The sequence below is a fragment of the Schaalia sp. ORNL0103 genome, assembly GCF_019429565.1.
Taxonomy (GTDB): Bacteria; Actinomycetota; Actinomycetes; order Actinomycetales; family Actinomycetaceae; genus Pauljensenia.
This window is the reverse complement of the sequence record NZ_JAHXSA010000001.1, coordinates 112,366-170,036: the sequence shown is the minus strand read 5'-3', so window position 1 is coordinate 170,036 and position 57,671 is coordinate 112,366. Positions and strand designations below refer to the sequence as shown.

The 57,671-nt window shown below is 65.2% G+C and carries 46 protein-coding genes, 3 rRNA genes and 1 riboswitch (2 of these 50 only partly in view); of the genes, 15 read left to right on the top strand and 34 right to left on the bottom strand.

All coding sequences use genetic code 11. The features are described 5' to 3' along the window. Positions 1-2,142: the 5' portion of a hydrogen peroxide-dependent heme synthase gene (gene hemQ / locus JJJ16_RS00825; protein WP_225905037.1), read on the bottom strand. It extends 63 nt beyond the left edge of the window; the window shows 2,142 of its 2,205 coding nt (coding positions 1-2,142); it begins with the start codon at positions 2,140-2,142; its stop codon lies off the left edge, out of view. A gap of 75 nt (positions 2,143-2,217) precedes the next feature. On the opposite strand from hemQ, the gene JJJ16_RS00820 reads away from it, so the two are divergent. Beyond that, positions 2,218-2,817: a TetR/AcrR family transcriptional regulator C-terminal domain-containing protein gene (locus tag JJJ16_RS00820; protein WP_225904951.1), complete on the top strand. Its 600-nt coding sequence runs from the start codon at positions 2,218-2,220 to the stop codon at positions 2,815-2,817. Here the strand turns inward: JJJ16_RS00820 and JJJ16_RS00815 are convergent. From JJJ16_RS00815 to JJJ16_RS00805, 3 genes are all read right to left on the bottom strand, one after another. Next, entirely contained in the window at positions 2,814-3,947 is a 1,134-nt protein-coding gene (locus JJJ16_RS00815) for a glycosyltransferase (RefSeq protein ID WP_219751930.1), read from the bottom strand. The genes JJJ16_RS00820 and JJJ16_RS00815 overlap by 4 nt on opposite strands. Before the next feature lie 67 nt (positions 3,948-4,014). Then, complete coding sequence (locus JJJ16_RS00810) at positions 4,015-4,560, bottom strand: GNAT family N-acetyltransferase (RefSeq protein WP_219751002.1); 546 nt, start codon at positions 4,558-4,560, stop codon at positions 4,015-4,017. A gap of 87 nt (positions 4,561-4,647) precedes the next feature. Further along, positions 4,648-5,613, bottom strand: coding sequence for a Fic family protein (locus JJJ16_RS00805; RefSeq protein ID WP_219751001.1), 966 nt, complete (start codon positions 5,611-5,613; stop codon positions 4,648-4,650). A 149-nt stretch (positions 5,614-5,762) separates the two neighbouring features. Here JJJ16_RS00805 and relB point away from each other — a divergent pair, with 149 nt between their 5' ends. Both relB and JJJ16_RS00795 read left to right on the top strand, forming a co-directional pair. Further along, a complete protein-coding gene (gene relB, locus JJJ16_RS00800) occupies positions 5,763-5,978 on the top strand; it encodes a type II toxin-antitoxin system RelB family antitoxin (RefSeq protein WP_003793976.1) in 216 nt (71 codons plus the stop codon). Next, complete coding sequence (locus tag JJJ16_RS00795) at positions 5,979-6,245, top strand: type II toxin-antitoxin system RelE family toxin (protein ID WP_219751000.1); 267 nt, start codon at positions 5,979-5,981, stop codon at positions 6,243-6,245. 149 nt (positions 6,246-6,394) lie between these two features. Here the strand turns inward: JJJ16_RS00795 and JJJ16_RS00790 are convergent, their stop codons facing one another. Next, positions 6,395-6,850, bottom strand: coding sequence for a hypothetical protein (locus tag JJJ16_RS00790; RefSeq protein ID WP_219750999.1), 456 nt, complete (start codon positions 6,848-6,850; stop codon positions 6,395-6,397). Beyond that, positions 6,847-7,437 (bottom strand): TetR/AcrR family transcriptional regulator, encoded by a 591-nt coding sequence (locus JJJ16_RS00785; protein ID WP_219750998.1) that lies wholly within the window; start codon positions 7,435-7,437, stop codon positions 6,847-6,849. The genes JJJ16_RS00790 and JJJ16_RS00785 overlap by 4 nt, the downstream gene beginning before the upstream one ends. A gap of 260 nt (positions 7,438-7,697) precedes the next feature. Between JJJ16_RS00785 and JJJ16_RS00780 the strand changes: the two genes are divergently transcribed. Together JJJ16_RS00780 and JJJ16_RS00775 are read left to right on the top strand one after the other, a co-directional pair. Beyond that, on the top strand, positions 7,698-8,546 hold the full coding sequence (locus JJJ16_RS00780; RefSeq protein WP_219750997.1) for an aldo/keto reductase: 849 nt from the start codon (positions 7,698-7,700) through the stop codon (positions 8,544-8,546). 162 nt (positions 8,547-8,708) lie between these two features. Next, positions 8,709-9,254, top strand: a complete 546-nt coding sequence (locus JJJ16_RS00775) for a hypothetical protein (RefSeq protein ID WP_219750996.1) — start codon at positions 8,709-8,711, stop codon at positions 9,252-9,254. A gap of 130 nt (positions 9,255-9,384) precedes the next feature. On the opposite strand, the gene JJJ16_RS00770 is transcribed toward JJJ16_RS00775, so the two are convergent. Continuing rightward, a complete protein-coding gene (locus JJJ16_RS00770; RefSeq protein WP_219750995.1) occupies positions 9,385-9,597 on the bottom strand; it encodes a type II toxin-antitoxin system Phd/YefM family antitoxin in 213 nt (70 codons plus the stop codon). A gap of 142 nt (positions 9,598-9,739) precedes the next feature. Between JJJ16_RS00770 and JJJ16_RS00765 the strand changes: the two genes are divergently transcribed. Further along, on the top strand, positions 9,740-10,288 hold the full coding sequence (locus JJJ16_RS00765; protein ID WP_219750994.1) for a hypothetical protein: 549 nt from the start codon (positions 9,740-9,742) through the stop codon (positions 10,286-10,288). 405 nt (positions 10,289-10,693) lie between these two features. Here JJJ16_RS00765 and JJJ16_RS00760 read toward each other — a convergent pair whose 3' ends face one another. Further along, positions 10,694-11,860, bottom strand: a complete 1,167-nt coding sequence (locus tag JJJ16_RS00760) for an IS30 family transposase (protein WP_413243685.1) — start codon at positions 11,858-11,860, stop codon at positions 10,694-10,696. A 131-nt stretch (positions 11,861-11,991) separates the two neighbouring features. Between JJJ16_RS00760 and JJJ16_RS00755 the strand changes: the two genes are divergently transcribed. The 3 genes from JJJ16_RS00755 to JJJ16_RS00745 all read left to right on the top strand — a co-directional run bounded on the left by JJJ16_RS00755 (position 11,992) and on the right by JJJ16_RS00745 (position 12,982). Next, the gene (locus JJJ16_RS00755; protein WP_219750992.1) at positions 11,992-12,240 is read left to right on the top strand and encodes a hypothetical protein; all 249 of its coding nucleotides are present in this window, start codon (positions 11,992-11,994) and stop codon (positions 12,238-12,240) included. 144 nt (positions 12,241-12,384) lie between these two features. After that, complete coding sequence (locus tag JJJ16_RS00750) at positions 12,385-12,654, top strand: type II toxin-antitoxin system RelB/DinJ family antitoxin (protein ID WP_219750991.1); 270 nt, start codon at positions 12,385-12,387, stop codon at positions 12,652-12,654. Continuing rightward, positions 12,641-12,982, top strand: coding sequence for a type II toxin-antitoxin system PemK/MazF family toxin (locus tag JJJ16_RS00745; protein ID WP_219750990.1), 342 nt, complete (start codon positions 12,641-12,643; stop codon positions 12,980-12,982). The genes JJJ16_RS00750 and JJJ16_RS00745 overlap by 14 nt, the downstream gene beginning before the upstream one ends. A 76-nt stretch (positions 12,983-13,058) precedes the next feature. Here the strand turns inward: JJJ16_RS00745 and guaA are convergent, their stop codons facing one another. The 10 genes from guaA to JJJ16_RS00695 all read right to left on the bottom strand — a co-directional run bounded on the left by guaA (position 13,059) and on the right by JJJ16_RS00695 (position 28,983). Then, positions 13,059-14,615 (bottom strand): glutamine-hydrolyzing GMP synthase, encoded by a 1,557-nt coding sequence (gene guaA, locus JJJ16_RS00740; protein WP_219751929.1) that lies wholly within the window; start codon positions 14,613-14,615, stop codon positions 13,059-13,061. 151 nt (positions 14,616-14,766) lie between these two features. Continuing rightward, positions 14,767-15,351, bottom strand: a complete 585-nt coding sequence (locus tag JJJ16_RS00735) for a biotin transporter BioY (protein WP_219750989.1) — start codon at positions 15,349-15,351, stop codon at positions 14,767-14,769. A gap of 148 nt (positions 15,352-15,499) precedes the next feature. After that, complete coding sequence (gene purH / locus JJJ16_RS00730) at positions 15,500-17,341, bottom strand: bifunctional phosphoribosylaminoimidazolecarboxamide formyltransferase/IMP cyclohydrolase (protein ID WP_219750988.1); 1,842 nt, start codon at positions 17,339-17,341, stop codon at positions 15,500-15,502. A 23-nt stretch (positions 17,342-17,364) separates the two neighbouring features. Continuing rightward, a riboswitch (ZMP/ZTP riboswitch) is annotated at positions 17,365-17,449 on the bottom strand. A gap of 3 nt (positions 17,450-17,452) precedes the next feature. Then, positions 17,453-18,916 (bottom strand): DUF6350 family protein, encoded by a 1,464-nt coding sequence (locus tag JJJ16_RS00725; RefSeq protein ID WP_219751928.1) that lies wholly within the window; start codon positions 18,914-18,916, stop codon positions 17,453-17,455. Positions 18,917-19,043: 127 nt separating this feature from the next. Further along, positions 19,044-19,964 (bottom strand): succinate--CoA ligase subunit alpha, encoded by a 921-nt coding sequence (gene sucD, locus JJJ16_RS00720; RefSeq protein WP_219750987.1) that lies wholly within the window; start codon positions 19,962-19,964, stop codon positions 19,044-19,046. Between the two features lie 26 nt (positions 19,965-19,990). Continuing rightward, entirely contained in the window at positions 19,991-21,178 is a 1,188-nt protein-coding gene (sucC, locus tag JJJ16_RS00715) for an ADP-forming succinate--CoA ligase subunit beta (RefSeq protein WP_219750986.1), read from the bottom strand. A gap of 1,390 nt (positions 21,179-22,568) precedes the next feature. Further along, positions 22,569-25,385 carry a UvrD-helicase domain-containing protein gene (locus JJJ16_RS00710; RefSeq protein ID WP_219750985.1) on the bottom strand — a complete coding sequence of 939 codons (2,817 nt, stop codon included), beginning with the start codon at positions 25,383-25,385 and terminating at the stop codon, positions 22,569-22,571. A gap of 137 nt (positions 25,386-25,522) precedes the next feature. Continuing rightward, positions 25,523-27,013, bottom strand: coding sequence for a DUF1846 domain-containing protein (locus JJJ16_RS00705; protein WP_070835963.1), 1,491 nt, complete (start codon positions 27,011-27,013; stop codon positions 25,523-25,525). 132 nt (positions 27,014-27,145) lie between these two features. Further along, a complete protein-coding gene (locus tag JJJ16_RS00700; RefSeq protein ID WP_034465697.1) occupies positions 27,146-27,796 on the bottom strand; it encodes a LuxR C-terminal-related transcriptional regulator in 651 nt (216 codons plus the stop codon). Continuing rightward, complete coding sequence (locus JJJ16_RS00695; protein WP_219751927.1) at positions 27,793-28,983, bottom strand: ATP-binding protein; 1,191 nt, start codon at positions 28,981-28,983, stop codon at positions 27,793-27,795. The genes JJJ16_RS00700 and JJJ16_RS00695 overlap by 4 nt, the downstream gene beginning before the upstream one ends. A gap of 256 nt (positions 28,984-29,239) precedes the next feature. Between JJJ16_RS00695 and JJJ16_RS00690 the strand changes: the two genes are divergently transcribed. Further along, positions 29,240-30,970: a PspC domain-containing protein gene (locus JJJ16_RS00690; protein WP_219750984.1), complete on the top strand. Its 1,731-nt coding sequence runs from the start codon at positions 29,240-29,242 to the stop codon at positions 30,968-30,970. Between the two features lie 15 nt (positions 30,971-30,985). Then, entirely contained in the window at positions 30,986-31,693 is a 708-nt protein-coding gene (locus JJJ16_RS00685) for a hypothetical protein (RefSeq protein WP_219750983.1), read from the top strand. A gap of 87 nt (positions 31,694-31,780) precedes the next feature. Here the strand turns inward: JJJ16_RS00685 and ptsP are convergent, their stop codons facing one another. Then, positions 31,781-33,463: a phosphoenolpyruvate--protein phosphotransferase gene (gene ptsP / locus JJJ16_RS00680; protein WP_219750982.1), complete on the bottom strand. Its 1,683-nt coding sequence runs from the start codon at positions 33,461-33,463 to the stop codon at positions 31,781-31,783. A 4-nt stretch (positions 33,464-33,467) separates the two neighbouring features. Beyond that, positions 33,468-33,734 (bottom strand): HPr family phosphocarrier protein, encoded by a 267-nt coding sequence (locus JJJ16_RS00675; protein WP_003793915.1) that lies wholly within the window; start codon positions 33,732-33,734, stop codon positions 33,468-33,470. 285 nt (positions 33,735-34,019) lie between these two features. On the opposite strand from JJJ16_RS00675, the gene JJJ16_RS00670 reads away from it, so the two are divergent. Further along, on the top strand, positions 34,020-35,045 hold the full coding sequence (locus JJJ16_RS00670; RefSeq protein WP_219750981.1) for a LacI family DNA-binding transcriptional regulator: 1,026 nt from the start codon (positions 34,020-34,022) through the stop codon (positions 35,043-35,045). Between the two features lie 148 nt (positions 35,046-35,193). Here JJJ16_RS00670 and JJJ16_RS00665 read toward each other — a convergent pair whose 3' ends face one another. From JJJ16_RS00665 to metG, 3 genes are all read right to left on the bottom strand, one after another. Continuing rightward, complete coding sequence (locus JJJ16_RS00665) at positions 35,194-37,203, bottom strand: sucrose-specific PTS transporter subunit IIBC (RefSeq protein WP_219750980.1); 2,010 nt, start codon at positions 37,201-37,203, stop codon at positions 35,194-35,196. Between the two features lie 211 nt (positions 37,204-37,414). Beyond that, the gene (locus tag JJJ16_RS00660) at positions 37,415-38,881 is read right to left on the bottom strand and encodes a glycoside hydrolase family 32 protein (RefSeq protein ID WP_219750979.1); all 1,467 of its coding nucleotides are present in this window, start codon (positions 38,879-38,881) and stop codon (positions 37,415-37,417) included. A gap of 122 nt (positions 38,882-39,003) precedes the next feature. Then, on the bottom strand, positions 39,004-40,845 hold the full coding sequence (gene metG / locus JJJ16_RS00655; protein ID WP_219750978.1) for a methionine--tRNA ligase: 1,842 nt from the start codon (positions 40,843-40,845) through the stop codon (positions 39,004-39,006). Between the two features lie 131 nt (positions 40,846-40,976). On the opposite strand from metG, the gene JJJ16_RS00650 reads away from it, so the two are divergent. Then, positions 40,977-41,534 carry an isochorismatase family protein gene (locus JJJ16_RS00650; RefSeq protein ID WP_060566448.1) on the top strand — a complete coding sequence of 186 codons (558 nt, stop codon included), beginning with the start codon at positions 40,977-40,979 and terminating at the stop codon, positions 41,532-41,534. Positions 41,535-41,552: 18 nt separating this feature from the next. Here JJJ16_RS00650 and rsmI read toward each other — a convergent pair whose 3' ends face one another. The 5 genes from rsmI to JJJ16_RS00625 are packed head-to-tail and all read right to left on the bottom strand — an operon-like array spanning position 41,553 to position 46,061. Continuing rightward, the gene (gene rsmI, locus JJJ16_RS00645) at positions 41,553-42,458 is read right to left on the bottom strand and encodes a 16S rRNA (cytidine(1402)-2'-O)-methyltransferase (RefSeq protein ID WP_060566447.1); all 906 of its coding nucleotides are present in this window, start codon (positions 42,456-42,458) and stop codon (positions 41,553-41,555) included. A 12-nt stretch (positions 42,459-42,470) separates the two neighbouring features. Continuing rightward, on the bottom strand, positions 42,471-43,328 hold the full coding sequence (locus JJJ16_RS00640; protein WP_219750977.1) for a metal ABC transporter permease: 858 nt from the start codon (positions 43,326-43,328) through the stop codon (positions 42,471-42,473). After that, positions 43,325-44,206, bottom strand: coding sequence for a metal ABC transporter permease (locus JJJ16_RS00635; RefSeq protein WP_219750976.1), 882 nt, complete (start codon positions 44,204-44,206; stop codon positions 43,325-43,327). Before JJJ16_RS00635 ends, JJJ16_RS00640 begins: the two co-directional genes overlap by 4 nt. Further along, complete coding sequence (locus JJJ16_RS00630; RefSeq protein ID WP_219750975.1) at positions 44,203-44,919, bottom strand: metal ABC transporter ATP-binding protein; 717 nt, start codon at positions 44,917-44,919, stop codon at positions 44,203-44,205. The genes JJJ16_RS00635 and JJJ16_RS00630 overlap by 4 nt, the downstream gene beginning before the upstream one ends. After that, entirely contained in the window at positions 44,919-46,061 is a 1,143-nt protein-coding gene (locus tag JJJ16_RS00625) for a metal ABC transporter substrate-binding protein (protein WP_219750974.1), read from the bottom strand. The genes JJJ16_RS00630 and JJJ16_RS00625 overlap by 1 nt, the downstream gene beginning before the upstream one ends. Positions 46,062-46,212: 151 nt before the next feature. Between JJJ16_RS00625 and JJJ16_RS00620 the strand changes: the two genes are divergently transcribed. Further along, positions 46,213-48,000: a dolichyl-phosphate-mannose--protein mannosyltransferase gene (locus JJJ16_RS00620; RefSeq protein WP_219750973.1), complete on the top strand. Its 1,788-nt coding sequence runs from the start codon at positions 46,213-46,215 to the stop codon at positions 47,998-48,000. A 182-nt stretch (positions 48,001-48,182) separates the two neighbouring features. Here the strand turns inward: JJJ16_RS00620 and JJJ16_RS00615 are convergent, their stop codons facing one another. The 4 genes from JJJ16_RS00615 to JJJ16_RS00600 form a co-directional block, all read right to left on the bottom strand. After that, on the bottom strand, positions 48,183-48,707 hold the full coding sequence (locus JJJ16_RS00615; RefSeq protein ID WP_219750972.1) for an NADPH-dependent FMN reductase: 525 nt from the start codon (positions 48,705-48,707) through the stop codon (positions 48,183-48,185). Between the two features lie 216 nt (positions 48,708-48,923). Further along, a 5S ribosomal RNA gene (gene rrf, locus JJJ16_RS00610) occupies positions 48,924-49,041 on the bottom strand. Between the two features lie 126 nt (positions 49,042-49,167). Beyond that, positions 49,168-52,291, bottom strand: a 23S ribosomal RNA gene (locus tag JJJ16_RS00605). A 320-nt stretch (positions 52,292-52,611) separates the two neighbouring features. Beyond that, positions 52,612-54,150 (bottom strand): 16S ribosomal RNA (locus JJJ16_RS00600). Together the 16S, 23S and 5S rRNA genes form the textbook arrangement of a ribosomal RNA operon. A gap of 601 nt (positions 54,151-54,751) precedes the next feature. Between JJJ16_RS00600 and JJJ16_RS00595 the strand changes: the two genes are divergently transcribed. After that, positions 54,752-56,221, top strand: coding sequence for an alanine/glycine:cation symporter family protein (locus JJJ16_RS00595; protein ID WP_219750971.1), 1,470 nt, complete (start codon positions 54,752-54,754; stop codon positions 56,219-56,221). Between the two features lie 88 nt (positions 56,222-56,309). On the opposite strand, the gene JJJ16_RS00590 is transcribed toward JJJ16_RS00595, so the two are convergent. Beyond that, positions 56,310-57,137 (bottom strand): hypothetical protein, encoded by an 828-nt coding sequence (locus tag JJJ16_RS00590; RefSeq protein WP_219750970.1) that lies wholly within the window; start codon positions 57,135-57,137, stop codon positions 56,310-56,312. Between the two features lie 113 nt (positions 57,138-57,250). Beyond that, a protein-coding gene (locus JJJ16_RS00585; protein WP_219750969.1) for an alcohol dehydrogenase catalytic domain-containing protein crosses the window boundary here: on the bottom strand, positions 57,251-57,671 show its end. It continues 1,181 nt past the right edge of the window; 421 of the gene's 1,602 nt are visible here — the last part of the coding sequence; its start codon lies off the right edge, out of view — the gene reads right to left on this strand; it ends in the stop codon at positions 57,251-57,253.

Here is a 57,671-nt window from a genome sequence, read left to right as displayed (position 1 = left end):
GGTGTCCTCACGCACGTAGAGACGCGCCTCGGTGTAGCGCTGGGCGTGCATGACGCCCTCGAGGCGATCCAGGCTGTCGGCCTCGAACGCGAGCACCCACTCGTAGTCGGAGAAGCCGAAGGCCGACAGGGTCGAGCCCTTGACGTCCGGGTACTGCGCGAAGCCGTTGCGACCGTGTTCGGCCATGATGCGGGCACGCTCTTCGGGAGCCTTGAGATACCAGTCGTAGGAGCGCACGAAGGGGTAGACCATCGCCCAGTCACGGGGCGCGACGCCGCCGAAGCAGGCGGGAATGTGACGCTTGTTGAACTCGGCGGGGGTGTGCAGGCCCATGCAGGACCACACCGGGTCCAGGAACTTGCCGAGCGCACTGGCGCGCAGACGGTGGTAGGCGTCCTGAAGGACCTCGGGATCGTCGTCGAGCCACCACACCATCAGGTCCGCCTCGGCGCGGAAGCCGGACACGTCGTAGAAGCCGCGGATTTCCACGCCCGCGCCCTTCACGTAGTCCAGGGACTCGGCGATAATGCGGCCGCGCTCGCCGTCGTCGGCGGGCAGCGACTCCCCGAGCGCGAACACAGAGTAGAGGGCGTAGTGCTGCTTGTTGTTGACCTCGTCGAAGTCGACGTCCGTCGCGTCGCGCGGGTCGGTGACGTGGGCGTGAGCGGCGTGCGAGTGGGGCGTCGCCTCGGTGCCCGCGTGGCGGGCCTGGTGGCGCGCGGCGTGCTCACCGACGCGATCCGGCACTCCTGCGGGATGTCCCGGGTTGTCCGGGTTCTGCTCGGGCGGCACGACGGCATGGGGATGCGGGGTAGACATGGAGTCCTCCTGGGTTGGGGCTGGTTGACCGGCGGCTCGGGCGGGCGCGCCGGAAGAATGAGGGGCGGTGCCGGGGTGGGCGCTCGCGGCGGCGGGCGAGGCATGGCCTGGGCGCGCCGGGGAGAGGCAGCAGTCGCTCGGGCAGACGGTATGGAAGGGGCCGGTGCCCGTCACGGTGACGGGCGAGGGCTTCTCACCTCGCGCCTGGGCAGCGCGCTCTTCGAGTACGTCGACCAGGGAGGACACGAAGGCCGGATCCGTCGCGACGGTGTCGGCACGCTCGTAGGGGATCCCCAGGTGCGCGGCGGTCTCCTTCGCCTCGGTATCGAGGTCGTAGACGACCTCCATGTGGTCGCAGATGAAGCCGATGGGGACGACGACAGCGCCGGTCAGAGGGTTCGCGGCGGCCGCGATCTCCTCGAGGAAATCGTTGATATCGGGTTCGAGCCAGCGGGCCTGCGGGGGTCCCGACCGTGAGCAATACACGAGGTCGTAGCCCAGATCCGCACGCCCGAGGACGCGCCTCAGCTCCGGCATGATCGCTTGGATGAGGGCGTGATGCTGGGCGACGTAGCTGATTTCGGTTGCGGGGGTTCCCGTTTGCGACGAGGCCTCACTCCCCTGCTGCTCGACGTGACCGTCCGAGGTCGCCGCGGCCTCGTCAGTTGAGGGACGGAAGGGGAAGGGCGAGGACCCTGCCTCCATGCTCACGGGGATGGAGTGGGTGACGAAGATCAGGCGAATCCCGGATGCCTCGACTCCGCGCGCCGTTAGCGCCTCCCACGCGCGCCGAACGGACGCGATCTGCGCGCTCGCCATACCGGGGGTCGAGTAGTAGGGACGGACCTTGTCCAGGATGATGTCGGCGTCAGGATTGTCGGCGCTGCCTTCAGCCCCCAGTACGATCGTCCCCCACTTGTCGCGCAGGGCTTCCGCGGCCTCGGCGAGGTCTTCGCGGTACTGGCGGCATCCCGAGTACGAGGCGTAGGCGGAGGTGGGCAGGACGAGGATGCGCCGAGCACCCGCCTGGGCGAGCTCGTCGAGGCCTTCGGTAACAAAGGGGTGCCAGTTGCGATTTCCCCACCCGACGGGAATGTCGTGCCCGCGCCTGCGGAGCTCCGCGGACAGGTCGGCAATCAGGCGCTGGTTGCATGCATTGATGGGCGAGACGCCGCCGAAGCGCTTGTAGTGGGCAGCGACCTGAAGCAGGCGTTCGTCGGGGATTCCGCGACCGCGCGTCGCGTTGCGCATGAACGGCAGGACGTCGTCCGGGCCGTCCGGGCCACCGTAGGACAGCAGCATGATTGCGTCGTAGGTATCCATACCTGGCACTTCAGTCCTCCTTCAGGCCTAGCGTGGACAGTGTAGGGCCGCTCCCCTTCCCGCTGCAGCGACAGATTGTCAGAAAAACGCAGCAAATCAGTACTTTTCCCCGACAAGGCGGCCCTCCTGGAGGGCATCGCCGAGCAGGTCTGGCGCCTCACGTTCGAGTCGTTCCTGGACCGCGTGAATGCCGGAGCGGTCGATTCAGCTTCGACGCCCACGCACGAGGCGTCGGAGCCGACCGAAGGTACCCCCACCTCGCCCCTGCTGACCTACATGCGCGCCTACGCGCACTGCCTGGCATCAACACTGCGCTCCCACCCGGGCGCAGTCATGCTGCTACTCACGCACCCCATGTCGACGCCCGAGCAGCTTGCGCTCCTGGCCCGCGTGTTCGTAACGCTCGCCCGGCGCGGCTTCACGCCGAACGCGGACATGCTGGGGCTAGTCAACGCGGTGTCGATCTACACGACGGCCTTCGTCGCCGCCGAAGTCGTTCCGCCCGTGGGCGGCTCCCCCGAACAGCCGGTCGACCTGTCGGCCGCGAGCGCCGCACTCGACCCCGAGGACGCGCAGGCGCTGCGCCCGCTCATCGAGGATCTCCTGGACGGCCGCTACGACTTTAACGCCCAGTTTGAGCGGGGCCTGGAGGCGATCCTGCGCGGCTGGGCCTAGCTGATCAGTTTTTCTACCTCGCGCACGATGCGTGCACCGCCGCCGAGCGAGGACAGTTCCGCGCACACTCCTCGGATTCCTGAGGTCAGGGCGGGTTCATCGACGAGGGCACGGGTGGCGCGTGCGATAAGCGCCGGCTTGGGCTGGCGCACGGTCAGGCCACAGCGTGCGTTTTCCACGGCCTCGGCGTTGAATTGACGCTCGAAGACACGCCCGGGGACGATCAGCTGCGGAACTTCGTAGGACAGAGCATCCATCATCGAGTTTTGCCCGCCGTGGTGCACGAAGACACGGGCGCGTGGCAGGAGATCGGCGAAGTCGAAGCGGGGCGCGCAGGACACCGTGTGGCCGCCTGTAACCTGGGTGGCCTCGGGCACTCCCGCAACGTACACGTCGCATCCGAGGGCCCGGGCGAGCTCTCGTCCGGCGCGCACGGCCACGCCCGCGGGGACACTGCCCGCGCCGAGGTAAACGAGGGCGCAATCGCGAGGCGTCGATGTCAGGGCGGACGGCTCGTCCAGGAACCCGCAGTAGACGGCCCGCTCCCCCGCCCACGGTTCCAGGGTCGGGCAGCTCGGAATGAAGCGGCGTCGCATTCCCTCAAGGATCGTCAGGGACGAGGCCGGGGCAGGCATTCCCATCTCGCGCAGCAGGCGTCGAATTCCCGCGGATTTACGCGGGTTGGAAGCGTAGGAGGGGGTCGTCGGCTGCGAGCCACTGCCCACGCACGGGATGCCCTCGGCGCGGGCGGCGATGACGGCGGCGAGGTTAAATTCCGAGTAGACGACATCGGGGCGGATGGCTCGCATATGGGCGCGGAGCGCGTCGACGGTGGCGCGCGTGTAGCGCTCGTCGAGGGCACCGGTGAGCCAGAGGACCTCCTCGAAGCTGCGCACGGGCTTGCGACCCATGAGGCCGAGGCGCGAGGCCAGGGGGAAGGTGTGGCGCGCGATGGCCTCGGGAAGTCCGAGGGGCGAGGGCACCGGAATCTCGAGCGTCGGGGCGATAGGATCGGCGCAGTTGCCGTCGTCTCCCCACGCGAGCACGGCCTCATGGCCAGCGTCCTGGAATGCACGTGCGACGCGCTGCGCACGCGACCACGGTCCACCCATCCGCGAGCGGGCGACCATGGGAACGACGAGAACCTTCACGTGTCAAGGGTACGCCGCGTGCTCGGCATGCCCCGCCTCCGAAACCCTAGAGTTCGAGCCTCATGTGCACGAGCTCCTGATAGCCCGAGGACGCAGACCGGTAGCCTCGGGGGTTGCGCCCATACTCCTCGAACCCCGCGCGCCGGTAGAGGGACACCGCGCGTTCATTGCCAGCCACTACCTCGAGCTCAAGCTGGGTGTAGCCTGCCCCGCGCGCACAGTCGATACTCGCATCCATCAGCGCCCGGCCGATCCCCATCCCCCAGTACTCCTTGAGGATGCTGATCCCAAAACGCGCCCGGTGGGCGACCTTGCGCCTACTGCGCACTGCGCAAACTCCTGCGCTCCCAACGATGCCGCCGTCGATCACGGCAACGAGTTCAACCTCATTGCTGCTACGTTCCGTTTCCTCCAGGGAGCGGGCCTCTTGTTCGTCGTCGACGCTCTGCTCGTCCGGATAGGACAGCAGGTAGTCGGTTTGCACATGCGTGCGTTGCATGGTCTCGTGCAGCGCGCGGGCATCCGACGCGACGGCATTCCTCACGAGGAGTTCCACCCCGCCCACTAACAGCACCGTTTTGGCGTACCTCATCGTCGGCCTCCTTGTCTCCCTAGCGGTTTGGACTCGTTATGAAATAGTGGAGTCTCAACGCCGATGCATGGACTACTGATCACAGCCTTAGAGTCCGGGGGCGTGGACAACCCACACGCCCGAACGAGGACTCCCCTGGCGCTCAAGCACGCCCTCTTCCTTGAGCTGTGCGACGATGCGCTCAGCGCTCCGCTTCGAGCGCCCAAGATATTGCGAGAGCTGAGTGACGGTGGAGCGCGAGTTATCGCTCAGAAAAGCAAGCGCGCGGGCATGCTCCGCGTCCGCTGCACTCTCTGGCCGCGCGTACGGAAGTATGGCCTCCCTGATTGCTTCGAGCATGAACTCCACGAAGCTTTCACACGAACCGGTCGCACCAGAACGCGCCAAGGCCTCGTAATAATCCGCCTGCCGCCTCCTGATCGCGGATTCAACGGGCAGCCAGGCCAGAACCGGACGCCACCGGGAGAGGAGCAAGGTCTGCCAGAGCCTCCCCGTCCGGCCATTCCCATCAGAGAAGGGATGGCAAAACTCGAACTCGAAGTGGAAGACACACGAGGCGAGCAGCGGGTGCATGCGTGTTGTGCGCAGCCACTCGAAGAGGCCGCCCATGACCTCGGGGACGTACGCAGCAGGAGTTCCAGCATGGATCAGGGTATCTCCATTGAAGACGCCGACATTGCCGGAGCGAAAGCGCCCTGCGTCGGGGACGAGGCCATCCATCATCACGCGGTGGACTCGCAGCAATTCCTCCACAGAGTAGGGGTCAAGGCTGGGAATGAGGTCGTAGGCTGCGCGCGCGTTCTCTACTTCGAGGATGTCACGCCGGTCGCCGAGCACTGGTTTTCCGTCGATAATCGCGCTCACCGCATGTTTATCGAGCTTGTTCCCTTCGATAACAAGCGAGGAATAGATCGTCTGAATCCGCAGCTCCCTACGCAGCGTGGGACTGGTAGACAGTGGGGCTTGAGGCGAGAGGGTACCGACGAGTTCCGCGATCTCTATACAGAGCGCGTCGATTACGTCGCTGCGCTTGAACGATGGTTCGTAAGCCATAAGCCCTCCTATTACCGCCAAATTATACCGCCACTGGCGGTAATCAAGGAGCAGTACCCGCAATCAGCACCACCCACTAGGCCCAACACCATTGCACATTGACACCAGGAAGAACTAGAATACGTTGTATTCACCACCGGGAGGTCACCATGCCCACCATGACCATGCGCCTTGACGAAACGGACGCCGAAGTCGTGCGCAAGTACGCCGAATTTGAAGGAAAAACGATCTCCGACTTCGTTCGAGATGCCGTCTTCGAGAAGATCGAGGACCAGCAGGACCTTGCAACTCTGCGCGAAGCAGTCGCAGCAGACACCGGCGTTCGGTACACCCACGAGCAGGTACTAGCAGAGCTGGGCCTGTAAATGTCCTACCACGCCGAGTACAGCGACACAGCCCTCAAGCAACTGAAGAAAATGGACCGATTCGACGCGCGACTCATTACGTCATGGATCGGCAAAAACCTCGAGGGCTGCTCGGACCCCCGCATCCACGGCAAAGGCCTCACAGCCAACCGATCAGGCGAGTGGCGCTACCGCATCGGCAACTACCGCGCCCTGTGCATCATCGAGGACGACCGCCTCATCATCGAAGTGTTTTCCGTCGGACACCGCCGACACATCTACCAGTGATCACGCGGCCGCACCGACATGATCCAGCATTACCGCCAGATTTATACCGCCACTGGCGGTAATCGCGTGGCACTAAAGGGCAGATGGTCCACGAAACGGCGGGAGGCCTCGTCCATTGACGAGGCCTGCGCCCAGAGTGCGTGAAACGCTCAGTTGGTCCCGTGGAACGCCCAGGCGCGGCCACGCACGCCGCGCGCGATGTAGCTGGCACCGGCGAGCGCGAGAGCCACGCCCAGGCCGGTGTAGAAGAAGGCGATAAACCAGTCGGGGAAGACGCCCGCGGCGCGCATTCCGATGCCGAAGGACATCATGAACGCCATCATGAGGTAGCTCTTGCGGTCGAAGAAGCGCACCACGTGATGACGCTCCCCCTCCAGGTCGGCGATGCGCTGAGTGTTCTTCTGGACGAGCTTGCTGAACATGGGGTGGAACGCGCAGAAGATGGCGACAGCACCACCCGCGAGCGCCAGGAAAATAATCGCCGCGACTCCGCGCATGTCGATGGCCGCGCGCACGCCGAGGATCGCGACGTTCAGGCCGGCGAGCAGCCAGACGATGCCGGCGACAGCGATCAGGGGCTGCTTCTTGATGCGGAATCGACTCATTGTTTAGCATCCTTTTCTTCTACGGTGTCGTCATACAGGGAGGTGTCGAGGAGGGCGAACAGCGTCTCACATTCATCGCCCTCCGCGAGGGAGGCGAAGACGGCGCGCAGCACGTAGCGACACAGGGCCTCGGCACTCATGGGGCCGACGAGCCGGGAGCGATCCACGGCCTCGTCCGCGTCGAGAACACGCATGAGCCCGCGCTCGATGTGGGTGAGCATGGTGGCGCGCACGGCTTCGAGGGCTTCCTGTTCACCGCTGGGCAGGCGGCGCATCTCGGCGAACCAGTCGACGCTCATGTCGGCGCGCGCGGCGCATAGGGCCTCGCGGAATCGCCGCACGTAGGAGGTGAAGCGCTCGCCGGGGCGCACGGCGCACAGTTCGTCGGAGAGGTTCTCGTCGAAGAAGCGGGTGAGCACGGCGGCCGTCAGGTCCGCTTTGGTCGGGAAGTAGCCGTAGACCGAGCCGACAGCGATGTCACACGCGGTGGCAACCTTGCGCACGGAGAGTGCGGAGATGCCGTCGCGCGAGGCAATGGCATAGGCCTGGCTGACCAGCTTCTCCGGGTCGATCACTTGTTTGGGCACGAAATCCTACTGTCCTGCTACCTGCGACAATCCATAATGAACAGTGTTCAGTATAGGCCTGAGCAAGCCCTCGTCAATCGCAGAACCAAGGGATCACAGCGCTCCCGACACCAACTCGTCACATGTCACACGCCTACACGCGACCGCCGTCAGGTATGCCTTCCCGGGATGACTATAGGCTGACAATCAGCAGCGTCCGCACGGTTCAGCGCCACACTGCCGAGCCATCGCACGCTGCTCACGATAACAAAGGAGTTCACATGGACCACATCACCCTGAACAACGGCGTCACAATCCCCCAGGTCGGCCTCGGCACCTACCAGCTGGAACCCGATGACGCACAGTCGGCGGTCACCTACGCGCTGGACAACGGCTACACACTCATCGACACGGCGAACGTCTACGTGAACGAGCGCGCCGTCGGGCGCGGCATGCGCGCGTCCTCGAAGGCCCGCGAGGAGATTTTCCTTGAAACGAAGCTCTGGCCGTCGTTCTTCGAACGTGCCACCGCCGTCGACGAGACGCTTGAGCGCCTGGGCACGGACCACATCGACCTGATGATCCTGCACCAGCCCGCCGGCGACACGGTCGCGGGGTACCGAATCCTCGAGAAGGCACACAAGGAAGGCAAGATTCGCGCGATCGGCCTGTCAAACTTCGACGTTGCCCAGACGCAGCGCATCCTCGACGAGTGCGAGGTTGTCCCCACGATCAACCAGGTCGAGTGCCACCCCTACTTCCCTCAGACGGAGCTCAAGGAACTCCTCAAGGAGCACAACATCGCGCTGCAGGCGTGGTACCCGCTGGGCGGACGCGGCAACGACTCGATCATGTCAGAGTCCCTCGTCCAGGGCCTCGCCGAGAAGCACGGCAAGTCCCCCGCCCAGGTGCTGCTGCGTTGGCACATCCAGCAGGGACACATCGTGATCCCGGGCTCGAAGACGCCGTCACACATCGCTCAGAACATCGACCTGTTCGACTTTGCGCTGACCGACGAGGACATGGCCCAGATCGATTCCCTCGACAAGGGGAAGCCGTTCTTCGAGCACAACGACGAGGTCTTGGCCGGGTTCCTCGCGTACGTGCCCGACGTGGACGGACAGAAGTAAGACCACACCTTCGGGAGTTCGACGCGGCGACGCATTGCGATTCGCCTCCCGCGCGCTCCTTGATTCGACGAGGCCTACCCTGCTTGGCGGGGTAGGCCTCGCTCCACGACGGCGATGTTATAGTCATTGCCAGTCAACGAAGCCCGATAAGGAAAGCCCCGCATGGCCAGATTCGCACGTATCGCCGCACCCCTCCTCGTCATCGCTGTGGTCTATGCGGGATGGTTAGACCAAGCCCTGCCCGAGCAACCTCTTTTCCCAATCTTCGTATGGATCGGCGCGCTGCTGATCGCAATCTATTTCAGTGCCCTCACGGTGCTCAATTCGCAAGACAAGGTTGCTCCGCGCGCACTCGCTTGTTGGGGCCTCGTCATCAAGCTCGCTCTCCTCCCCGTCTTCCTCATCACGCTCATTCTCACGATCGGAGTTCCGCTAGATAGGTCCAACGGCAACATAGGCGGTTTGCTACTGGTCTTTTTTATCCTCCCTCTGGACGCGGGAGTCTACTGCTTGATGCTCGTGTCATCCTTCCATGGGTTTGCCGTAACAAAACGCCTACTGGCCGAACATACTATCCCGACGGCAACAGCGAAAAAACTCAGAAAGATGCACGCCGTTCCCATCGCAGACTTTGTTGCAGCTATCTGGCTCTATGTGCTCCTGCGTCGACTCGACAGTGCCACTCCGACCAGCTCTCAGGACGCTTAACCTGCCACCACCGCCGATGCCACCCCATCGGCCAGCATCCCCTGGTCTCGCACACCAACCAAGCCACCGAAGCGAGCAATCGCAGCCGAATGGATGGCACACACGTCATCCCGGGAAAACGCGAAGGCGTTCACTTCGCAAGCTCTTCAAACACGTCCGCGTAGGCATCCATGAAGTCAACAGCAACATCAACAACACTCTCCGACTGCTGCGCAGGCTGAATGACGACCCAAGGCCTGTTGTTCTTGAGGATCGTGACAGGCTTCCCCGTCCTATTCACCTCTGCTGTGACCCGCGAAAAGTTATTCTTCGCCTCGGCAAGCCCGATAGTTAGTGTCGACATGCTACTCCCATCTCCTGTAGCCACAGTTATGGCCAGAATCTGGCCTCAGATCAAGCGTGACAAAACTGGTACCTCCTCCTTAATGAGAGGAGGTACCATAGTCACAACTATTACAAACTTTCAAACAGAATGAGGGGTACACATGTCCACCATCGCACGTGTCACCGCACCCATCCTTTTGATTCTCGCGGCTTACATCGGCGGCGGCGCCGAGCTCATGCTCCAGCACAGCATCGCGGGCACCGGCGACGCCGTGTGGATCATTGCCATCCTGATCGCTGGCCTGGCGAACCTCGCGAGCGTCCTATGGCTTCAGCGCGACGCCAGTGCACGCTCGCTCGCCCTTTGGGGACTGCTCCTCAAACTCTGCATCCTCCCCCTCTACATCGGATTTCTCCCTTTCGCAGCCTTCCTTGCTGCAGGCCTCATGGCTCCCCCGTACCTCGTGCTAGCCATCGCCTACCTGTTCACGCTCATATGCGGCATGTACGCACTCCTGCTGACGAGTTCTCAGTACGGCATAGCCGCGGCGCATCACGCCAACACGGAGGGACTCCTCAGTCTCTCCTCAAAGCGCAGGCACGTCACGATGCACTGCCTGCCGTTTACCGATCTCATCTCGAACATCTGGCTCTGCATCCTTCTGTACCGGGCGAAGAAGCCCTCCACGGCCACCGCCTCGGAATCCTGAGTAGCGAGCTCCCCACCTGAGGGCGTGATGATATATTCACGACACAGGCGAGACGTCGACAGAAAGTAGGCGCCACATGTCCAAGGTTCTCCGCATCGCAGCCCCCATCCTCCTTGTCATAGCCGCGTATAGCGACCAGAGCTACCGCATTGGGTTCGGACTGACCTGGAACATGTGGCTCGCCTTGTTTGCGGTTGCCGCAGCGGCAAATCTGATCTCCCTCTTCTGGCTGTGCCGTGATGAGAGCCCGCGCGCGCTGGCGTTGCGGAGCCTACTGCTGAAAATCGCCCTGCTCCCGTTCAGCTTGCCCCTACTGCAGTACTCCTATGTGCTGATCTACTTGTTCCTCTCCCCCCCACGACTTCTTCCATTCATGGCAGATTCTAGGGGTGGTTGCAACACGTGTTACGCCCTGAGCAGCAGCTCAAGTCGCTGCTTGGGTGTGTCCCAGTTTAGCGTTTTGCGTGGACGGTCGTTGAGCTGGTCGGCGATGGCGTCCAGGTCTGCTTCGGTCAGGAGTGACAGATCGGTTCCTTTGGGCATGTATTGGCGCAACAACCCGTTTGTGTTCTCGTTGGTGCCGCGTTGCCAGGGTGAGTGTGGGTCACAGAAGTACACGTCAAGGCCTAGCTCGGAGGCGATCTTGCGGTGTTGGGCCAGCTCGCTTCCCTGGTCCCAGGTCAGTGACAGACGTAAGGAATGGGGCACGTCTGCGAGCTTGTCGATAATGGCATCTTGAACTTCAACGGCTGTGTGTCCATTGGGCAAGTAGAGCAAGATCGTGTACCGGGTCGAGCGTTCCACGAGCGTGCCGACCGCGGATTGTCCTTTGGCTCCGATGATCAAGTCGCCTTCCCAGTGGCCAGGGAGCGCCCGGTCTTCCACACTGGCGGGCCGTTCGCTGATCATCACCATGGGGTCCTTGAATCGTGGTCGTACCTGACGAGAGTATGCGGCTGGGCGCCTGCGAGTGCGTCCTTGGCGCATGAGGGAAGCGATCTCTTTGCGGAGTGTGCCTTTGGCTTGGACGAAGATGGACTGGTAGATCGTCTCCACGCACGGGTTCATGCTCTGATTATGCGGGAAACGCATGCGCAGGTATGCGCAAATCTGTTCTGGGCTCCATCTAAGCTCAAGCTTGTCCCAGATGATGCCCCACAAGCGAGGATTGGCGCATTTGCGCGCTTTAGGACGTTTGAGGCGCTTGCCTGCTCGCATGTGAGCGATGTAGGGGTTGTAGCACGTGGAGGTAATCCCATTGCGCTTCAGCTCCCGGCTCACAGTCGAGGGTGAACGCCCCAACCGGCGGGCAATGTCCCGAATCGAGAATCCCTCGACGCGCCATCCGAAGATGAGCATGCGTTCCTTGAGCGACAAGAACCGTTGACTGATCCGATGCGGTTGGCATTTCATGTACAGACGGTACCAATGGGCCTGAGGAGCGATACTGGCTCGCTCACACCGTCCACTTGAGCGAGTCCGGCCATTACGCCAGACCTTGCCCGTCCGCTTCGAGACCCCAACAGCATGAGCTGCCTGCGTGAAGTTCAAACCATCAGCAAGAGCCCGCACATACTCCCGATGCCGAGCCTGACACGCCTCACGTCGGGAGGGGTACTCAACCCCCTGAAAAACACGACCAACACCAGCCACAACGAACTCCTTCACCAAGATCCGTTGCAACCACCACTAGAACCTAGACATTGCGCTTCATCTACGAGTGGCTTGGCCTGGCCTACCTGAGTCTCCTCATCTCGTCGGGCTACGGCATCACCGCCGCGATTCGCGCTCGAAACCAGGGCCTCAGCAACCCGAAGGCGACGAAGCTCCACATCCCCATGCAGCTCTTCCCCGTGGCCGACTTGGTCTCGTCCTACAAGCTCTACATGCACCTGCGCGCCCGGGATGCCTCACGCCAGCCCGCCGCAGCAATCCCCTCGCCCGAGGCCTAGGCCTCGCAAACACACGACCGAGCCCCGGCCTCGTCCCACGATTCAGGGACGAGGCCGGGGCTCTTACAAACGACAATATTTCCCAAAAGAACCCCAGTCTGGGACCATATTGGGTCTATAATGACAATACCGAAAGGAACGACAATGCCGACGATGACCCGCACCGCCGAGGTGAAGACCCGCACAACCGCACAGATCAAGGCCGAGGCCGCAGCCGTCTACGCACGCTGGGGAATTAGCCTGTCGGATGCGATCAATATCTTCCTCGCCAAGTCGATTGAGGTTGGCGGACTCCCCTTCGACATGCGCCCCGAGGCCCCCACGTTTGACGGACTCGAGCGCTACGCCTATCGCCCCAGCATGGATGCGAATGGAGTCGCGCGGCTCCCAGGAGACTGGGATGACGGCGAGTGAGGCAGCGCCCGCTCCATGGGAGATCTGGCACGCACGCTTTAACTTCGACGACCGTGGCTACAAGTTTCGCCCGGTCCTCATTCTCGCCTGCTCACCCGATGGCCTCCTGGCTACGATGATCACCAGCGCCTCGAACAAGCTCTCGCTTCCACTCGATACTTCCCTCGACGACTGGCAAGAGGCTGGACTCACAAAACCTCCCCTCGTCCGAGTGGACCGAATAGCCCTCTTGCCACCGACCTACCTTGGCACCGCAGGAAGAATCGGCAGGCTATCTCCGCGCGATAAGCACCGAATCAGCCAGACGCTCGCCACGCTCACCCGATAAAGAAACACCGGCCTCGTCCCACCATTCAGGGACGAGGCCGGGGCTATCAGTCTGCGAGCTCAGCTCAGTATGAGCGTCACTCCCACTCGATGGTGGCCGGGGGCTTGGAGGTCACGTCGAGGACGACGCGGTTGACCTCGGGCACCGAGTTGGTGATGCGCGTGGAGATGCGGGCCAGGACGTCGTAGGGCAGGCGCGTCCAGTCGGCCGTCATCGCGTCCTCGGAGGACACGGGGCGCAGCACGATCGGGTGACCGTAGGTACGGCCGTCACCCTGGACGCCCACGGAACGAACGTCGGCGAGCAGAACCACCGGGCACTGCCAGATCTCCTGATCCAGGCCGGCCGCCGTGAGCTCCTCGCGGGCGATCAGGTCCGCGGCGCGCAGGATGTCCAGGCGCTCGCGCGTGACCTCGCCGATGATGCGGATGCCGAGGCCGGGGCCCGGGAAGGGCTGACGGTTCACCAGGTAGTCGGGCAGGCCCAGCTCGCGGCCGACCGCACGCACCTCGTCCTTGAACAGGGTGCGCAGGGGCTCGACCAGCTCGAAGGTCATGTCCTCGGGCAGGCCGCCCACGTTGTGGTGGCTCTTGATGTTGGCCGCGCCCTCGCCGCCGCCGGACTCGACGACGTCGGGGTACAGGGTGCCCTGGACGAGGAACTTGACCTCGCCGCCAGCGGCGCCAACCTCTTCGATGACCTGCTTCTGGGCGGCCTCGAAGGAACGGATGAACTCGCGGCCGATGATCTTACGCTTCGCCTCGGGCTCGGTGACACCGGCCAGGGCGGACAGGAAGCGCTCGGACTCATCGCACGTGATGACGCGAATACCCATGCCGCGCGCGTAGTCGTTCTCCACCTGCTCGCGCTCGCCCGCACGCAGCAGGCCATGATCGATGAAGAAGCAGGTCAGCTGATCGCCGACAGCCTTGTGCACGAGGGCCGCAGCCACGGAAGAGTCCACGCCGCCGGACAGGGCGCAGATGACCTGCGCGTCGCCGACCTGCTCACGGATCTTCTCAACCTGCTCGTCCACGATAGAGCCGGCTGTCCACGTGGGTTCCAGGCCAGCACCCTCGTAGAGGAAGTTCTTCAGGGCGTCCTGGCCGAACTGAGAGTGGCCCACCTCGGGGTGCCACTGCAGGCCGTAGAGGCGACGCTCGCGGGACTCGAAGGCCGCGACGGGGGTCTCGGCGGTGGAGGCGGTGACGGTGAAGCCCTCGGGCGCGCCCTGGACGGCGTCGCCGTGGCTCATCCACACGATCTGATCGTCGGGGGTGCCATCAAACAGGCAAGAACCCGCAGAAACCGTGGCCTCGGTGTGCCCGTACTCGCGGGTGCCCGTGCGACCGACGGTGCCGCCGAGGGCGTGAGCCATGGTCTGGAAGCCGTAGCAGATGCCCAGCACGGGCACACCGGCCTCGAAGATCGCGGGATCGACGGAGGGCGCACCCTCCTCGTACACGGAGGACGGGCCGCCGGACAGGATGATGGCGGCGGGCTCCTTGGCGAGCATGTCCGCCACGCTCATGGTGTGGGGGACGATCTCGGAGTAGACGTTGGCCTCACGCACGCGGCGCGCGATCAGCTGGGCGTACTGGGCGCCGAAGTCGACGACGAGGACGGGATGCATGTCAGAAGCGTTCACCCTGCCAATGGTACCCGCGCGCGCCCCGCCCCGTCGCGCTCCATTACGCATGTCACCACCGCGCACGCCGGATACGGCGACGGCCCCGCCCCCGGGTGGGGACGAGGCCGACTCGCGTGACGCTCGAGCGCGCGGCTCAGCGGAAGATGGAGCGCAGCACCGGGAAGGCTCCGGTGGCCACGGCGGCCTTCAGGAGGTCGCCGATGATGAAGGGCACGAAGCCCTTCATCAGGCCCTGCTCGAGGGTCATGTGCGCGAAGGGGATCATCCAGGCCAGGCCCAGGATGTAGACGGAGAAGAGGGACACGACGGCGGTCGGCGCCATGGTAGCGATGCGACGGTCGGCACCGCGCTGGGCTGCCAGGCCGGCAATCGCGGCGACGAGGAAGTAGCCGAGGATGTAGCCGAAGGAGGGGAAGGCCCAGCCGACGTTCGTGCCGGTGAAGACCGGGGCGCCGGCGATGCCAAGAATCGCGTACGTCGCGACGGAGGCGAGGCCTCGGCGCGCACCGAGGGTCGTGCCGACCGAGAGGGCACCCAGCGTACCGAGCGAGACCGGCACGGGGGTGAAGGGCAGCGGGATCGAGATGCGGGCGAGGACGATCATGGCGATCGTGCCGGCTGCCACCAGGGCGATCTCGCGGACAATCGTGCCGCCGAGGCGGTCGGCAAGAACGCGGTTCTCACGCGCGGCGACGGGGGAAGCGGTCAGGGTGGTCATACGACACCTTTCAACAGGGCTAACAGCCTTTCATTCAACAATTGAACAATATGCTGCCCGCCACTCCCCTGTCAAGCACACGGGCGCAGATCTCAGGGGGCGAGCGCCACACCGGCGCTCGCCCCCTGGAGCCCATGAGCAGGAATAATCAGTGCGCGAAGTGGCGCGTTCCCGTCAGGTACATCGTGATGCCCGCAGCGTTCGCCGCGTCAATCGACTCCTGGTCACGCACCGAGCCGCCGGGCTGAACGACGGCCTTCACGCCCGCATCAATGAGCACCTGCAGGCCGTCCGCGAAGGGGAAGAACGCATCCGACGCGGCAACCGCGCCGATGGAACGCTGCTCGGGAGCCTCGGCCACAACCTCGGACGCGCGAGCGCCACCCGCACTGTCCACGTTGGAGGCCGCCGCATCACCTGTCGAACGCGAGCCCAGCGTGTTCGCACGCTCAACCGCCAGCTTGCACGAGTCCACGCGGTTCACCTGGCCCATGCCAACGCCCACCGAGGCGCCATCCTTGACCAGCAGGATCGCATTCGAACGAACCGCGCGCACCGTGCGCCACGCGAACTCCAGGTCCGCCAGCGTCGCCTCGTCGGCGGGAGCGCCGGCCGCGAGCGTCCAGTTCTCCGGGGAATCGCCCGGCGCGTCGATGTCGTCGCGCTCCTGGACCAGCAGGCCGCCGCTGATCTGCTTGAACTCGTACGAGCCGCGAGCCGGGGGCTCAACCTGCAGGACGCGCAGGTTCTTCTTCGCGCTCAGCACCTCGAGCGCGCCCTCCTCGTAGTCGGGGGCCAGCACGACCTCGGTGAAGATCGGGACGATCTGGCGGGCCAGCTCCACGCTCACCGGGCGATTCACGGCGATCACGCCGCCAAACGCCGACACGGGGTCGCAGGCATGCGCGAGGCGGTGCGCCTCGGCCACATCGTCGGCCACCGCGATACCGCAGGGGTTCGCGTGCTTGATGATCGCGACGCAGGGGCGCTCGTGATCGTAGGCGGCGCGCAGGGCGGCGTCGCCATCCGTGTAGTTGTTGTAGCTCATGGCCTTGCCGTGCAGCTGGCGCGCGTTCGCGATGCCCGGGACCAAGGCCTCGTCGTCGGCATCCTCGTCCTCGAAGGACTCATCGATCTCGCGGTACACGGCAGCGCCCTGGTGCGGATTCTCGCCGTAGCGCAGCGACTCCACGCGCTCGAACGCGTCGGCGACGAACACGGGCATACCCGAGGTCTGCCCCTCCTCCTCGGGGACGTCCACCACGTAGTCTTCCTCGGTCTGGTAGCCCAGCGACTCCAGGAAGGCCGCGTCGGAGGCATCCAGGTGGGTCTCGGCGGCATCGTCGAGTGTCTCGCGCACGTCCTCGAGATCCAGCTCGTCGGCCAGCCAACCGGCAATCGCCAGGTCGTAGGTCGCCGTGTGGGCGAAGGCCTCGGCGGCCAGCACGCGGCGCTGCTCGAGGGTGAAGCCCTCCCCCGCCACGGCCTCGGCTACATCCGCGTAGCGCTCCGGGGAGGTCACGACCGCGACCGACGGATGATTCTTCGCGGCGGCACGCACCATGGACGGGCCACCGATGTCGATCTGCTCGACGCACTCATCGAAGGACGCGCCCGACGCAACCGTGTCCTGGAACGGGTACAGGTTGCACACGACCAGGTCAAAGGCCTTGATGCCCAGCTGGGCGATCTGCTCGCGATGAGCCGCCTTACGCTGATCGGCCAGGATGCCGGAATGAATGAAGGGGTGCAGGGTCTTCACGCGCCCCTCGAGCACCTCGGGGAAGCCGGTCACGTCGTCGACTGGGGTGACGGCCACGCCTGCCGCCGCAATGCGCGCGGCCGTGGAGCCGGTGGAGACGATCTCCACGCCGGCCTCGCCAAGGGCGCGGGCAAGATCCTCCAAGCCCGTCTTGTCATACACAGAGATCAGGGCCCGCTTGATAGGGCGCACGTCGATGGGTTCCAGGTTGTCCAGGGAGACGGACATAGTTCCTCCAGGTTGAGACCAAACCCAGGCGCCCAGGCGGGCGACGCCTCGCGGGAAATGCGGCCGCTCCCCGGTGGTCATCCACCCTCGCCAGTCGCGGCGACTCCCAGTCTAGTTCAGGCCCTCGCGCCGCGTCGCCTTCGCCTCGGGGTCTTCCTCGTCACCTTCAGCCTGGACCGGTTCGATGTCCGCGGCATCCTCGGCGGCAGTTTCGCTAGTGTCCTCAGGCATCTCATCCGCGTCCTGCTCGTCCGCATCAGCCACCGCTTCGAGATCCTCGGCCTCGTCGGCGCTTACGTCCGCGTTGCCGGGTTCCTCGGGTTCGGAAGCCTCAGCCCAGGCCTCGTCGGCCACCGAGGCAGTGGCTCCCACGCGGGACGCACGCTCGGCGGCGCGGCGGCGCAGGGCCTCACCCTCGTTGCGCACGCGACCGGCACCCTCGCCGAGGAGGGCGCGAGTCGTCGGGTGGCTCGCCAGGGCGATGATCAAGGCGGGCAGGGCAACCTCGAGCACGAGGGCGAGCGTCACCCACCCCACGCGCGGGCCCATCGACGACAGGCGCACGGAGCCCATGCTCATCGTCGCGCTCCACATCCACAGGGCCGTCACCGAGGCGACAATCACCGAGGACAGGACACCCTGGGCAGTCTGGTGCAGCAGGTGCTCACGACGGAACGAACGCGACGCGACAACACCAAGGCCAATGCCCAACATGATCGGCGCAAGAATCACCCACATGCCGGGGGCCGTCTCCGGGACGGCTCCAAGGAGCGGAATCGGCGGAATCGGGCCGGTGCCCGCCACCACCGGAGAATGCAGCGAATCCGTCGCCGTCAGGAAACCAGCGCCCGACCACCAGGAGGCAGCCCACGCCATGACCGTGGGCGCAAAAAGCAGCTGAGCCCCCACGATAAAAGCGGTATCCGCGCCCGAGGCAGCACCCAGAATCTCCTGGATCCCAGCCATGCGGCTCCACCCCGCCACGAGCGCAATCACCGACGCCACCGCAGACACAGCCACGAGCGCGAGGACCGACAGGCCTCCCAGCTTCAGGCCACCCGAAATCCAGTGCTGCATCGACGGGGCCTCATTGTCGCGCGAATACCCCGACGCAACGAACCACACCGATCCGATCAGCGGAATCAGAATCGCGCCGAGCGTGCCCGTCCACCAGTGCGAATAGATGCCCGACGCGCCCGCCAGCAGCCAGGAGGTGAGAAGAAAACCAGGCACGGCAAACAGCGCGGCGCTGCGCGGATAACCCGCCGTCGTGCGCAGCAGAATCCGCACCAACACGATCAGCAGAGCGCCCATCAGCGTCGGGATCGCACGATAGTGCACGTCTCCCACGACCGATGTGCCGCCGATGACGGCGGCCCACAGGTCACCACCCAGGCCGAGAGCATCGCGCGGCGTCGTATCATTCATCCACGAGTTCGAACGCAGCGTCAGGTACGCGATCATCGTGAACACCGTGATCAGCGCCCAGCCCGCGAAGGCCGCCTCAATGCCCGCGAGCGCACCGCGCGCCCACCCCTGCGGGACGGCCACACGGATCGTCGCCCGATCCGGCACGTACGTGGTCGTGGTCCGCCGGGGGCTGGGTACTTCTCTGATGCGCTCGCTCACAGGCCCATAGTGTCAGAATCGGCCCGGGGCCGCGACGCTGCGCGCCGACCCCGGGCCGATTTGTGCTGTGACGTTAGCGCGAGAGGATCTCGCGCGCGATCTGCGCCGTCTGCGAAGGGGTGCGACCCACGCGCACGCCCACGGCCTCGAGCGCCTCCGCCTTCGCGGCAGCCGTACCGGACGAGCCGGACACGATCGCGCCCGCGTGGCCCATGGTCTTACCCTCGGGGGCCGTGAAGCCCGCGATGTAGGCGACGACGGGCTTGGTCATGTTCTCCTGGATCCAGGCGGCCGCACGCTCCTCGGCGTCACCACCAATCTCGCCGATCATGATGACGAGGTCGGTGTCCGGGTCAGCCTCAAAAGCCGCCAGCGCGTCGATGTGGGTGGTGCCCACAACCGGGTCACCGCCGATACCCAGGCACGTCGTGAAGCCGAAATCGCGCAGCTCGTACATGAGCTGGTAGGTCAGCGTGCCCGACTTGGAGACGAGGCCGAGGCGGCCCGGTCCCGTAATGTCCGCCGGGGTGATACCCAGGTTCGCCTGCCCGGGCGAGATGATACCGGGGCAGTTCGGGCCGATCAGGCGCACGCCCGCCGCGAGCGCACGCTCGACGACAATCGTGGAATCCTGGACGGGAATGCCCTCGGTGATGAGCACGATCGTTTCGATGCCCGCGTCGATGGCCTCGAGGGCGGCGCCCTTCGCGAAGGCCGGGGGCACGAAGATGACGGAGGCGTTCGCGGCGGTGGCCTCGCGGGCCTCGGCGACGGTGCCGAAGACGGGGACCTCAACCTGGCCGTCGGCCACCTTGTCGGCGCCCGGGCCGTAGCCCTGCACGTCGAAGGTGACGGTCGTGCCAGCCTTGCGCGGGTTCGTGCCGCCCACGATGGCCGTGCCGGCGCTCAGCATGCGCTGGGTGTGCTTGCGGCCCTCGGCGCCGGTCATGCCCTGGACGATGACCCGGGTGTCAGAGTTGACGAAGATAGTCATAGTGTTCTCCTGCGGTTCTCGGGTCGTTACTTCGACGAGGCCTGTGCGGCGAGCTCAGCTGCACGCCGGGCCGCGCCGTCCATCGTTTCTTCCATGTGGACGAGCGGGTGCGCAGCCTCGGCAAGAATCGCGCGGCCCTCCTCGACCTTGTTGCCGTCAAGGCGCACGACGAGCGGCTTCGAGGCCGCGTCGCCCAGCGTCTCGAGCGCGCCGATGATACCGCGGGCGACCTGGTCGCACGCGGTGATGCCGCCAAAGACGTTGACGAACACGGAGCGAACCTGCTCGTCTCCGAGGATGATGTCCAGACCCTTGGCCATGACCTCGGCCGAAGCGCCGCCGCCGATGTCGAGGAAGTTCGCGGGCTTCATTCCGCCGAACTCCTCACCGGCCATCGCAACCACGTCGAGCGTCGACATGACCAGGCCCGCGCCGTTACCGATGATGCCGACCTGACCCTCCAGGCGCACGTAGTTAAGCCCGGCTGCCTTCGCTGCGGCCTCGCGCGGATCCTGCGCGGCCACGTCCACGAGCTCAGCGTGGCCGGGGTGGCGGAAGCGCGCGTTGTCATCGAGGGTCACCTTGCCGTCGACCGCCCACACGGAGCCGTCGGGGCTGGAGACCAGCGGGTTGACCTCGACCAGGGTCGCATCCTCATCGCGGTAGACGGTCCACAGGGTTTCAAGGACGGGGGCGATGGCCTCAGCCGTTTCCTCGTCGAAGCCCGCTTCCTTCGCAATGTGGCGGGCGACCTCGGCGTCGATGCCGACGGTGGGATCGAGGGGGACGCGGGCCAGGGCCTCGGGGCGTTCCTTCGCGAGTGTCTCAATATCCATGCCGCCTTCGCGCGAGCACATCGCCAGGTGGCGGCGGTTCGAGCGGTCCAGCAGGATCGAGAAGTAGTATTCGGCGGCAATGTCCGCGCCGGACGCGATCATGACCTTCTTGACGATGTGGCCCTTGATGTCGAGGCCGAGGATCGCCTCAGCCTTCTCGTAGGCTTCGTCGGCGGTGTGGGCGAGCTTGACGCCGCCGGCCTTGCCACGGCCGCCGGTCTTCACCTGCGCCTTGACGACCAGCAGCGACGCACCGTCCGCCAGGAGCTCGCGCGCACCCTCGCGCGCCTCTTCGGGGGTTGACGCCAGGCGGTAGTCGAGCACGGGCACGCCGTGCTCCTTGAACATCTGCCGGGCCTGGTACTCGTAGAGATCCACCTTATTCCCTCCGTTGAACGTGGTGTGGTCAGCGCAATAATTCTAACGTGCGACCGGCGTCAACGCGCCATTTCCTCCCATTATCAAGGCTTGTCACGGCCTTGACCGGAGAGCCACTTCCCTTTGTCAACGCTTTGCGTTGCGGGGCGGGTTGCTGGGGTCGATGGGGGGCACAGGGCGTTGTAGCACCAGCGGTGCATGGCTTTTCCCTCCCGCTGCGCGGCTCTACTACACGAGCCGCAGGTCCTTCAATCTCGGCGAGCATGGACGTAGCTCCCATATACGTGAGGCCCAATGCGTGGCGAATCGACACACTTTGTCGCGCACGCTAACCCACCTGGCGGAGCGCAGGCCCTACAGGTGGCTGCGTTAGCCCTTCAATGCGCACGTTAACCCGCTAATGCGCACGTGGGCAGCCCCGCCCACACTCCAAATAGCGGGTTCACGTGCGATATAGCGGGTTACCACTCGCAATAGCGGATTCACGTGCGACCAATACACCACGACAGACACCACATCCGCCAAAGTGCAGACCCATTGCGCCAAAACAGCCTGTTTTCAGCGTTTTTCACTCAATGGGTCTGCAGTTTGGCGGCCACACCGCCACCAATCGGGGGAATTGCAGCACTAGAGGCGCGACACGCTGCCAGGGGGCTTCATGTGGTGCACCCCCACTGCCACGAGCAAGCAGGCCGCCGGGCTGGCACACACCACCAAACTGGATAGGAAACAACAATCTGGATAGGTTATTGCGTTCTGGATAGGTTAATAAGCTATCCAGAAGCGCCGTTCCTATCCAGAACAGAGCTTCCTATCCAGAACACGCACCACCTTCTGATAAGAGGGCGCCGGAGGACCCGGCCGCAGGGCCGGTGGGCGGACGACGTTACAAACGTCGTCAAACCGGAGCAATTTGAAGCCCCTTGCGAGGACCCCTGTTACAAACGTCGTCAATCTGCGTCCAAAAACCACTATTTTCAGCGAAAAAGCCGTCGGATTGACGGCGTTTGTAACAACGGATCGGGAATCCACACAAAAAACACCTCCGATTGACGACGTTTGTAACAACACACAAAAGATCAGCCAGAAATCGCAGCGCACAAGGCCCCTACGATGCACGCGGGCGGCGGCAGGGCCTGGCAGGGCATCGAGGCGACACACCAAGCCGCACATCAGCAACAAGGCACCACTGGTGTGGAGGGCGCCGGAGGGACCGGAGGGCACGGGCGGGCTTCGAGGCGCGGCGGTGAACGAAGTGAGGTCGCCTAGCCTCGCGGGCGGCTGGGCCCTCCGGCGCCCGGAACACCAGCGGTGCCACAAGCAACAACACGCAGGAAAAAACGGCGGGCGGGCCGCCGCCCACGGCGCAGCCCGGCCCAGCCGGAAAACGCTAGGAGATCTTCTCCATCGGAGCCATGCGCACGAGCAGGCGTTTCTCGCCCAGGCCGAAGCGGATGCGGGCCACGGTGCGCGGCCCCTCGCCTTCGATGCCGGTGACGGTGCCGGCCCCCAGGGTCGCGTGCTTGATGCGATCGCCGACCTTGAGGGAGAGTACCGGCTTATCCTCGGCGGGCTTGGCCGCAGGAGCGACCCCCATGCGAGTCACCTTGCGCACGCCGGCGGGCTGGGCGGAGGCGCCGCCGCGGCCGGAGCCGAAGGCGCCCGTGTCGGTATCGCCCCATGGGTCGCGCCCCTCGGAGCGACGGGAACGCCCGTAGGAACCCGAGCCGTACGACCCGGACCCGTAGGACCCGCCGTAGGACGCGCGCATGCGCTCCCCCGACGTGGCCGCGCGGCGCACGTCGAGGAGCTCGGCGGGGATGTCGTCGAGGAACCGTGAGGGCGGCATCTCCTGCGGGGTGCCCCAGGCGCTGCGTACGGCCGCGCGCGTCAGGTACAGGCGTTCGCGCGCCCGCGTGATCGCCACGTATGCCAGTCGGCGCTCCTCCTCCAGCTCGCTCTCGTCGCCGAGGCTGCGCTGGTGCGGGAAGGTGCCGTCCTCCATGCCGGTGACGAACACGACCGGAAATTCGAGGCCCTTCGCGGTGTGCACGGTCATGAGGGTGACCTGCCCGCCGCGCTCGCCCTCTGCGGGCACCTGGTCCGAGTCGGCAACGAGGGCGACGCGCTCGAGGAAGTCCGCGAGGGTTCCGCCGGGAGCGTCGGCCGCGAAGGCTCCCGCGACCGAGTGCAGTTCCGCGAGGTTTTCCACGCGCGAGGCGTCCTGCGGGTCCTCGCTGCGGCGTAGCTCCGCCAGGTAGCCGGTGCGGTCCAAGACTTCCTCGAGGATGTCGGCCTGTGATGCGCCTCGAGCCTCCGCGGCGCGCAGGGTTTCGATGAGTCCCCAGAACGCTGCCGCCGACTTCGCGGCGCGCGGGGTGATGCCCAGGACCTCGGGAGCCGTCTCGGCCGAGTTCGCGGCAGGGGACGAGGCCGGGGCCGCAGCCACGCTCTCATCCGCAGCCTCGCGAGCAGCGGGGTTCTCCCCCGCCGCTCCATCCGAGGAAACAGGAGCCGAAGAATCAGCCGAGGCCTCGTCCGGGGACGCGGAACGCGCGAGCGCGTCGACGTCGATCCCCTCGCCCTCACCCGCGGGGCACCCGGCACGCAGCCACAGGTGACGCAGGGCGGCGCCAAACGAGATGCCGTAGTGGGCGGCATGCGCGGCGATCGCCTCTTCGGCCTTCGCTCCGATGCCTCGTTTGGGAACGTTGAGGACGCGGCGGGCCGCGACAGTGTCGTCAGGGTTGGAGATGACCTGCAGGTACGCCAAGGCGTCCTTGATTTCGCGGCGCTCGTAGAAGCGGGTGCCGCCGACGACGCGGTACGGGATGCCCTGGCGCACGAGGAGTTCCTCCAGCGCGCGGGACTGCGCATTCGTGCGGTAGAAGACCGCAATGTCGCCCCACTCGACGCCGGAGTCCGCGAGGCGGTCGATCTCGCCAACGACGAAGCGGGCCTCGTCGTGCTCGGAATCGGCGGCATCCAGCGTAATGAGCGCGCCGTCGCCCGAGGCCGTCCACAGGTTCTTCGCACGGCGCCCCGTGTTGCGGGCAATGACCGCGTTCGCGGCCGACAGGATGTTCTGCGTCGAGCGGTAGTTCTGCTCGAGCAGGATCGTGCGCGCGCCCGTGAAGTCGCGCTCGAACTCCTCGATGTTGCGGATCGTGGCGCCTCGGAAGGCGTAAATCGACTGGTCAGAGTCGCCCACGACCGTCAGTTCGGCGGGCTCCACGCCGTCCTTGCCATCCCCCACGAGGGCGCGCACGAGGACGTACTGCGCGTGGTTCGTGTCCTGGTATTCGTCCACGAGGATGTGGCGGAAGCGCCTATGGTAGTGCTCTGCGATCAGCGGGTTCTCGCGCAGCAGGTCGACCGTGCGCATGATGAGGTCGTCGAAGTCCAGCGCGTTCGAGGCGCGCATGCGCTTGTCGTACTCGACGTAGGCGTCCGCGACGATGCGCGAGACCGGGTCCTTGCCCGCCGTCTCCGCGTAGCGCGCCGGGCCGATCAGCTCGTTCTTCGCGTCCGAAATGCGCGCCGCGACCATCTTTGGCGTGAAGCGCTTAATGTCCACGTCCATAGCCTTGAGGACCATCTGGATGAGGCGCTGGGAATCCTGGGCGTCATAGATCGTGAAGGACGAGGACAACCCTGCCGCCTCGTGTTCGTAGCGCAGCAGGCGCACGCACGCCGAGTGGAAGGTCGACACCCACATGCGACGCGCGTCGTCACCCACGAGGGTGCCCGCGCGCTCCCGCATCTCGGCCGCCGCCTTGTTCGTGAAGGTAATCGCCAGGATCTCGCCAGCCCGCGCGCGGCCCGTGGCCAGCAGGTAGGCGATGCGGTGCGTGAGCACGCGCGTCTTACCAGAGCCCGCGCCTGCCAGAATCAGCAGCGGCGAGCCCGCGTGAGTGACGGCCTCGCGCTGACGATCGTTGAGGCCGCGCGTCAGCGACTCGGGATCCACGCCCGGGCGCGAGGGACGCTCCCAGCCGGACGAAAAACCACCCGAGGACGCGGGAGGCTCCCACGCCGACGGCGCACCCGATGCCCCACCCGGCACGGCGATCTCCGGCCACGCGTCGGAACCCAAGGCATCCTCCACATCAAAGGCGGGCACCTCCGGCGGCACGTAGTCGTCCTGGAAACCCCCGTCGGGGCCGATCAGGAAACCAAGGTCAGGCAAAGAAGTCGAGTCACTCATCGCCTCCAAGGGTAAACCGCCCCACCCTCACCTGCGACCCCCGCCCCGGGTGGCACCAACCACGAAAGGCGGCACACAACGAGGCCGGGGCCTCCCCGCGCTCATACGCGAAGGAAACCCCGGCCTCGTCGAAGCGATTACTTCTTGCGGTACAGCGACTTCGTCGCGTACACCGGCTCAGTCGTCACCTGGATGCCCAGCGAGCGGAAGATGCCCTCGTCCACGGGGCCCAGGATGACCGACTCGTGCACGTCGCAGTCACGCAGCGCGCTCAGCTTGTCCAGGGCGCGGCGCGCGTTGTCGTCGCCGTTGGCGCTGACCGCGAGCGCAATGAGGACCTCGTCGGTGTGCAGGCGCGGGTTGCGCGAGCCCAGGTCGCGGGTCTTGAGACGCTGGATCGGCTCGATCGACTCCGGGGCGAGGAGCTGGACCTCGTCCGGCAGGCCGGCGAGCTTCTTGAGGGCGTTGAGGAGCATCGCCGAGGAGCAGCCCAGCAGCGCCGACGTCTTGCCCGTGACGATCTGGCCATCGGGCAGCTCGATCGCGGCGGCCGGCTCGCCCGTAGCTTCGGCCAGCTCGAGGGCCGGACGCACGACCGGGCGGTCCATGCGGCCCACGCCCACGCGGCTCATCAGCAGGGAGATGCGCGCCGACTGCACGGGCTCGCTCATCTCCTTCTTCTCGGTCACGAGGGCCTTGTAGTAGCGGCGAATGATCTCCTGACGCGAGGCTTCCCTGCAGGCCTCGTCGTCGACGATGCAGTGGCCAGCCATGTTGACGCCCATGTCCGTGGGGCTCTTATACGGGGAGGATCCGAGGATCTTCTCGAAGAGGCGGTTCAGGACCGGGAAGATTTCGACGTCGCGGTTGTAGTTGACCGTCTTGATCCCGTACGCCTCCAGGTGGAAGGGATCAATCATGTTGACGTCATCGAGGTCGGCGGTGGCCGCCTCGTAGGCGATGTTGACCGGGTGATCCAGCGGAATGTTCCAGATCGGGAAGGTCTCCCACTTCGCGTACCCCGACTCGATCCCGCGCTTGTGGTCGTGGTACAGCTGCGACAGGCAGGTCGCCATCTTGCCGGAGCCCGGGCCGGGAGCCGTCACAACGACGAGGTCGCGGCTGGTCTCCACGTACTCGTTGGCGCCGTAGCCCTCGTCCGAGACGATGCGCTCGACGTCCGAGGGGTAGCCGGGGATCGGGAAGTGGCGGTAGACGCGGATGCCGAGCTTCTCGAAGCGTTCCTTCACCTCGGCGGCTGCCTTGTTGTCATCCGTCCACTGGGTGATGACGACGGAACCGACGTACAGGCCACGCTCACGGAACTCGTCGATCTGGCGCAGAACCTCGTCGTCGTAGGTGGTTCCCATGTCTGCGCGGACCTTGCGGCGCGCGAAATCCTTGGCATTAACGGCGACGATGATCTCCACTTCGTCGGCCAGTTCGCGCAGCATACGCACCTTGTTATCGGGCGTAAAACCGGGTAGAACACGCGACGCGTGCATGTCGTCGATCAGCTTGCCACCGAACTCCAAATAGAGCTTGCCGCCGAATTCGCTTCGTCGCTGGGCAATGTGTCGAGACTGCATCTCGACGTACTGATCACTGTCAAAACCGATGCGGTGCATGCATCCTCCGAGGTCGCGGAATTAAAGGGGCCGTCCGTGCGGGGCGGTCAGGCGCTGTCACGCTCTCGGGATTCCATTGTAGGCACGCATGGGCCGTTCGCTCCGGATGGGGCGCGCGAAAGGGGTCCGACCTCACACGATGTGTCGCTGCATCGCCCAACGCGTCAGCTCGTTGCGGTTGGAGAGCTGGAGCTTGCGCAGGACCGAACTCACGTGGGTTTCGACGGTCTTGATGGAGATGAACAGGTCGTGGGCGACTTCCTTGTACGTGTAGCCGCGGGCGATGAGGCGCATGACCTCCTGCTCGCGCGCGGACAGCAGGTCCAGCTCGGTGTCGGTTGTGGACACCTCGCCGGTCCCGAAGGCGTCGAGCACGAAGCCGGCCAGGCGCGGGCTGAAGGCTGCGTCCCCGGCGGCGACGCGACCGATGGCCTCGACGAGGTCGGGGGTGGAGATCGACTTGGTGACGTATCCGCGGGCGCCCGCGCGGATGACCTGAACGACGTCCTCGGCGGCGTCCGAGACGGACAGCGCCAGGAAGTGCAGGCCCTCGATGTCGCGGCACGTGCTGGCCACTTCGGCCCCACCTCCGCCGTTTCCGCCGGGCAGGTGCACGTCGAGGAGGGCAACGTCCGGGGTGAGCGCGCGGCAGGCCGCGATGGCGCCCTCGACGTCGGAGGCGTCGCCGACGACCTCCAGGTCGGCCCCGGAGTTTTCGAGCTCGGCGCGCACGCCTGCGCGAACCATGGGGTGGTCGTCGATGACGAGGATGCGGATGGTCACTGGGTCCTCCCGTTGGGCGCTGTTTCTTCCAGGATATCGGAGCGCGGCACGCTCAGAGCAACTTCGGTTCCGCGGGCGAGACGCCTGATCGTGGCGTTACCCCCGGTCCTGCGCATGCGTCCGACGATGGAGTCGCGCACGCCGTGGCGGTCGGCCGCGATCGAGGCGGGGTCGAAGCCCTCGCCGCTGTCTTTGATGAAGGCCTCCACGGCCTGGGGGCGCACTTCGACGTAGACGGAGACGGGCGGGGCGCCGTGGCGCACGGCGTTTTGGCAGGCCTCGGCGAGGGCCGCGACGAGCGCGAGTTCGCCGGGGCCCGGGCGCATGTCGCCGACGACGACCACGCTGATGGGCACGCCGTAGCGGCTCTCGACGCCCACGACCGCCTCGGTGACGGCGGCGTCCAGGGAGTCGGCGGCCTGCGCGTGGCCCGTGTAAAGCCAGGCGCGCAGCTCGCGCTCCTCAGTGAGGGCGATGGCGCGCACGCGGGCGGGGTCCTCGGCGGATGCGCGAATAAGAGTAAGGGCCTGGAGCACGGAGTCATGCAGGTGGGCGGCGATGTCGGCGCGCTCGGATTCGCGCACGCGCTGCGCCTGGGCCTGGGACAGGTCCTTCGTCGTGCGCAGCCACATGGGGACGAGAGCGAAGAGCACGCCCGCGACCAGGGCAGCACCGATGAGGCCACCGCGCAGCAGAATGATGGGCGGGTTGTCGCGCGAGGCCACCATGACGACGCCGAGGCTGAGCAGCACGATACCGCCGAAGACAGCCCCGATGAAGCGCAACGACCGCCAGGAACTCACGTTTCGACTCTGGCTCCACACGAGCGAGATACCGGAAACGATCGTGATGATCGACCCCATGTCTCGCCAGTCCAGCGTGTTCGTCGCGTTCAGGATCGTGCCGATGATCGCGCCGACGATCAGGGCCACGCCGACGACGATCAAGCGATTGCGCGACACCTGGGCGGCGCGTTCCTCGCGCAGTCGGACGAGGCCGGGGCTGAGCGTGCCCTCCCCGCTTCGCTCCGGGGAATCTTCGGGGACCGTCACCCACAGCCACAGGTAAACGCCGAAGCCGAGACCCACAAAGGTCATGCAGATCATGATGATGCGCACGAGAGCGACCGACACTCCCAGGTGCACGGCCAATCCGGCGCAGACGCCTGCCATCCAGGGGGCCGGCATGTCCGGGCTCGCGGCGGTTGCGCGCACGAGCGGTGGCCTGGCGGGGGGCGCCGGAATGGGTGGAGTCCACCCCGGGTGGGGGGAGTTCACGGGTCTGCTCACGCTCCCATTGTGGCATGCCACGGGGGCTACCCCCGGGGTACCCCCACCACAATCAGGGGTCGTTCAGGGGGTCCCCTACTATCGGGGCACCCCGTCTCTTTGGTTGAGTAGTGGTATCGATCCACGCCGTGTGGATCCCATCGAGAGGAAGTGCATGATGAGTTGGCCGAACGGTACAACAGACCCCGGTGCCCAGTACCAGCAGCGCCCGCCCCGCAACAGCTTCTTTGACGCGGTCCGAGGCTCGGGCTGGTACCGCGCTCAGGACCGAGCAATCGGCGGCGTCTGCTCGGGCATCGCCGCTCACCAGGGCTGGGACCTGTCGCTCGTGCGCGTCCTCATGGTGGTCGCCACGTTCTGCATGCCCGTCGTGGCGATCGCTTACGGACTCGGGTGGCTCCTCCTGCCCGAGGCCGCCGACGGCCGTATCCACTTGGAAGAGACCCTGGAGGGTCGCTTCGACGTTGCAGTGATCGGCGGCGTCTTCATGATCCTTGCGGGCCTGTCCTCGTCGCTGTCCGCGGTGGGCATCGTCGGAGGCCTTGGGCTCGGCTGGATTCAGCTCCTGGCACTCGCCGCTGGCATCACAGCCGTCGTCGTCGTGCTCGTCAGTATCGCCCGCTCCGCTTCGGGCGGCCCCCAGGCCGGCGCGAACCGCGCGACCCCCCAATTCGGCAATCCGCAGTATGGTGCGTCCCAGTACGGCACCCCGCAGTACGGTACGCCCCAGCAGCAGGCATCAGCGGCGGGAGCCTCCGACCCTTTTGGGCACAGCGCCCCGGGCGCTAAGGACACGGACTCCACCATGCCTCAGCAGCAGAACGCGCGGGACCCCGAGGGTTTCCCCGCCTACGGCGTCCCCGCAGGCAGCGCAGCTAGCGCGGGCACCCCGCGCCCCGCTGGCGCCACCTCCGCCGCCCAGGGCACGAACGCCGGGCCGCGCCCGGCCGCCGCTCGCCCCGGCCAGCCCCACCCCGGCTGGACGACTCCGCCTACCGCTCCCCGGCCTCGTCAGTGGACCCCGCGTCCCATGCCGACGCATCGCCCGCGCACCGTCTCCAGTCGCGTGAACCTGGCGATCACGGGCCTGCTGATCCTGGTGGTGGCCGCCGTTTTCGCTGGCATTTACATGGTCGATAAAGGCCCCGCCATCCCCTTCATCACTGGGGAGACCGAGGGGCAAACGATCGCCCGCATCATCACCGTTGGTGGCGGCGTGTGCCTGCTCATCGTCGGGTTCTCCCTGGCGATCGCCGCCCTGCGCGATCGCAGCGCCGGCTGGCTCACTACCCTGTCGGTCATCGGCATGGTGATGGCACTCCCCACAGGCCTCGTTGGCTCCCAGGCATCTCACCCAACCGATTTCCTCATCAACACTCACGTGGGTGCCATCGGCAACCAGACGACGCTCGACTGGACGGTCGACGAGGTTAGCGGAGGCAACCCGACCAGCGCGACCACGCTCGACCTGACCGGCGCGCCCGTCGGCACAACCAAGACGATTACGGTCGACTGGCGGGCCTGGAGCCGACTCACCATTCAGATGGCTGAGGGCCAGCCCGTGCAGATCATCTGCCAGTCCAGCATCGACGACCTCACCACGAACATGGACGGCAACGGATGGGCCGAGCCGTTGAACAACTGCTCCGGCGTGACCGTCTCCTCCCCCGCCTGGGGAAAGCCCTCGCTCGGCGGTATCACGATCCTTATCACCGACGACGCGGACATCGACACGCTGACGATCGTGCAGTCCCCCGACGCCTCAGGCACCTGGGGTTCCACGCCGGCAGCTCCCTCCGCCACGCCCTCGGCGACTCCGAGCGCGACCCCTAGCGCAACGCCCACCCCGTCCCCTACCCCCACCGGCTCCCAGTCGGGCAACTGAGGAAGGACCACAACCATGACCACCTCGAACGACGACCAGACCACCCAGCTGCCCGAATTCGACGAGACGACGCCGCTGCCGACGACTCCCGCCCCTTCCGTTGGCCAGGATGCGACCATCGAGATGCCGACCTCTTCGCCGGATCTCTCCTCGGACCCACTCGCAATCTTCCGCGATGCCCCGACGACGCAGATGCCTGCCGATCCCTTTCGGGCAGACGCTGGCGCTGAGAGCCAGGCGGGCGCATCGAGCGCTCAGGGCTCACAGGCACAGGCTGGCACTCCCGCTGGCTCTGTAGGCACGGGCGGACGCACGGCCTTCGATCCGGCCTCCACGGGTGAGTCGACTTCTCGGGGGTACGAGGCCGGGGCAGCCGCCGGCGCTCAGGAGCCCTTGGGGGCATCCGCTGCGGGCGCTCACGCCACGTGGAGTGCACCGACCGTCCCCGTCGATGTACGCACGATGCCCGAGGCCCCCCGCAGGGGCGTGCGCGTCGGTTCGTTCGTGTGGGCTCTCCTGGTGTGTATGGTGGGCGCTTTCCTGATCGCCGAGGCCTACATCACGAACCTCAATCTGCCGATCCTCGGGATCAGCGCGATCGCGATCCTCGGCGTCATCCTGATCCTCACCGCGCTCTTCTCGGGTCGATCCACCAAGACACCGAAGCAGGGCGCAGGCACACCAGCCACCCCCAACCCAGCCGACGCAATCCGCAGGGACTGACGCGCCGTACAACACACGCACAAACGGGGTGGGCCCGGGAACCGATTGGTTCCCGGGCCCACCCCGTTGCTTGTCAGAAGCGTCGAATCAGAGCAGATCCAGCATCGCCGGAGCCACCAGCTTCAGGACGTTCTCACGGCCTTCCTTCGCGCTGGGGGCATCCACCGCGAAAGCCGCCATCTGCTGGCAGGTCGCCAGGTCATGCATGCGCAGGGCGGCGCGCACGGCGTTGACCTTCGACGGAGCCATCGAGAGGGAGGCGACACCCAGGCCTGTGAGGACCAGGGCCAGCAGCGGATCGCCACCGGCCTCGCCACACACGCCGATCGGCTTGCCCGTCGCACGACCGCCGTTGCAGGCGTGGCGGATCATCTCGAGGACCGCGGGCTGCCACGGATCCAGGAGGGGTGCCAGGTTACCGTCCAGACGGTCGGCAGCCATCGTGTACTGCGTCAGGTCGTTCGTGCCGATGGAGGCGAAGTCCACGATCGACAGGAGCTGCTCGGCGCGCAGGGCGGCCGCGGGCACCTCGATCATGATGCCGACCTTGGGCAGGCCGTAGCCGCGCGCCTTGTCGGCGAACCACTTAGCTTCGTCAGCAGTCGAGACCATGGGGGCCATGACCCACAGCTCCGCGCCCGTCGCCTTGTGGGCAGCGGCCAGAGCCTGCAGCTGCGTGTCGATGAGGTCCTCCCGCACCTGGCACAGGCGCAGGCCGCGCACACCCAGGGCGGGGTTCTCTTCGGCACCCAGATCCGCGAAGCTCAGCGGCTTGTCGGCGCCCGCATCGAGGGTACGCACGACGACGCGACGGTCACCGAAGGCCTGCAGGACCTTCGTGTAGGTGTCGGTCTGCTCCTCCAGCGTCGGGGCCTCCGAACGCTCCAGGAACAGGAACTCCGTGCGGAACAGGCCCGACCCCTCGAGGTCAAACTTCGAGGCCTTCATAGCGTCGTCAACCGTGCCGATGTTGGCCAGGAGCTTGACGGGGTAGCCGTCGTAGGTCGCACCCTTGCCGGTCGAGCCGGCCAGCGCGAGCGCGCGGCGACGCGAGCGTTCCTTGAGCAGGTCCACCTCGTCATCGGTGGGGGCGACGATGACCTCGCCGACACCACCGTCGAGGGCCAGCATCGTGCCTTCCTCGACAGCCATGATGCCCTCGGCCTTGACGATCGCCGGGATGCCCAGCTGGGCGGCCAGGATCGCCGTGTGCGAGGTGGGGCCGCCGACCTCGGTGATGATGCCGAGGACAGTCTCGGGGTTCAGCGTCGCGGTCTCGGCAGGTGCCAGGTCGCGCGCCACGAGGACGACGGGGCCGTCGAACGCCGGCACGCCGGGTTCGGGCAGGCCGCGCAGCTCGCAGATCGCGCGGTCGCGCACGTCGTACAGGTCGGTCGCACGCTCGGCCATGTAGCCACCCAGGCTACGCAGCATCTGCGCATAGTCCTCGACGGCGTCATGGACGGCCTGGGTGACACCGAGGCCCTTCTTCAGCTTCTTATCAACGGCCTTGGCCAGGCCACGGTCACCCGCAAGCTGGGCGGTGGCCTTGAGGATCGCCTTCGTCTCCTCCGGCGCGTTCGCAGCGCGGTCGCTCAGACGAGCGGAAACAGCTGCGAGCGCCTCACGGACGCGCGCGCCGTCGGCGGCAGCATCGACGCTGCCCGGCTCGGTCGTGTCGACACCGGGGGCGGGTTGGACGATCGCGGCGGGAGCTGCAGCGGTACCGGCGGAGACGCCGATGCCGTGCAGGACGTCGTGCGTCGCCATCAGCTCACTCCTGGTCGAGGTCGCGCGAGAGCAGCTCGACGAGCGAGTCGAGCACCGCGCCCGCGGAATCATCCTCGGTGGACAGGGTGACGACGTCGCCGTGCTTGGCGCCCAGAGTCATGATTTCGAGGAGCGACGCGGCGTCCGCCTCCTCGCCATCGAAAGCGATGGTGACCTCGACGCCGGAGTCGTCAACGGCCTCGGCGAGGACGGAAGCGGGACGTGCGTGGAGGCCAACGGAGGAACCAATTGCAACGGTGCGGGAAATCATGGTCGTTCCTTTCAAATGCGGGTATGTCCATCGTGAGACACAGGTGCCCGTACGGCCCATGGTATCGGGCTTAGATACCCACGCAAAACCCGATATCACAGACAGTGACATGGGATACATCACCCCCATAAATGCCGAAAAACCATGCAATGACAGACTTCTCCGCCGACCGGGACGATGCCACTACGCAGCACTCAGCCCAGGCCTCGCCGATGTGACGATCGACCGCCTCCCACCCCACCAACTACAATGGAGAAGTACCGAGGGAAGGACAGGAGAGCGCGCATGAGTTCACGCGAACCCACGCTGGCCGATGTTGCCGAGCTGGCCGGAGTGAGCCTGACGACCGTGTCGCGCGTGCTCAACAACCGCGGTTACCTCTCGGAGAAGACAAAGAAGAACGTCGCCGACGCGATCGAGACGCTCGGCTACCGCCCAAACTCGCTGGCTCGTGCCCTGCATGGCAAGCGCACGCAGACGGTTGGTCTCATCGTTCCAGCCGTGTCCCTCCCCTTCTTCGGCGAGCTGGCCGTCGAGGTCGAAAATGCCCTCGCCGACGCCGGCTACCGAATCCTTATCTGTAATTCCATGGGCCGGGCGGACCGTGAGCGCGAGTACCTCTCGCTGCTCGTGGGAAACCGCGTGGACGGCATCATTTCAGGCGCCCACAACGAGGGCCTGGGCGAGTACGACACGATCCGCATGCCCCTGGTGACGATCGACCGCGAGCTGAGCCCGTCGATCCCGAACGTGCGCTGCGCGAATGAGGAGGCGGGTGCCATGGCGACGCGCGCGCTCATTGAGGGCGGCTGCCGCCATCCCCTGCTGCTTACCTCCCGTTCGGGTCCGCGTAATCTGCGCGAGGCCGGCTACCGCGCCGAGATCGAGCGCGCTAGCCTCACCCCTCGCGTGGTCACCGTGCCGTTCGATACGCCGACACCCCAGCGTTTCGCGATGGTGCGCGACGCCCTGGACGAGGCCCGCGCCGAAGCCCCCGTCGACGGGGTTTTCGCGACCGACGATCTGGCGGCCGCCGAGGTTCTCGAGTGGGCGCGCACGCGCAACCTGTCGGTCCCCGCTGACCTGTCCATCATCGGTTTTGACGGCACGGAGACGATGCGCCGCGCCCTCCCCCACTTAGCGACGATCCGCCAGCCCATCGAGGACATCGCCCGGGCTGCGGTGTCGATCCTCCTCGATCAGATCGAGGGCAAGGCTCCGCGTTCGTCGTCCGACGAGGCCGGGGCTCCCCATGCTCAGACGGTCGAGTTCTCGGGCACGCTGATCCAGGGGCGCTCGATCAACGCCTGAGCACGTCACGCGCCGCGAGGCTGCCACCATTTACCGCTGCCCTAGGTTGTTGTCGCGCCCGATACCACCGGCACGACAGACGGGTGGGCGGCACCAGCACAGCGCTGATGCCGCCCACCCGTTATGTCAGGAGTGACTCCCGGAAGGCTCAGGCTTCCTTGGGGGCCACGTCGAGCAGCGCGTCGCCGCGCTGGATCTCGCCGCTGGCGACCGGGGTGACCGCGCCGAGCTTCTTCTTGTTCGTCACGACGACGGGCGTGATGGTCTCGTAGCCGGCCTCGCGGATCACGTCGAGGTCTACCTCGGCGAGGACGTCGCCGCGGCGCACGACGTCGCCCTTGGCAACGCGGGGCGTGAAGCCCTTGCCGTCCAGCTTGACGGTGTCCATGCCCACGTGGATGAGGACCTGGACGCCGGAGGCGGACTTGAGGCCGTAGGCGTGGCCGGTCGGGAAGGCGACGGTCACGGTGCCATCGAAGGGCGCGACGACGAGGCCGTCGGCGGGCTCGATGCCAATGCCGGGGCCGAGCATGCCCTTCGCGAAGGACTCGTCCTTGACCTGCTCGAGCGGAACCACGGTGCCTGCGAGAGGCGAGGCGACGGAGAGGTCAGCCAGTGCCTCGGCGCTGAAGGACGGGGCCGGGGCGGCAGCCGGGGCGGCCGCGGGAGCCGGAGCGGCGGGGGTCGCCACGGCGGCGGCCACGGGAGCGGCATCCTTGGCGGCGGGCGCGCGGCCCTCCATGTCGGCCTTGCCACGCGTCATGGCGTAGCCGAAAGTGAAGCCGAAGGACAGAACGAAGACGAGGACCTCGAGGGCCAGGTACGCGGGGATCGACTCCGGCTTGATCGACACGAAGCCGACGAAGCCGGCGGCGCCGAGGGCCTGACCGCGCACGTTCAGCAGGGCGACGCCCGCGGAGCCGATGGCAGCAGCTGCCATGGCGCAGAAGAAGGGCCAGCGCAGGCGCAGGTTGACACCGAAGATGGCGGGCTCGGTGATGCCGAAGACGGCGGAGGCGCCACCGGCACCGGCCAGGCCCTTGAGCTTGGCGTCGCGGGTCTTAAAGAAGACGGCCAGGGCGGCCGCGCCCTGCGCGACGTTCGCCATGGAGGCGACGGGGAAGATGAAGTCGCCGTCGCCGCCGTTGACGGGCAGGAGCGGGATTTCGATGGCGGGGAAGGACTGGTGCAGGCCGGTCACAACGATCGGGCTGTAGACGAGGCCGAAGAGAAGACCACCGACAACGCCGAGGGTCGAGTAGGTCCAGTTAATACCCCAGGTCAGGTACTCGGCGGCCACGCGGGTAACGGGGCCGATGATCGTGAAGGCCAGGAAGCCGGTGACCAGCATCGTGATGAGCGGGGTGAGCAGGAAGTCTGCGGTGCCCTTGAGGACCTTGTGCAAGCTCTTCTCGATGAGGCACATGACGTAGGTGACGGCCAGGGTGGGGATAACCTGCGCCTGGTAGCCGATCTTGGCGACGTCCATGCCGAAGATGTGCCAGTAGCTAACCTGTGCCTCACCGGCGAGTGCCGCACCTGTGTTCCAGGCGTTGAGCAGGTCGGAGGAAACCATGGCCGCGCCGATCGCAGCGCCAAGGTAGACGTTGCCACCGAAACGCTTGGCGGCGGAGAAGCCGACGAGGACCGGCAGCGAGGCGAAGGCCGCGGAGGAAACCATGTTGATGAGGGCTGCGTAGTCCGCGATGCCCGGGTACATCTGGGTCAGCGACTGCTCGCCGAAGAGGCCCTCAGCGGTCATGACGTTGTTGATGGCCATCATCAGACCGCCGGCGACCAGCGCCGGGAGGATCGGGACGAAGATGTCGGCGATCATCTTGATGAAGCGCGAGAAGAGGTTGCCGCCCTTTTCGGCTTCTTCCTTGGCCTCATCCTTGGAGACCTCGCGCACGCCGTGGTTTGCGACCATCTTGGCGTAGACCTGGTCAACATCGCCGGGACCGACGATGATCTGGAACATGCCGCCGGCGGCGAATGTGCCCTTCAGATCTTCGTTGTCATCGAGGGCCTGCTGGTTGATCTTGGACTCATCCGCGATCACCAGGCGGAGACGGGTTGCGCAGTGTGCTGCTGCGCTGATGTTGGATGCGCCGCCGACTGCTTCGACGACCTCTCCTGCCACCTTGGCGTGATCCATTGCCGACCACATTCCTTTCTCAAAACCCCACGCGCAACGCCATTGTTACGCCGCGCTGGGCGGTGTGTAGCAATCGATTGACATACTACGGGTGACAGAGTCCTCAATGCAAGGCGCGTCGGACATCGTCTCAGGTCGGAACATGAGAGACCGCACACATACGACGAGGCCGTGGCCACTGTGAGCAGCCACGGCCTCGCGCACGGGTCGTTTAGTCGGCGCGCGCGGCGCTCACGGCGCTCACGGAGGCGGCGCCCACGAGCGTCACTCCTGCGCCCTCACCGTTCAGGAAGCTGCGGGTCGTGAAGACACGCGAGCCGTCACCCAGGTAGATCTCGGTGATCGAGCGGTCATGGAGGATCTCGACGCGGCTGGCCTCCCCCGGCTCCAGGGTGACGACGCGGCGGCCACCATGGGGGTAGCGCGTACCCGTCAGGTCAACGGTCAGACGCCCCTCGTCAAGGGTGATCGACAGGCCGGACTCCTCGCCGATGCGCACGGACAGGGCCCCCTCATAGGAAGCATCGAAGGCAAGCCTCCACGAGCGTGAGCCAGCGAGCTCCACAACGCGCGCCCCGGCCTCGTCCCCGGGAGCACCCTCGAGTGTGGCGGGCGCCAGGGGCAGGCCCGGAAGGAACGGTCGGGCGATGACGCGACCCCCGCGCAGGGTGAGGGCGCGCGGGGCGGTGAAGCAGTGCACCCAGCCGCCCGTCTCGATCGATGGCTGGTCGTCCTCGCCCGCATTGCCCGCCCAGCCGAACAGAAGGGTCGGTGCCCCCGGGTCCGAGGACGCGGAGCGCGCCATGATCTGGGGAGCATAGAACTCGGTGCCGCGGTCGAGCTCTTCGAAGGAGCCGTCCGCGCCCCGGAACTCGGTGCTCATGAGCTCGCCGACGATGGCGACGCACGGGAAGACATTCTCGAATCCCTCGCGCTCGGGCGAAATTCCCTGCGGGCAGAAAATCAACACGTCGTGGGCCTCACCCGAATCCTCATCGACGAGGCGCACCAGGTTGGGGCACTCCCACATGTAGCCGAACGCGTCGAAGGCGCCACCGGCGTCGGGGAAGGTCATCTCGCCCTCGCACTCCCACGCACGCAGGTCCGTGGAGCGGTAGAGCAGGGCCGCGCCCGTGAGGTTCTCGCGCTGGACGCCGAGCAGCATCCGGTAGGATCCGTCCGCGTCGCGCCACACCTGCGGGTCGCGGAAGTGGGCGGTATACCCCTCCGGCTGGCGGCCGATAATCGGAGGCACCTGCTTGTTGAAGTGGACCATGTCTGTCGTAGTGACGACGCACTGGGTGGCCTCGCGCTCCCCCGTGTCGGGGTCCTTGTAGTTGCCGGTGTACCACAGCTCGACGTGGTCACCGACCTCGATGGCCGTGCCCGAGTAGGCGCCGTTCGCGTCCTGGTGGGTGTCGGGCAGGATCGCAGGGGCGTGGTAGTCCCAGCGGGTCAGGTCCGTCGAGGTGGCGTGGCCCCAGTAGACGAGGCGGCGCGGGTGCTCGGGGGTGTACTGGAAGAAGGCGTGGTAGGTCCCATCGATCTCAATGAGGCCGTTCGGGTCGTTCAGTCGGCCCACCGGGGGTGCGACGTGAAAGAGCGGGTAGTCGGGATCTTGCGGGGCGCGCGACGAGGCCTCGGCAGTGAGGGCGGACGCGAGAAAATCTTCGGCCATGACCTCACGGTAACACCCCGAGACAGACGAGCGCGCGGGCGGGACACATCCGTCCCGCCCGCGCGCTGTCAAACGTACGCCACACTCATCGCAAGTGGCGTCATGCCAGGGAAAACCCCAGATCAGGCACCCGTCACATCGTCGGGGTGAGCGTCCGCGTAGCGGGCAAGCTCCTCCTCGACAATGGACTCATCCAGCTTCACGAACACCGGCGTAGGCTTGGCGATCGGGGTACCAACCGTGATCGGGTGGCGCTCCCAGGTCGGGACGTTCGTGTAGTCGCCCGTGATGATCGGGTAGCCGTCGCGGCCCTCGAAGTCGGCGGGCAGGACCTGCGGGTCGAGCTCGGCGACCTCCTCGATGTAGGGCATCGGCGCGATCTCGCCGGTGCCGCCCATGACGCGGTCGATGTCGTTGGCCGCGTGGGGCAGGAACGGGGAGAGCATGAGGTTGAGGTCCGTGACCGCCTGGGCCAGGGTCCACAGGACCGTCGCGAGGCGCTCCTGCTGCTCGGGGGCCTTCAGCTTGAAGGGCTCGGTGTCGGTCACGTACTTGTTGGCCTCGCCGACCAGGCGCATGGCCTCAGACAGCGCCGCCTTCTGGCGGTGGTGGCGAATCAGGTTGCCGACGGTCTCAAAACCGGCCTCGACGGCATCCAGGAGGGCGCGGTCGATGTCCTCGAGCTCACCGGGGGTGGGGATCTCGCCGAACTTCTTGGCGATCATGGAGGCGGTGCGGTTGACCAGGTTGCCCCAGCCGGCGACGAGCTCGCCGTTGGTGCGGCGCACGAACTCAGCCCACGTGAAGTCGGAGTCCGAGGTCTCGGGGCCGGCGGCGCTGATGAAGTAGCGCAGAGCGTCGGCCTGGTAACGCGAGAGGAAATCGCGCACGTAGATGACGATGCCGTGCGAGGAGGAGAACTTCTTGCCCTCCATCGTGAGGAACTCGGAGGAGACGACCTCGGTGGGCAGGTTGAGGACGCCCAGGTCGCCGGGAGCTCCACCCTTCGCGCCCTGGCCGTTGTAGCCGAGCAGCTCGGCGGGCCAGATCTGGGAGTGGAAGACGATGTTGTCCTTGCCCATGAAGTAGTAGGACAGGGCCTCGGGGTCGTTCCACCACTTGCGCCAGGCCTCGGGGTCGCCGGTGCGGCGCGCCCACTCGATGGAGGCGCTCAGGTAGCCGATGACGGCGTCGAACCACACGTAGAGGCGCTTGGTGGGCTGGTCTTCCCAGCCGGGGACCGGGATACCCCAGTCGATGTCGCGCGTCATGGCGCGGGGGCGGATGTCCTCGAGGAAGTTCTGGGAGAACTTGATGACGTTGGGACGCCAGGTGCCGGACTTCTCGCGCTCGTCGAGCCAGGCGGACAGGGCCTCGGCCAGGGCGGGCAGGTCGAGGAAGTAGTGGGTGGACTCCACGAAGTTGGGGGTCTCGCCGTTAATGCGCGAGCGCGGGTTGATGAGCTCGGTCGGGTCCATCTGGTTGCCGCAGTTATCGCACTGGTCGCCGCGCGCTCCTTCGGCGCCGCAGATCGGGCAGGTGCCCTCGATGTAGCGGTCGGGCAGGGTGCGGCCGGTGGACGGGGAGATGGCGGCGCGCGTGACCTGCTCGATCATGTAGCCGTTGTCGCGCACGGTGGCGAACATGTCCTGGACGACACGGTAGTGGTTGCCGGCGGTCGTGCGAGTGAAGAGGTCGTAGGACAGGCCCAGGGCCACGAGGTCCTCGACGATGAGGCGGTTGTTCTGGTCTGCGAGTTCGCGGGCGCTCACGCCGGCGCCGTCGGCGGCCACCAGGATGGGGGTGCCGTGTTCATCGGTGCCGGACACCATGAGGACGTCGTGGCCGGCCATTCGCATGTACCGGGAGAAAACGTCGGAGGGGACACCGAATCCCGCAACGTGGCCAATATGACGGGGGCCGTTGGCGTAGGGCCATGCGACGGCGGACAGAATACGACTCATAGCCCCTAACAATACTGCGTTGGTGTCATAAACGGGCAACCGGCCGCATATCGAGGAATTGAAACAGCCCTTGGGCGAGTGTGACCCGGGTGATACGCTTGGGGAAATTACTGATTTATCAGGGAGGTTTCATGGCCCGCGCACTCATTATCGTCGACGTTCAGCCCACGTTCTGCGAAGGTGGTGCTCTCCCCGTGACGGGCGGTAACGCCATCGCCGAGGCCGTGGCCGCCTACGTGGACGCGCACCGCGACGAGTACCAGCTGATCGTCACGACGCAGGATTGGCACATCGATCCGGGCGCTCACTTCTCCGAGACGCCGGATTTCGTGGACACCTGGCCCCCGCACGGCGTCGCGGGCACGGCCGAGGCCGAGCTGCACCCTGCTCTCGCGCACGTGAACGCGGACGTGACGATTAAGAAAGGCCAGTACAAGGCCGCCTACTCGGGCTTCGAGGGAACGACCGAGGAGGGCGAGACGCTGGAGCAGGTCCTGCGCAACGCTGGCATCACGGACGTGGACGTCGTGGGCCTCGCCGAGTCGCACTGCGTCGCATGCACGGCGGTCGACGCCGCTCGCGCGGACTTCAAGACGCGTGTCCTGCGTGAGCTGACCGCGCCCGTGACCGAGGAGCTGGGCGCGTCGGCCCGCCAGTGGATGACGTCGGAGCACGTCGAGATCGTCTAAGGCTCCCCGGCCTCGTTTTTAACGCGCGGCGAGAGCGGCCTTGTAGAGGTCGTTCTTGCGCGCGCCCGTCGCCGCAGCCACCTCAGCTGCGGCGTCTTTGAGGCGCATGCCTTCCGCCGCGAGCGCGAGGACGGCACCGACGTGGTCTTCGGCGCGTGCGCTTCGCGCGTATCCGGCGACAACGATCGTCACCTCGCCGAGGACGTCGTCGGCACCTTCCGCGAGCTGCCCGAGCGTACCGCGGCGCACCTCCTCGTAGTCCTTCGTGAGCTCGCGGCACAGCGCGGCGGAGCGGTCGGCGCCAAAGACCTCGGCCATGCGTGTCAGCGTGGCGGCTGCGCGCCGGGGCGATTCGAAGAAGATGAGCGTGTGCGGGTCGGTCGCGAGGTCCTGCAGGTAGCGCGTGGCATCCCCATCCTTGCGCGGTAGGAATCCCTCGAAGGCGAAGCGGTCCGACGGCAGGCCGGACAGGGCGAGGGCCACGAGCGGCGCGGAGGGACCGGGCAGAACGGACAGAGGAACGCCCGCGTCGATGGCGGCACGAGCCAGCCGGAAGCCAGGGTCAGAGACCGTGGGCATACCCGCGTCGGACACGAAGACGACGCGCGCCCCTCCCCTAGCGGCCTCGACGATGCCCGCGGCCTTCTCGGCCTCGTTGTGGTCGTGCAGGGCGACGAGGCGGCCACCCAGCTTGATGCCTAGGCGCGAGGCCAGGGCGAGCGCGCGGCGCGTGTCCTCGGCGGCGACAATGTCCGCTCCTTGAAGCGCGGCGACGACGCGGGGCGAGGCGTCACGCACGTCCCCGATCGGGGTGGCGGCTAGCAGGATGGTCCCCGCCTCCTGGCGGTAGGGTTCCTGCGCGCGAGCGTCCTTGGACGTCGAGGCAGCCTCGGGGGCGTTGGTCGTGTCGGTCGCTGCTTCCATGCCCGTATCGTCTCACTGGTTTCCTGCGCGTGCACGGCGCGTCCGCCTCGCGCCCGCCACCCATTGGGGGACGCGCGAGGCGAGGACGCACGCGGCGCACAGGAGCGCGATGGTTCCGCCTGCGCTCAGGCGCGCGGGGACGGCAATGGCGAGGCCGGAGATCCCCAGGAGCGCGCCCAGCAGCGGGCAGCCGATGAGGAAGGCGCGAGAGCTGCGCACGAGAGGCGCGAGCGCGGCGGCCGGCGCGGCAATGAGCGCGATCGACAGGATCGTGCCGACTGCGGGGATCGCCACGGTGACCGAGGCGAGGATGAGGCCGAGGATGACGAGCTCGTGACGCCCGGCGCGCGAGGCGGCGGCGGGGTTGGCGGGGTCGAAACAGTGGGCGATCAGGTGGCGCCCACCCAACGTCACGACAAGCAGAGCGACCACGAGCACTCCACCCGCCCAGGCGACGTCGGCGGGCGAGACCGTCATGACGGAGCCTGTCAGGAAGGAGTTGACCGCGAGGGGCAGGGGCTTGAACCAGGTCGCCAGGAAGTAACCGGAAGCAAAACCGGCGGTCAGCACGATGCCGGCTGCGCCTTGGCTGGAGATACCCGGGATCGTGGCGAGCCTGCGCATGAGGGCGACGAGCGGGATGGTCCCCAGGAACGCTCCAACGTAGAGCGCTGCCGACATGCCCGAGTGCCCCAGTCCGAGGGCTGCGGCGATGACCACGCCGAGGACCGCGCCCGGGAACGTCCCGTGCGTGACGGATTCGGCGAAGAAGATGCGTCGGTCCAGATAGGCGAAGGCGCCGACGAGGCCGCCCAGGGCCCCGATGATCGTCACGTGGAGCGCGGGGTACAGGAGAAGGCTAGCGATCACGAGGCCTGCCCTCCCCCGGCGTTCACGGTCGTTTCACGCGACGTTTCACACGCGGTGGTGACCGTGGGTGCGCGGCGGGCGCGGATCTCGCGGATGACACACGCGGCAGCGAAGCAGACGAGGACGCCCATGGCGACGCACGCCTGCGGGGACAGTGGGCGCGCGGTGCGCAGGAGGGAGACGCCAAATCCGGCCCATCCCCCGACGAGCGCGCAGGTGGCGGCCAGGAGCATCATCGAGCGTGGTCCCGCCGCGAGGAGGCGTCCGAAGGCTCCGGGCACGATGAGGTATCCGACGACGAGGAGGACCCCAACGGCCGTCGACGCCGCGACCACGATCGCGCCGAGCGCCGCGTTGAAAGCGATGTCGATCCAGGTGACCGGGATGCCGCTGACGCGCGCGGCCTCACGGTCGAAGGCCACCGCGACCTGTGCGCGCCAGGTGAGGGTGAGCAGGGCGGCTGCGACCACGAGGGCGAGGGCGCTCGTTGCCATGCGCGACGGGGTGATATCCAGGAGACGGCCGAACATGAGGGATTCGAGCTGCCCGGACATGTCGCCGATGCGCAGGGAGATCACGATGCCGAGGGAGAAGAAGGCGGTGAGCAGGACTGCGGTCGTCGCCTCGGAGTGACGCTGTTTGCGAGAGGCCACGGTGAGCGCTGCCGCAATAAGAGCCGCGCACACTGCGCCGCCCGGGATGATCGCTTCGCGCCCGCCGACCGCCATGCCAACGACGATGCCGGGAAAGACGCCGTGGACCATCGTTTCGGCGCTGAATTCGGCGCGGCGCAGGTTGACCAGCGTCGAGGCTGGTCCCACCGCGAGCGCGAGCAGGCCGAGGACGATGAGAGGGCGCAGCAGGTAGGGGGCGATCATGACAGGGCCGCAATCGCCTCGTCGGCGCTCGATCCGTAGGCGCGCGCCAAGACCGCGGGCGCGAGGGCCTCGTCGGTGGATCCCAGGGCGACGAGGCGGGAGGCGAGCACGCACGCCTGGGAGCACACGTCGCGCGCAAGCGACAGGTCGTGCGTGGACACGATGACGCCGACACCGTCAGCGGTCAGGTCGGCGATGAGGCCCGTGATGATGTCGCGGCTGGGAGCGTCCAGGCCGTTGAAGGGTTCGTCCATCATGACCAGCTCGGGGCGCGCAACGAGGGCGCGCGCGACGAGGACACGCTGGCGCTGCCCGCCGCTGAGCGTCCCGAAGCGCCTGCTTGCCCGGTCGCTGAGGTTCACCCGCTCGAGGGCGGCGCTCACCCGCGCGCGCATGTCGGCGCTGATGCGCTTGCCCCAGCCGGCTTCGGCGATGAGCCCCATGGTGACGACCTCGGCCGCGCTCACGGGGAAGGTGAGGTCCAGGTCTGCGCTTTGCGGCACGAGGCCAATGCGCGTTGCGTCCACTTCTACGGTCCCGGACAGGATCGAGCAGCCGCCGACGATACCTCGCATGAGGGTGGTCTTGCCGCCGCCGTTGGGGCCAACAAGGGCGAGGGCCTGGCCCCCGAACACGTCGAGGGTCAGGCCGGTCAGCGCGGGGGTATTCCCATACCCCAGCGCCGCGTCGTGAAAGGAGACGAGTCTGCCCATCACTGGTCCTTCAGGCGCTCGGGCAGGTCCGGGACGGTGCCGCCCCACGCCTGCGTCACGGCGCGCACGTTGTGGATGATCGAGCCGACGTAGGTGGCTCCCTCGGACCCGTCGGGGCCCAGCGAGTCGCCGTACATGGCGTCCTCGCCCACGATGGGGGTCACGCCGGCAGCGCGGGCGATCGCCTCGATGGACTTGGAGTTGTTGGAGTTTTCCGCGAAGAGCGCGACCGCGCCGGATTCCTTGACGGCCGCGACGGCCTTGGCGATGTGGTCGGCGGTGGCGTCCTGCTGCTCGTTGAAGTCGGACAGGGCCGCACCGATGAAGCGGATCCCGTAGTCCCTCGAGAAGTAGCCAAAGGCGTCGTGGGAGGTAAAGAGCACGCGCTGCCCCTCCGGCACGGTCTTGATGGCCTCGGCGGTCCACTGATCGAGCGCGTCGATCTCCTCCAGGTACGAGGCCGTGGCCGCGTTGATCGACGAGGCGGCGTCGGGTGCCGCAGCCGCGAGGCCCGCGCCGAGGTTAGCGACCTGGACGCGAGCGCCCTTCGGCGACGTCCACACGTGCGGGTCGAAGCGGAACTCGGGTTCCTCGCCCGCTTCCTCCGGCGGGAACGGCCACGGGGCGACGTCCACGCGCTCACTTCCGCGATCAATCGTGTAGGGGCCCTCGGGGTCCGGGGTACCCGGGTTGTCGATGTCTGCAGCTGTCAGGACGCCCGAGGTGACAACCATGCGTCCCTTGAAGCCGGAGGAGACGACAGCGTCGTCGAGGAAGTGCTCGAGGTCCACGCCGGAGACCGCCATGACGTCGGCTTGTGCGAGTGCCGAGGTCTGCGCGGGGGTCATCTCGTGCTCGTGCGCGGATGCGTTGGGGGCGAGCAGGCAGGTGAGGCTCATGGCGAGGGCGGCACCATCTTTCTGCGCGCCGACGTGGCTGCTCTTTCCGGCAGCGTCAGTCTTGTCGAGGGAAATGTCGGCGGATTTCGCGGCGATCTGGGTGACGTAGTCGCAGATCTGCGTGGTCGTGGCAACGACCGCGAGGCCGTGGTCCGAGGAGGAGGGCGAGCAGGCGGCCAGCGAGGCGGTCGCCAGGGCCAGCCCAGCGGCGGCTGCTACGCCGCGCGTCGTCGAGGAAAACATTATTGCTCCTGTGCAGTTTTCGGGTACACGAAATTATAGCCACAAGCGAGAACAATTCTCAAGACGGTCAAGCTGAACATTCTCTCCAAGCACGAGAGCGAACGTGCGCCGTACTCCTTTCAGCGCGATAGGGCCGCTAGACTCGGATGCGATGGATACTGCGAACGCACACAACGACACGATCGACGAGACCGCGGACCTCCTCGAGCAGGAGGCGGCAAGCGAAGAGATCGCCAGCGACCTCCTCGAGCAGGAGGCGGCAAGCGAAGAGATCGCCAGCGACCTCCCCGAGCGCGAGCCGGCGACCGACGACGAGGCCCCCGAGCAGCCAGCCAAGGCCTCGTCCACTCCCCCGACCGACGGATGGGCGCAGCGCCTGTCGACGCCCGCAGCGGGGTGGGTAGCGACAGCGATTGCGACGCTCGTCGCCGCTCTCATTCGACTGCCCGGACTGGGCAACGTCCGCACGCTCATCTTCGACGAGACCTACTACGTGAAGGACGCCTGGTCACTCCTCGCCCTCGGATATGAGGGAACGTGGGCGAAGGATGTCGACACCGCGTTCGCCAATGGGGACACCTCCGGCCTGTCCGCGGTGGGCGGCTATCCCGTTCATCCGCCGACGGGCAAGTGGCTGATCGCGATGGGCATGAAGTTCTTCGGCCAGTCGGATCCGGTGGGGTGGCGCATCGCGGCGGCGATCTGCGGCGTCATCACCGTATTCCTTCTGTGCCGCCTCGCGCAGAACCTGTTCCGCTCCCCCGCCATCACCCTCCTCGCAGGCCTGTTCCTGGCGACGGACGGCATGGCGATTGTCATGAGCCGCACGTCCATCCTCGACGGATTCCTGGCGATGTTTGCGCTGGCCGCATTCCTGTGCGTCGTGAAGGATCAGCACATGGCACAGCCCGCACTCATCGCCAAGCTGGCGGCATGGGATGGACTGGGCGAGCCGAGGCAGGGGTGGCGCCCCGCCTGGGAGCACCTCACACTGCGCGATCGCCGCCCGTTCGCGATCGGCCCCAATGCGGGAAACCGCCCGTGGCTCTTCGCGGCCGGCATCTGCACCGGGCTCGCCTGCTCCGTCAAGTGGTCCGGCATTTACGTGCTCGCCTTCCTCGGGCTGTTCGTCGCGCTGCGCGAGGTAACGTGCCGCTGGCGAGCGGGACATCCGACGCCGATCCGCGGAGCACTCCTCGCAGACGTGTGGTGGGCATTCGTCCTCATGGTTCCGACCGCGATTCTCACGTACGTGGCTTCCTGGTTCAGCTGGTTCACACACTCCTCCGCTCACGGGCACGGCCGTTCCGGCATTGCGGGATTCGCCGGACAGCTGGCCGACCTGTGGCTCTACCACAAGGAGATGTGGACATTCCACAACGGACTGAACACGCCCCACAAGTACCAGTCCAACCCATTCACATGGCTCGCACAGGTGCGCGCAACCTCCTTTTACTGGAACAACGGCGAGGCCGTGATGGGCTGCCGATCGGGCAAGTGCGCGAGCGACGTCGTCGCCCTCGGCAATCCCCTCCTATGGTGGGTGGGCATCGGTGCCCTGTTACTCGTCCTTGTCGCCACGTTCTACTACCGCAATTGGCGCGTGGGCATCATTGCCCTCGGATATATCGCCCTGTACGTCCCGTGGCTCGCTTATGCGCATCGCACAATCTTCATTTTCTACACCGTCGCATTTGCGCCTTTCGTCGCCTTGGCGGTCGCATGGATGGTTGGGCTCCTCGCGGGGTGGGTGACGATGGACGGATCGCCCACACCCGCGCCAGCCTCCCGTCGCACACAGGTCACGGGGTGGGCCACTGCAACGCTCGTGACGATCGCGATCCTCGGCTGCGCCATCTACTTCATGCCGCTGTGGCGCGGGGACGTCGTAGACTACGACTTCTGGCGCGCCCACATGTGGCTGCAGAGCTGGATCTGACGATCCACAAAGACCCCAACGGGTACGGGTGTGGCCCGGCAGTGTCCTGCCGGGCCACACCCATACTCTGAACGGCCCCTTCGAAGAGCCCCCGGCGCTCAACAACGGTCGAAAGACGACTCACAGCGAGCACCATCACACACCGGCGCCACAATCACTCGAAAACCGCTCAGAATCGCACCTCACGCCAGCGACGCGAGCAGTTCGCGGATCTGGACGCCGAGCTCCTCGGAGGGCGCGAAAACGCCATCCTGGAAGTCGGAGCCGAGGTTGATGCCAACCTGCTGCTCACGCACGTCGGCGCCGAAGGTCGACAGGATCTCACGCAGGTGCTCAAGCGGCTTGACCGCGCCGTACCAGGAGTAGCCGACCAGACCAACGGCCGTCTCCTTCAGCGTGGCCGGGGGCAGGTAGTCGATCGCGTTCTTCAGTGCGGCAGGCACGGAGTGGTTATACTCAGGCGTCACGAACAGGACGGCGTCGTTTGCCTCAACGTTTGTGCGGAGACGAACGGCCTCGGGAAGCTCAGGAGCCTGCATCGACGGCGGCATCTCCTCGGCGAAGAGAGGGAGGTTGTAGTCACGCAGATCGAAAAACACGGTCTGCACGCCCTCGACCTGACGAGCCTGGTCCTCGATCCAGCGAACAACCTGTTCACCGGCGCGACCGGGACGAACGGAACCAAGAATGATGGCAACGGAAGCCACGACGTTTCCTTTCGAAAGCTTATTGAAACATCAACTACTATAGATCGCGAAAAAGGTAGGCACAAGGACAATCGATATCGTTTAGGACACAAGTCCCATGGTGCCGCAGCGTAGCGATCCCTCTGGTGAGGGAGCAAAAGCCACGGGCAACAGACTTTGCGGATAATACGCGAAGGGCCTCATCCGTTTGGATGAGGCCCTTCGACTTGAAGTGTGTTGTGGCGGTGTCCTACTCTCCCACAACCTGGCGGTTGCAGTACCATTGGCGCTGCCGGGCTTAGCTTCCAGGTTCGGAATGGAGGCTGGGCGTTTCCCCGGTGCTATGACCACCACAAGTCTTGGTGTTCAACACTGTTCCCCCGCCGTGGTTTGGTGGGGGTGTGGGTTGATCGTGGTTTGTATAGTGGTTGCGGCTGTTTTGCTGGTGTCTTTTTGTTCACCCGGACCTGTTGGTTGGGTGGTTGTTTAGTGTTGGCCCATTAGTACCAGTCGGCTCACGAGCACATTGCTGTGCTTCCACCTCTGGCCTATCAACCCGCTAGTCTGGCGGGGGCCTCTCACCCCACGAGGGGGCGTGGAAATCTCATCTTGAAGCAGGCTTCCCGCTTAGATGCTTTCAGCGGTTATCCCTTCCGAACGTAGCCAACCAGCCATGCACCTGGCGGTACAACTGGCACACCAGAGGTTCGTCCATCCCGGTCCTCTCGTACTAGGGACGGCCCTTCTCAAATTTCCTGCGCGCACAGAGGATAGGGACCGAACTGTCTCACGACGTTCTGAACCCAGCTCGCGTACCGCTTTAATGGGCGAACAGCCCAACCCTTGGGACCAACTCCAGCCCCAGGATGCGACGAGCCGACATCGAGGTGCCAAACCATGCCGTCGATATGGACTCTTGGGCAAGATCAGCCTGTTATCCCCGGGGTACCTTTTATCCGTTGAGCGACCACGCACCCACGTGCCATGGCCGGATCACTAGTTCCTGCTTTCGCACCTGCTCGACCCGTCGGTCTCACAGTCAAGCTCCCTTGTACACTTGCACTCGCCACCTGATTACCAACCAGGCTGAGGGAACCTTTGAGCGCCTCCGTTACATTTTAGGAGGCAACCGCCCCAGTTAAACTACCCACCAGGCACTGTCCCCAACCCGGATGACGGGCCAAGGTTGAGGTGACCGCTTGAACCAGAATGGTATTTCAACGACGACTCCACCACCGCTGGCGCGGCAGCTTCACAGTCTCCCACCTATCCTACACAAGTCCAAGCGAACACCAATACCAAGCTATAGTAAAGGTCCCGGGGTCTTTCCGTCCTTCTGCGCGAAACGAGCATCTTTACTCGTACTGCAATTTCACCGAGTTCGCGGTTGAGACAGCGGAGAAGTCGTTACGCCATTCGTGCAGGTCGGAACTTACCCGACAAGGAATTTCGCTACCTTAGGATGGTTATAGTTACCACCGCCGTTTACTGGGGCTTAAATTCACCGCTTCACACCCCAAAGGAGTGTTGACGGTTCCTCTTAACCTTCCAGCACCGGGCAGGCGTCAGTGCGTATACATCGCCTTACGGCTTCGCACGCACCTGTGTTTTTGATAAACAGTCGCTTCTCCCTATTCTCTGCGACCCCACAACCCCACCCACACGCACGGCGCGGGGAAGTCACGGGGTCCTCCTTATCCCGAAGTTACGGAGGAATTTTGCCGAGTTCCTTAACCACGATTCACTCGAACGCCTCGGTATACTCTACCTGACCACCTGAGTCGGTTTAGGGTACGGGCGCGTCATGCCCTCACGTCGAGGCTTTTCTCGGCAGCTTAGGATCACCACAAGTCCACACACGCGTGTGTCCCTCATCAGTTCTCACCCATCTGTCCCCCGGATTTGCCTGGGAGGCGGGCCACAACCTTAAATACGCACAACCATCGGCGCACTGCAGCTACCTGTCTGCGTCACCCCTGTTAACACGCTTGCCTACAATCACCGGGGCCCCAAGACCCACACACACCACGCGACCCGAAGGTCATGTGGGGGCGTGAGCAAATTGGTTAGCACAATGACTTCAGCATGGGCGGTCATAACGCGGTACCAGAATATCAACTGGTTGTCCATCGACTACGCCTGTCGGCCTCGCCTTAGGACCCGACTAACCCAGGGCGGATAAACCTAGCCCTGGAACCCTTAGTCAATCGGCGCTGCGGATTCTCACCGCAGATTCGTTACTCATGCCTGCATTCTCACTCCCACACAATCCACCAGAAGTTCCCTCCAGGCTTCACCTCGTGCAGGACGCTCCCCTACCCAACAACACACCAGCACTCCAGTTCCTGGCGCCAGCTACTTGTGTTGTTGCCACAGCTTCGGCGGTACGCTTGAGCCCCGCTACATTGTCGGCGCAGAACCACTTGACCAGTGAGCTATTACGCACTCTTTCAAGGATGGCTGCTTCTAAGCCAACCTCCTGGTTGTCACCGCGACTCCACATCCTTTCCCACTTAGCGTACGCTTAGGGGCCTTAGCTGATGATCTGGGCTGTTTCCCTCTCGACTACGAAGCTTATCCCCCGCAGTCTCACTGCCGCGCTACACCTAATGGCATTCGGAGTTTGGCTGACGTCAGTAACCCATAGGGCCCATCGGCCATCCAGTAGCTCTACCTCCACCAGGGACCACGCGACGCTGCACCTAAATGCATTTCGGGGAGAACCAGCTATCACGGAGTTTGATTGGCCTTTCACCCCTACCCACAGTTCATCCCCCAGGTTTTCAACCCTGGTGGGTTCGGTCCTCCACACAGTCTTACCTCTGCTTCAACCTGACCATGGGTAGATCACCCCGCTTCGGGTCTAGAACACGCGACCAACGCCATATTTCAGACTCGCTTTCGCTACGCATACCCCACACGGGTTAAGCACGCCACGTATCACTAACTCGCAGGCTCATTCTTCAAAAGGCACGCCATCACCCCTCAAGGCTCTGACGGCTTACAGGCACACGGTTTCAGGTACTATTTCACTCCCCTCCCGGGGTACTTTTCACCATTCCCTCACGGTACTATGCACTATCGGTCATCAAGTAGTATTTAGGCTTACCAAGTGGTCTTGGCAGATTCACACGAGATTTCACGAGTCCCGCGCTACTCGGGTACCACACCCACACCACACGCCACCGGTCCGTTTACACGACTATCACGCTCTACGGTCAGACTTCCCAGACTGTTCAACTCCCAACAACAAGTGATGCGATCCCCCGGCAGAAGGATCCAATATGGCCCCACAACACCAAACACGCAACGGCCGCCGCCTCTCACACGCATCTGGTTTAGCCTCCTCCGCTTTCGCTCGCCACTACTCACGGAATATCTTTTCCTGCGGGTACTGAGATGTTTCACTTCCCCGCGTTCCCCCCACCACCCTATACACGTTCAGATGATGGTAACCCAGCACAACCCAGGTTAGGTTCCCCCATTCGGACACCCTCGGATAATAACGCTCGCTCGCCAGCTCCCCGAGGCATATCGCAGGCCGCAACGTCCTTCATCAGCTCTTGATGCCAAGGCATCCACCGAATGCCCAATAAAACTAAACAAAACACAAAAAACAGTACAGAACAAATATGCTCGCAACCACTATACAAATCACAAACAACCCACCACACACACCCACACCAACAACAACTGCTGGCTGGCTGCGCAGGCAACCACCACCAACAGGCAGCGGACGCTCACACGGTGTTGAACGTGAACCCGACAGTGTGTCTGCTCGCTACAACATTTTAATGCCCAACCCAAAACACGCACCCACACCCACCACCCACATCAGGTGGCGTACATGCGCAGGCACAAGAAAACAACACAACACAACCCAAACAGCCATGCTGCCTTGTCCCCCACAAACTGGGCTCCCTAGAAAGGAGGTGATCCAGCCGCACCTTCCGGTACGGCTACCTTGTTACGACTTCGTCCCAATCGCCAATCCCACCTTCGACCACTCCCCCCGCAAAAACGGTTAGGCCATGGGCTTCGGGTGTTACCAACTTTCGTGACGTGACGGGCGGTGTGTACAAGGCCCGAGAACGTATTCACCGCAGCGTTGCTGATCTGCGATTACTAGCGACTCCACCTTCATGGGGTCGAGTTGCAGACCCCAATCCGAACTGAGACTGGCTTTAAGGGATTCGCTCCACCTCACGATATCGCAACCCTCTGTACCAACCATTGTAGCATGCGTGAAGCCCAAGACATAAGGGGCATGATGATTTGACGTCATCCCCACCTTCCTCCGAGTTAACCCCGGCAGTCCCCCACGAGTCCCCACCATCACGTGCTGGCAACATAGGGCAAGGGTTGCGCTCGTTGCGGGACTTAACCCAACATCTCACGACACGAGCTGACGACAACCATGCACCACCTGCACACGACCAACTAAATGCCACCACATCTCTGCAGTGTCGCCGTGCATGTCAAGCCTTGGTAAGGTTCTTCGCGTTGCATCGAATTAATCCGCATGCTCCGCCGCTTGTGCGGGCCCCCGTCAATTCCTTTGAGTTTTAGCCTTGCGGCCGTACTCCCCAGGCGGGGCACTTAAAGCGTTAGCTACGGCGCAGAAACCACGGGTGGCCCCCACACCTAGTGCCCAACGTTTACAGCGTGGACTACCAGGGTATCTAATCCTGTTCGCTCCCCACGCTTTCGCTCCTCAGCGTCAGTAACGGCCCAGAGACCCGCCTTCGCCACCGGTGTTCTTCCTGATATCTGCGCATTCCACCGCTACACCAGGAGTTCCAGTCTCCCCTACCGCACTCAAGTCAGCCCGTACCCACCGCACGCCCCCAGTTAAGCCAGAGGATTTCACGGCAGACGCGACCAACCGCCTACAAGCCCTTTACGCCCAATAATTCCGGACAACGCTCGCGCCCTACGTATTACCGCGGCTGCTGGCACGTAGTTAGCCGGCGCTTCTTTACCCACTACCCTCACCACAACCATTGTTGCGGCTTGACCATGAGCGAAAGAGGTTTACAACCCGAAGGCCGTCATCCCTCACGCGGCGTCGCTGCATCAGGCTTTCGCCCATTGTGCAATATTCCCCACTGCTGCCTCCCGTAGGAGTCTGGGCCGTATCTCAGTCCCAATGTGACCGGTCACCCTCTCAGGCCGGCTACCCGTCAAAGCCTTGGTAGGCCATCACCCCACCAACAAGCTGATAGGCCGCGAGCCCATCCCCCACCAGAAAAAACCTTTCCACCAACCCCCATGCGAAGGCCAGTGAATATCCAGTATTAGCACCCGTTTCCGGGCGTTATCCCAAAGAAGGGGGCAGGTTACTCACGTGTTACTCACCCGTTCGCCACTCATCCACCCAGCAAGCTGGGCTTCAGCGTTCGACTTGCATGTGTTAAGCACGCCGCCAGCGTTCGTCCTGAGCCAGGATCAAACTCTCCGAACAAAAACAAAAACGTTAAAGCCCAGAAAAACCAACCAACCAAACAAGGCCAGTCAGCAATCCCAACCAAAAACACTCAAAAACAAAAAACAGGCATAAAAAACAAACAAACACACTATCGAGTTCACAAACAACACCCACACGATCGAGCGCACACGAATATCTCGCATGTTTTCGAAAGGCGTTTCGCGCCATGTTTCCGCGACCCGAGCTTCTCGCTTCGTTCGCTGCCGTTCGGCGCAACAAGGAAAACAATACGCACTTCTGCAGACATCGTCAAATCAAGCGCAACCGATGTGCATGAACTCAGTTTTCCGCCAGATTGCAACGATCTCCCTTGTCGCAGGCGGCCAAATATGCCCAAAATCGGCGATTTTAATGCCCCAGACCACAGAGATTTCATGAAAATGTGCTCCAGCAAACGCAACGTTGGCGAGTAAGCAGAGCTCAATGCGCCCACTCCACCCCCACTACCTGGCCATATGGCCGAAGCCATCACGTTTTTTAGTAAACTCTTTACCTTCCGTTGACCGACGCGCTATACTCGTGCTCATCAGTGCGGCCTCGCCGCTTCTATGACCGTCCATCAACGCTAGGAACAACGATGAATGGAACTCTGCGTCCGGCTTTCGATCTTGCCGGCACCCTGGATGCTATCTCGGGCTTTATGTATACGTACTTGCTTGTCGCCCTGCTGATTGGCGTCGGCCTGTACTTCTTCATCCGCACGCGCGCTCTTCCGCTGCGCCTGTTTAAGGAAGCGATCCGCGTCGTGACCGAGCCTCCCCACGAGGAAGGCGAGGTCTCCTCGTTCCGTGCACTGATGGTGTCGACGGCCTCGCGCGTGGGCGTCGGCAACATTGCCGGTGTGGCGACGGCCGTGACGCTCGGCGGCGCTGGCTCCGTGTTCTGGATGTGGGTGATCGCCACTCTCGGTGGCGCCTCCGCCTTTATCGAGTCGACGCTTGCGCAGATCTATAAGAAGCAGGGCCCCCACCACTCGTACGGCGGTCCCGCCTACTACATTCAGACGGCGCTCAAGCAGAACTGGCTCGCCACGCTCTTCGCGACGGTTCTTATCCTCACCTACATGGGCGGCTTCAACCTGCTCGCGTCCTTCAACGTTGCTGACGCTTTCACCCATTACAGCTGGGCGAATGAGTGGACGCCGTGGATTATCGGCGCCATCCTCGCGGTGCTGATGGCCGGCTCGATCTTCGGCGGTACGCGTCGTCTCACCGACGTCACCGCCCTGCTTGTGCCGGTTATGGCCATCATCTACCTGGGCGTCGGCCTGGTTGTCGTCGCACTCAACTACCAGAACATCCCCGCGATGTTCTCCGCGATCTTCGCCGGCGCTTTCGACTTTAAGGCGATTTTCGGTGGCTTCGCCGGCTCCGCAATGATGTACGGCATCAAGCGCGGCCTCTACTCGAACGAGGCGGGCGTCGGCTCCGCTCCGAACGCCGCCGCCTCCGCCTCCGTGTCGCACCCCGCCAAGCAGGGCCTCGTCCAGATGCTCTCGGTCTTCATCGACACCATGGTGATCTGCACGCTGACCGCGTTCGTGGTTCTCTCCTCGGGCGTTGGCAATGACAACGGCGTGACAGGAGCTCCCCTCGTGAAGGACGCGATGGCCACGATCCTCGGCCAGCCGGTCGCTCAGGTCTTCATCTCGGTCGCCCTGTTCCTCTTCGCCTTCACGACGCTGGTCGGCAACTTCTACTACGCCGAGGTCAACTTCCGTTTCCTGCTACGCAACAAGCACATGAAGCACTGGATGCTCTCGATCTTCCGCGCCGTGGCCGCACTGCTCGTCTTCGCAGGCGCGCTCCTCAAATTCGAGGTCGCGTGGAACCTGGGTGACATCCTGATGGGCCTCATGGCGCTCATCAACCTGCCCGTCATCGTCATCCTGGGCAACCAGGCCATCCGCTGCGCGGACGACTACGTCGCCCAGCGCAAGGCCGGCCTTGAGCCGCACTTCAAGGCCTCCTCGATCGGCCTGAACCCCGATGAGCTGGACTTCTGGAAGGACGACGCTCCCGTCGCCGCCGAGAAGACCAACGCGTAAGGGGCCTCTCCCCTAGCAACTTGCCCCGGCCTCGTCTCAACGGACGAGGCCGGGGCTTCGTTATGCGCGACGGCGCGGCGATCGGAGACTACGCCGGCGCGTGAGCGAAGCGCGCTCGGATCTGCACTACCCCGGTGTACCCGCACGCGGACAGGGCTCGAGCCACTGCGTCGGCAGCCCACCCGAGCATCTCAGGGCCCCCGTGCGGGGCGCGCAGAACGGCAGTCACTCCGGTGCTGGAGGCCGTGGAGGACTCTACAGAGAGCCCCATCTGCACCCACGAGGCCACGGCCTCGTCGACGCCCAAGCAGGACATAACCTGTCCCTCATATCGCACGCCCGCCTCTACGTAGATGAGCGGACCAGGGGCAACCAGGGACAAATCCAGCGCGCCAATGGGCAGACTGCCGTCTTCCCACGGTTTGTTTGCGGTGGAGCGGGCGTAGCCCGGCAGCAGCTCACACTCAAAGACACACTCGTCGACGCGCACATCGGCGACGAGCTCGAGGGTGGCCACGGAGGCAATCACAGATGCCACGAACGGGATGCGCCTGCCCACGTCACCGAGCCACGTGTCGACAATCGCGTGGCACATCGCCGGGGTGGCGACCGCCGGGGAGAGCTGCCCTGCCGCGCGGGACTCCCCCGGCCCGTCCGCTCCCCCAAGCCGGGGTGGCGCGTGGACGTCGCCCACGAAAAAGTCGAAAGCGTAGAGTCCATGATGGGTGCGATCATCGTCGAAGTCGGCGAATCCCAGCCCCGTACCAACGAGCACGGACAGAAAGGCGTCGTAGAGGCACTCCGTATCCTGCGCAAAGAGGTCCGCCGCGTGCGGCGTGCGCGGGTCCAGCTGGCCGACCAGCCACGCCTGCAACGCCACGTAGCGTTCCCTGTCGGCGCAATCGTTGACTGTCATGGGAACCTCCTTGTTCGCAACACAACGCTTGCCCCCTCATTATCGCAGAGAAAGAAGGCCCCGGCCTCGTCCGGGTGACAGACGAGGCCGGGGCGAAGGGCGAGGCGGAGCGCTCAGCGGGTGGCGAGCAGCGCCTCCTCGGCCTCCTTGGTCCACAGGCCGGCGGCGTCAAGCTTCGCGGCGACCGTCGGCAGCTTCTCGGCCAGCTCGGACACGGGGGTCAGGCCCAGGTCGTGCATCATCGGGAAGACCATGATCTTGCCGCCAGAGGTACGGTCCATCACCGCGTTGATGGCGTCGCCGAAGCCCGCCATGCCGGTGATCGCCCACAGGGAGATCGTGGTGTCGATGATGCCGGCTTCGATCTTGCGCAGGACCGTGCGCATGTCGGAGACGTCCGAGCCGGAGGTGCCCAGCATGAAGATCCGGCGCTCGATGATGCCCTGCAGGTCGAAGTCACCGAACGTGCCGGCCGGGATACCGGCGAACGCGTTCAGGATGCCGCCCTCGGCCAGCAGGTCGACGGCCTGGGAG

Coding starts and splice junctions, on each gene's coding strand:
- JJJ16_RS00815 (WP_219751930.1), bottom strand. CDS start 3,947: ATGGTCGCCCGCTCGCGGATGGGTGGACCGTGGTCGCGTGCGCAGCGC.
- JJJ16_RS00810 (WP_219751002.1), bottom strand. CDS start 4,560: ATGAGGTACGCCAAAACGGTGCTGTTAGTGGGCGGGGTGGAACTCCTC.
- JJJ16_RS00805 (WP_219751001.1), bottom strand. CDS start 5,613: ATGGCTTACGAACCATCGTTCAAGCGCAGCGACGTAATCGACGCGCTC.
- relB (WP_003793976.1), top strand. CDS start 5,763: ATGCCCACCATGACCATGCGCCTTGACGAAACGGACGCCGAAGTCGTG.
- JJJ16_RS00795 (WP_219751000.1), top strand. CDS start 5,979: ATGTCCTACCACGCCGAGTACAGCGACACAGCCCTCAAGCAACTGAAG.
- JJJ16_RS00790 (WP_219750999.1), bottom strand. CDS start 6,850: ATGAGTCGATTCCGCATCAAGAAGCAGCCCCTGATCGCTGTCGCCGGC.
- JJJ16_RS00780 (WP_219750997.1), top strand. CDS start 7,698: ATGGACCACATCACCCTGAACAACGGCGTCACAATCCCCCAGGTCGGC.
- JJJ16_RS00775 (WP_219750996.1), top strand. CDS start 8,709: ATGGCCAGATTCGCACGTATCGCCGCACCCCTCCTCGTCATCGCTGTG.
- JJJ16_RS00770 (WP_219750995.1), bottom strand. CDS start 9,597: ATGTCGACACTAACTATCGGGCTTGCCGAGGCGAAGAATAACTTTTCG.
- JJJ16_RS00765 (WP_219750994.1), top strand. CDS start 9,740: ATGTCCACCATCGCACGTGTCACCGCACCCATCCTTTTGATTCTCGCG.
- JJJ16_RS00750 (WP_219750991.1), top strand. CDS start 12,385: ATGCCGACGATGACCCGCACCGCCGAGGTGAAGACCCGCACAACCGCA.
- JJJ16_RS00745 (WP_219750990.1), top strand. CDS start 12,641: ATGACGGCGAGTGAGGCAGCGCCCGCTCCATGGGAGATCTGGCACGCA.
- guaA (WP_219751929.1), bottom strand. CDS start 14,615: ATGCATCCCGTCCTCGTCGTCGACTTCGGCGCCCAGTACGCCCAGCTG.
- JJJ16_RS00735 (WP_219750989.1), bottom strand. CDS start 15,351: ATGACCACCCTGACCGCTTCCCCCGTCGCCGCGCGTGAGAACCGCGTT.
- purH (WP_219750988.1), bottom strand. CDS start 17,341: ATGTCCGTCTCCCTGGACAACCTGGAACCCATCGACGTGCGCCCTATC.
- sucD (WP_219750987.1), bottom strand. CDS start 19,964: ATGACTATCTTCGTCAACTCTGACACCCGGGTCATCGTCCAGGGCATG.
- JJJ16_RS00710 (WP_219750985.1), bottom strand. CDS start 25,385: ATGAGTGACTCGACTTCTTTGCCTGACCTTGGTTTCCTGATCGGCCCC.
- JJJ16_RS00705 (WP_070835963.1), bottom strand. CDS start 27,013: ATGCACCGCATCGGTTTTGACAGTGATCAGTACGTCGAGATGCAGTCT.
- JJJ16_RS00695 (WP_219751927.1), bottom strand. CDS start 28,983: ATGCCGGCCCCCTGGATGGCAGGCGTCTGCGCCGGATTGGCCGTGCAC.
- JJJ16_RS00690 (WP_219750984.1), top strand. CDS start 29,240: ATGATGAGTTGGCCGAACGGTACAACAGACCCCGGTGCCCAGTACCAG.
- JJJ16_RS00685 (WP_219750983.1), top strand. CDS start 30,986: ATGACCACCTCGAACGACGACCAGACCACCCAGCTGCCCGAATTCGAC.
- ptsP (WP_219750982.1), bottom strand. CDS start 33,463: ATGGCGACGCACGACGTCCTGCACGGCATCGGCGTCTCCGCCGGTACC.
- JJJ16_RS00675 (WP_003793915.1), bottom strand. CDS start 33,734: ATGATTTCCCGCACCGTTGCAATTGGTTCCTCCGTTGGCCTCCACGCA.
- JJJ16_RS00670 (WP_219750981.1), top strand. CDS start 34,020: ATGAGTTCACGCGAACCCACGCTGGCCGATGTTGCCGAGCTGGCCGGA.
- JJJ16_RS00665 (WP_219750980.1), bottom strand. CDS start 37,203: ATGGATCACGCCAAGGTGGCAGGAGAGGTCGTCGAAGCAGTCGGCGGC.
- JJJ16_RS00660 (WP_219750979.1), bottom strand. CDS start 38,881: ATGGCCGAAGATTTTCTCGCGTCCGCCCTCACTGCCGAGGCCTCGTCG.
- metG (WP_219750978.1), bottom strand. CDS start 40,845: ATGAGTCGTATTCTGTCCGCCGTCGCATGGCCCTACGCCAACGGCCCC.
- JJJ16_RS00650 (WP_060566448.1), top strand. CDS start 40,977: ATGGCCCGCGCACTCATTATCGTCGACGTTCAGCCCACGTTCTGCGAA.
- rsmI (WP_060566447.1), bottom strand. CDS start 42,458: ATGGAAGCAGCGACCGACACGACCAACGCCCCCGAGGCTGCCTCGACG.
- JJJ16_RS00635 (WP_219750976.1), bottom strand. CDS start 44,206: ATGATCGCCCCCTACCTGCTGCGCCCTCTCATCGTCCTCGGCCTGCTC.
- JJJ16_RS00630 (WP_219750975.1), bottom strand. CDS start 44,919: ATGGGCAGACTCGTCTCCTTTCACGACGCGGCGCTGGGGTATGGGAAT.
- JJJ16_RS00625 (WP_219750974.1), bottom strand. CDS start 46,061: ATGTTTTCCTCGACGACGCGCGGCGTAGCAGCCGCCGCTGGGCTGGCC.
- JJJ16_RS00620 (WP_219750973.1), top strand. CDS start 46,213: ATGGATACTGCGAACGCACACAACGACACGATCGACGAGACCGCGGAC.
- JJJ16_RS00595 (WP_219750971.1), top strand. CDS start 54,752: ATGAATGGAACTCTGCGTCCGGCTTTCGATCTTGCCGGCACCCTGGAT.
- JJJ16_RS00590 (WP_219750970.1), bottom strand. CDS start 57,137: ATGACAGTCAACGATTGCGCCGACAGGGAACGCTACGTGGCGTTGCAG.